Genomic DNA, 56,248 nt, shown 5'->3' with positions numbered 1-56,248 from the left:
TCGCTACTTCAAACTCTGGATCATCTTGTGCTGCTTTTAGTGCTGGGATAGCACTTTCATCACCAAGTTCAAATAAGAACATCGCTGCACGCCAACGTACTAATTTACTTGAATCTTTAAGAGATTTAATCATAACGAACATTGCTGCCGGATCACCTACGTCTGATAAACAATCGCCTGCTGTACGGCGAACACTCACAGAACGATCTAACAATGCTTTATATAATAATGGTAATGCTTCTTCACCTTTTACCATACCTAAATACGCTGTTGCTAAACGGCGAATAGATACTTTCTCATCGTCTAGTGCTATCTTCAATACTGGAATATCCTCTTCAGTAGGGTCCATTTGTTCTAACGCTGCAAAACGGTTTTTCCAGTCAGAATCTTTCATCATCTCTTCTGTTACTTTATATGGCTCACGCTTTTGAATCGTTACTTCAACAGCACCTGCTTGATCTAATAATTCTTTAACCGTTTCATTTACACGTTCTTCTGAATTAGCAGCAACAATTTCTTCTACTACTTCTTTCCCGATTTCTTCAAAATTACCGTAACGTGTACTTTGTTCTACCCATTTACGTTCCTTTACAACGTTAGGTGCAGACATTTGTACTTTCATAATCGCTTCTTTAAAACGATCTGGTAAACCAACACGTTCTTCCGTCGTTCCATCTGTTAACTTCACCTGCATCGGAATTGTAAAGAACATTTGAATAAACACTTTCACTTCTCCAAAATGAGCAAGTTGTTGTTCTTCGCTTTCTTCTACTACTTCTTCACCAAAAACGGCACGAACTTGTTGTAATAAAACTTTCCAGTCATATTTCGCATTTCGCTCCACTGCTAAAAAGTCTGCAACATGATACACACCTTTAATGCCTTCAATTTTCAAAATTTCTTGTACTTGCACTGGTGCTTGTTCTTTATTTTCATTCGTATAATTATTACGCGCTCCTGATGGTAATACTTCATTCAAAATAACTTTCATTGTATTTGGACTTGGTGTCGGTTCAATTGCTTTAATTTTCACGTAAAATAACTCTCCTTTATTGCTTGTTCTTAGCTGTATTGTAACATGTTATCACTCTATACTCCTACTCGGATGCTTAATTTTACTAATTCCTTTTCTACATTTCTTAGAAGTTTCATTCATTCTATTTTCACCTAATCGTTCCAAAACTATAGTTAAAAGTATAATTGACAATAACATAAAAAGAGATTAACCTTAACTCATAAAATGACCATGGTCATTTTATGATCAAAGTCATTAAAAGGTGGCGGGATAACAAATGAATAATGTGATAATTATTGGTGGTGGTATTGCTGGTCTTTGCGCAGCAATCTCCTTACAAAAAATAGGATTAGATGTAAAAGTATATGACAAAAATACTGAACCTACTGTTGCTGGTGCAGGTATTATCATCGCTCCAAATGCAATGCAGGCACTTGAACCATACGGAATTTCTGAGCAAATAAAAAAATTAGGGAACGAAAGTGACGGTTTTAACCTTGTGTCAGCAAAAGGATCTATATTAAGTAAATTGACCATTCCAACTTGTTATCCAAAAATGTACTCCATTCATAGAAAAGATTTACAACAATTGCTTCTTTCAGAACTACAAAAAGGGACTGTCGAATGGGGAAAAGAATGCGTAAAAATAGACCAAAATGAAGAAAACGCCTTAAAAATATTATTTCAAGATGGTAGTGAAGCACTCGGTAATATACTCATTGCTGCTGATGGTATTCATTCTGTCGTTCGAAAACAAGTAACACAAAGCGATGGTTATCGTTATACCGGATATACGTGTTGGCGTGGTGTAACTCCAACTCATAATCTATCTTTAACAAACGATTTTATTGAAACTTGGGGAACAAACGGTAGATTTGGTATCGTTCCTCTTCCTAACAACGAAGTATACTGGTATGCGCTCATAAATGCTAAAGCTAGAGATCCAAAATATACGACATACACAACAGCAGATTTATATAAACATTTCAAAAGTTACCATAATCCAATCCCATCTATTTTAAATAACGCATCGGACGTTACTATGATTCATCGTGATATTGTAGACATTACTCCAATGAAACAGTTTTTTGACAAACGCATTGCATTTATTGGGGATGCTGCCCATGCACTTACTCCGAATTTAGGTCAAGGTGCTTGTCAAGCAATTGAAGATGCAATTATCCTGGCTGAATGTATCAAAAATAATGCTCACTATCGTCAAGCATTTATAGAATACGAACAAAACAGACGCGATAGAATTGAAAAAATCTCAAATACTGCATGGAAAGTTGGAAAAATGGCTCAAATAGAAAGTAAACCTTTAACTATAGTAAGAAACGAAATAATGAAACGTATTCCAAAATGGATTTCTGAAAGGCAAGCACATGAACTATATAGTTTTCATTTATAACAAGAAACTATAAAGTTATGAAATACAATTTCGTTTGAGATTATCTAATAAACAGATATAATTGTTTCTGTTAGGGGTCGATTATATGCTTAGAGAAACGAGAAAAAAAGAATTAAAAGAACTTATATTCCTAAAAGCAGTACAACTCTTCCAAGAACGTGGGTACGAAAATGTAACGGTTCAAGATATTACTACTGCATGCGGGATTGCAAAAGGAACTTTCTTCAACTACTTTCCGAAAAAAGAAAACATATTATTATTTTTAGGTGATTCTCAAATTGAACTGTGGAATGAAAGTTTAAAAACATACGAAAATGTAGAACATCCGAAAGAGCGAATCAAACTTGTTTTAGGAGATTTACTGGATCGATTTACTGGACATGGTGAATTAATGAAGCATGCCGTCTTTGAAATTATTAAATCTAACTACTTAGTAGAAAATGAATTAAAAAGTATACACCAGCTACAAGAAAGTTTGTCTTCTGTTATTACAGAAGCGAAAGAGACAGGAACATTACACAGTCCATGGGATACAAATATCATCACTTCTACTATTATGAGTACTTATTTTTATACACTAATGTCCCACTCCCTATTACAGGCTAATGAAACAAATGCGAAAGATATACTTAACCAACAATTAGATGTTGTTTGGGACGGTATCAATCAGAAAAAATAGAGGGCAATTAAAGCCCTCTTAATTTTTAATAACCTTTGCTTCTTATTGCGATGCACCCTCCCGCCTTCTCTCTAAAAATGTAATACTCTCAATCACAACTTCCGTTCTATATATTCTCTTTCCTTGTTCATCATCGTAATTACTCGTATGAATACGCCCAGTAATCCCAACAAGTGCCCCTTTCGCACAGTATTCTGATACATTTTCAGCCGATCTTCGCCAAACGACACAATTTATAAAATCTACTTGTTGTTCACCCAAACTATTTCGAAAACCTCTATTCACCGCAACACATATTCGTGCATAAGCAACTCCTTGTTTTGTGTAGTATAATTCTGGCTCCTTTGTCAATCTACCGATTAATACAACTCGATTCATCATAAGTTATACCACCTCACATGTTTTTCTTCATTGTAAAGAAAAATGTGTAAAGGGTAAAAAGGGTAAAATTATATATTTCTAAAGTGAAAAGTATTACTTTACATATTAAAAAAACAAAAAAGAAACCCTACATATTTTGAACATGTAAGGTTTCAAGATATATTACACTTCACTGCAAGAGATGTAATACCCTCCGCGAGCCATCTTTATTTCAGCGCTAAACAATACATCTTCTAAGTAGAATGTAATCGTGTTAACTTTACTCTCAAACTTCAACTGTTCATTGCATGCAGCTGCATACCCTTCAATAGTTGAAATAATGAATTCTGCTGACGGATATATTAAAGCATCCTCTAGTTCTATGAAAATGAAAAAACCCTGCACATTTCATGCAGGACTTTTCACTAGTCATTTTTCGTAAAGTAAGAAACGAAACGAAGAATTTCTAAGTATAACCATACTAGAGTCATCATGAGACCCATTGCACTGTACCACTCCATATATTTTGGAGCTTGGCTACGCGCACCACTTTCGATTAAATCGAAATCTAGTAATAAGTTTAATGAAGCAACTACAATAACAACCGCACTAATGATAATACCAATAGTTCCACCTTGGTGAATATATGGTACAGTTACACCGAACATATTTAATAAGAATACGATCAAATACATAACCAGAATCCCCATTGTTGCAGCCATTACACCCGTACGGAATTTATCAGTTACCTTTACAACGCGCGTCGCATATAAAACTAACATTGCAAATAAAATTGAAATTGTTAGTAATACAGCGTTTAAAACGATAGCATCGCCAAATTTCATTGTATAAATCGCTGAAATACTTCCTAGTACAACCCCTTCTACCGCTGCATAGATTGGCGCCCCGATTGGTGCCATTCGCGGGAAGAAGATAGATGCAAATGCAATAATTGCTGCGATTACTAATGCACCAATTAATACTGGCATTTTCATCGTACCCTCTACCATCTGTATGTATGAATAGACAGACGTTGCAAGTAGCAAGATAAGCATAATGAACGTTTTGCCTACTGTTCCGCCAATAGTCATCGCAGAAGCACTTGCACTCTCTTTACGGAATGCCTCTTTTTTCAACATTGGATTAGATGTTCTCATTATTTCCCTCCTAAAATAGGTTCTACCAATAGTGTAAAGTTTTTCTCTTTACTTTTCAATATATGCAGCTTGTTTTTATTTTAAACCTTCAACGATGTCTGATAGTTCGCTCCATCGTTCCATCGTTTTTTCTAACTCTTCTTCTGTTTTTTGCGCTGCTTCAGACAACTCTTGAGCTTTCGTAAAATCAGAACCAACATTCGTAAGTTCTTCTCCAATTAATTCAAGTTTTTCTTCCAGCTCTGCAATTTTATCTTCAATTGTTTCCCATTCACGCTGCTCGTTATATGAAAGTTTACGTTTACGTTGTTGTTTCGGCGCTTCCTCTACTACCTTTTTTTCTTTCTGCATTTCCGCTTTTTCAATAAGTTCTTTCGTCTTTTCCATTTCTAAATAATCTGTATAACTACCTAGAAATTCACGCACTTCGCCTCCGCCAGTAAAGATAAACAATTCATCTACTACTTTATCTAAGAAGTAACGGTCATGCGATACAGTTAAAACGACACCCGGGAAATCTTCTAAATAATCTTCTAACACTGTTAATGTTTGTGTATCTAGATCATTCGTAGGCTCATCAAGTAATAGTACGTTCGGTTCACCCATTAATATGCGTAATAAATATAAACGTCTTCTTTCACCACCAGATAGTTTACCAAGCGGTGTACCATGTGAATGCGTCGGGAATAAGAAACGCTCTAACATTTGAGATGCGCCAATTACTTTTCCGTCTGTCGTATGAATGACTTCCGCAATTTCTTTAATGTATTCAATCATACGCTGATTTAAATTCATCTCTTCATTTTCTTGCGTATAATAAGCAACTTTTACAGTTTGTCCAACTTCAATTTCACCACTATCAGGAGATAGTTTGCCTGCGAGCATATTTAATAGAGAAGATTTTCCACTTCCATTTGCTCCGATGATTCCGATACGATCACCAGGCTTCACAATATGATTAAAATTATGCAATACCGTTTTATCGCCAAATTTTTTCGTTACATCTTTTAATTCAAGTACTTTCTTTCCTAACCGACTTCCACTTAAAGCAATATCAACTGACTGTTTTGCAGCTGGTCCCTCTTGCTCTTTCAGTTCATCAAAGCGTTGAATACGTGCTTTTTGTTTTGTAGAACGAGCTTTTGCACCACGACGAATCCATGCAAGTTCACGACGATATAAATTTTGGCGTTTTGATTCTTGCGCCAATTCCTGCTCTTCACGAAGTGCTTTCGCTTCTAAAAATGTACTATAGTTTCCTTCATAGCTATACAGTTTTCCGTTATCTAATTCGAAAATACGATTCGTCACGCGATCTAAGAAATAACGATCATGGGTTACAAGTAATACCGCACCTGTATATCTTGCTAAATATTCTTCTAACCATTCAACTGTCTCATGGTCAAGATGGTTCGTAGGCTCGTCTAAAATTAATAAATCAGGTGTTTCAATAAAACATTGTGCCATTGCGATACGTTTTTTCTGTCCACCAGATAAATTCCCAACAGTTGCTGTGAAATCAGTAATTCCTAATTTTGTTAAAAGCGATTTCGCATTTGCATTCGCTTCCCATGCACTCATTGCATCCATACGTTGCTGCACTACAAATAATTGTTCCTGTACCTTTTCATTACTTGGATCTTTTTCGATATTTAATAGTGCCTTTTCATAATCACGAAGAAGACGAATTAAAGGTGTATCACCATGGAACACTTGCTCTAATACAGTTAGTTTTTCATCAAACTCTGGTTGCTGTGATAAATAACTAATTGTATATCCACGTGAATGCGTCATATCACCTGTATCAGGAGTTTCTAATCCTGCAATAATTTTTAATAATGTCGATTTACCAGTACCGTTTACACCAATAATTCCGACACGTTGTCCTTCTGTAATACTACATGATAATCCATCAAATAACGGTTTTTCTCCGTATGATTTCGATAAGTTCTCCACAGTTAACATTTTCATATTTGTGCATTCCACTCTTTCATAAATTGTTCAATAAACTGTTCCATATAACGATGACGAACTTCAGCCTCTTGTTTTGCTGCGTTCGTATTCATTAAGTCTTTTAATTTCAATAATTTTTCATAAAAATGATTTAAAGATGGATCGTTATTCTTTCTATACTCTTCTTTCGTCATCTCTTCACGCGGCGGAATGGTTGGATCATACATTAATCTCCCTTTCGCTCCCCCGTACGCAAATGTACGTGCAATTCCAATTGCTCCAAGGGCATCTAAACGGTCCGCATCTTGAACAATTCTCCCTTCAAGTGACTCAACTATGCCGCCATGGCCACCCTTATAAGACATATTAGAGATGATGTGAAGAATATGTTTACTTTCCTCTTCTTCAACACGTAACTTTTCTAACCAATCAGAAACTTTTTTCATTCCTGCTTCTTCACTTTCATTTAACTTTTCATCTGCCACATCGTGAAGTAATGCTGCCATTTCAATTATAAAACGATTTCCACCTTCTTGCTCGGATAAAGAAATCGCCAGTTTATGTACACGCTCAATATGATACCAATCATGCCCACTCGCATCTTTTTCTAAAATATGTTTTACAAAAATAATTGTTTTTTGAATCTTTTCTTGTTTTGTCATTTTATCTTCACCCAGTTACTTATTGTAACACGCCCACATTTTTTCATCACATATTTTCTTGTCCGTCCATACACTAGGTGGTAGGCATCATCATGAAGGAGGAATAAATATGTTTTATAATAATCAACCGCCTTACCCACAACAACCATTTTATCCTCAATATGAGGAACAAGAAATACAACAGCAAGAACAACAATACGAACAAAATCCATATGACACACGTCCAAATTATGAATATCCCCAAAATCCATACGCTGCACCCCAAAACCAAGAACAACAATACGAGCAAAATCCATATGTAACTCAGCACACTCGAGAACAGCAATATCAGCACAATCCATACGTAACTCCGCATACTCAAGAACAACAGTATCAGCACAATCCATATGTAACACCACAAACTCAAGAACAACAACCGCAATACCCACAACAAATGTATCCACCAAACTACGATGTACGTGTCTCACCACCTAAACCACCAACAATTGATCCAACACAACCACAAATTTTACCGCCTGGACCAACAATTGATCCGACACAACCACAAATTTTACCACCAGGACCAACATTCGATATTACACAGCCACAAATTTTACCGCCCGGACCTATAACAGAACCCACACAACAACAAATTCAACAAGTTGTCGGTACACAGTTTTTACCTTTAAAGAAACCTGTATTAGATTTCGTAAAACCTTGGGTAGATTACGGTTTAAATGAAGCGAAACACACATCACATAAACACGCATTAACAGAAGTCGCTGCGATTATGTTTTTAGTTGGGAAAGGATTTAATCCGACGATTGCCCATTATATTGTAGAATCTTGGGAGAAGAATGAGCAGTTTTAGGGTTGTTCATTTTATGTAATATAAAACTATAAAAGTGTCACAAACGCCTGATACACAAGCATTTGTGACACTTTTTATTTGTTATATTATATTCTATTTCAAAAGAGCATTTCATATTTTTTCACGTGTTTTTATATTATTTGTGAGCAAAATGTGAGCAAATAATAGCCTTTTAATTAAACTGTATTAAATCTATTTTTATTTTAAAAACCATTCATTTAGCATAAATCCCCAAAATAATTCTTGTATTACAATCACCTTGATAAATAGGTATTACCGTTCCCATTGTTGAACTTGTGTGCGGAGCAAGATTCTCTACAACCGTAATACATGTTTTCATATTGTTAAAACACTCAAAATTTCTCTTAAAGATGAAAAATTCACATATCTTATTTACATAATTTATAGTACAATTCACGATAGAAACGGCTATGGATTTGCTCAATATGTCAGTAACACTTACTAAGGACGGATTTGAGAAGAAAGACACAAATTTAATGAATTTAGGCAATGATGCTATCATTAAGGCTTCTAAAAAGATTGACGAAGGAAACAAGATGTTACAAGAAATAAAATAGACTGGTAGGCTCATACACTAGTAGTTTATCTAATAATAAGATTATCAGTGTATGAGTTATAAAAGAAAGGAGGAATAGATATGAAACGAAAGGCACTAACATTCGCTTTACCCTTCATGCTACTAACTGGTATAGTTGGTTGTGAGAGCAATGTAATAGACGAAGACCATGCAATTGTTTCAGTAGACGAAGCAAAGAATAAAGAAAACTATGCAGGAAACTTAAACGCATTAAATAAAGAGTTAGGAACTGTTCTTACAAGTATTTCTTCTATTGATATAGAGGGTAGTACTTCTGATTCTACTAAGAAAGAATTTGAAGAGAAAATAAACGGGTTAAAGTCCATAACAGCACAAATAAGAAGACTATCACCGGAGTCTAAGTACGAAGACTCGCATAAGAAGGTATCTGAATCTACTTCAATGCTTGATAAAGCTTTCAATAAGCAGTTAACCGCTATTAAGAAAGAAGACTCAACAAAACTCGAAGAAGCAATAAAGAATATGAGTGAAGCAACTGACTTGTATGTAGATAGTGTGACCGAGGTAAACGATATTTACCTAAAAGCAATTGAAGACATAGCAGAGAATTTAGGTAAGTAAGGAATTAACTACTTACCTTTTAAATGGAAGATAAACGTATTCTTTTTGAGAATAAATTTAGAGAACAAATAAATAAAAATGATTAAATAAAAAAAGCCGACTCAATTAAGAGCCGGCCCTTTTTATTTATCCTACATTATAATGTTTGTCGAGCAACACTTCCCATGATCCATTCCTAAACTGCAATTGATATGAAATATTTTGGCTTGTTTCATTACCATTTGCATCTGAATAATCTGCACGTGCTTCTATGTAGTAATAGTCTTCTTTTTGGGAATCTTTTCGTACATTAATATCCTCAAGAGTTACATAATTCCCGCCAGAATTTGACTTTATTCTTTCAGTTGCTAGTCTTTCAACTTCTTTTATTGCATCTCTTTCAGTACCAGCCCCCATTTTGTTTAACATGAAGAAAGCAACAATTAATATAATAATTGCTCCTGCCACCAGACCTACTTTTTTACCGAATTTCTTATCAATTTTTATTACCAGCTCATCTGCCATTACATCCACATCCCCCATTAAATTTAGCATCATGAAAATAACTCAATAAACTTATAATATAATATAGAGATGTTTATTAAAAGTATTACGTAAGGCTTGTGCTATTTTACCTCTACATAAGTAGGACTAGCTGTAATGTAGTATACATTCCCTTTGGAATTTTTAACTTTATACTGCGGAGAACCGTTTGCTGTTACTTTATCAATGATTTTAAACCCTAATCCCGCATCGACTATATCTGCAGCATAAATTTGATTCCACATAGGACAATCAAGAAGCTATAGATTTTTGTATTAAAATGACTTATGAAATCTATGTGGAGAGAAAACATAAATCCGAACTGAATATTGATAAATAATACCAATATCTCTAATATTTGATATAATGATACAGTTATTTATAACAATTAGGGGGATATACAACATGAACTATACAAATATGCCAAAAGGAAGAGGAATCGTTAAGCGGACTCCATTCGCCTCGCTACCGAAGAAATTCATCGGTAGTTGTAAGATTGTTAAAAAGCAGACAAAAGTGGAGCGCCGTACATTAACCAAAGACGAACAAGAACGTATTGAAAACGCGTTATTATGTTCATTTCTTTCTGAAGAGAAGATATCAATTACTTATTATAGAGATGATCATTTACTTACTAAAAATATGACTGTAACCAACATACATCCGATAAATAATTTAATAACTTGTACCGATACGTCTTATAACAGAATTTTCCTTAAGTTTATGAATATAATTGATGCGAGGTAAAAAACATACTGTTTTTTTAAATATAGCTGGGAATAAAAATGATATAATCTTGTATTCTAGGTTAAATACAGAAGGAAAAACAAGTTAGAAGGATATCTGATTTGTAATAGTATAACGTATTTCATATATAAAAGGAGAATCGATATGGGGCAATATGAATTTAAGCCAGGGATTACTTGTTCTAAATGTGGTAGCAATAACGTAAAACTACGAGATAATATGTATTATGTGAAATTAGCAAAACGTATGGGGATACTTTGCTGTTTAACAATAATCGGAATTCCACTTGGTATTGGGTACTTCGTCACTGCTTCACAAAAGAAAAAGCAACCAATTGGTATGGTTCAGTGCATGAAATGTGGAAAATGTAAAAACTTTAAAAAAGGAGAATTATACGTTTCATAGAAAAAAGCCGACTCAATTAAGAGCCGGCACTTTTTATTTTTATACTCTAGTGCACCACCAACCGCGTTCTTTCATCCATTTTTCGAATTCTGTTACATCTGGATCATAGAGTCCTCCAGTTTTATAACTGACATTACCCTTTCCATCAAATGTGGACTCAACCCACCATTTTTTATCTAAAAAATAATGAGTAATTTCAGCAATAGCTTCTGGATTGCTAAAACCACCAGTTTGAATTCTCGCTGCTTGAGCACCAATATACCAATCTAATGATTTATTCCCTTGTAATAAGTTAATATCCACTTTCCCGATACCATCAATATAACCGTTATCAGTATATTGCCAGATATCACAAGGATAGGCTGGTTTCTTCTGTGGATTACCATCATTTGTTCCGTATCGCGGTAGCCAAATAAAATCAGCCTGTACACTTTGTAAATGGTATTCACCGTACATATGATGAGCTACATATAAACCAATTTTCCAGCCTGCAGCACGACATGTATCAATGAAAGCTTGTGATGCTTTCGCCAAATCATTAAGATTGCCTATGCTTTTCATTGACTTTACTGTGTCATCTTCCACATCTAATACAAGAAACTTAGCATTAGTATTCACTCTCGATAGAAAGTCTTTTGCTTCCACAATCGCATCAGCTACTGACACAAAACATCCATAAGCATATGCCGCATGTGGAATGCCGTATGACTCTAATGCAGCAACATACTCATTGTATTTTACGTCTTTCTTGTTCGAACCATATTGCACACGACAAATAGCTAAATCGAGCTGTGGTGCTAATACACTCCAGTTTGGATTTCCATTGTGGTATGAAATATCTACAATACGTTTTGTCATTATTTATCTTCCCCTTCAAAAAGTTTTTGTTTGATTTCTGTTACGTCTTTAGAAATAGATCCAAAAGCTTTTGCCTGTTCTTCAATAACTTCTTGGTTCTTTTGAATGACAGCTTGATACTGTGCTTCACGCTGCTCATTCTTTTTTTGTGTAGTAAAGAGCATCCACACAAATAACCCTGCGAATGCTCCTTGTTGAATAACTGAATTAAAAATCTGTTCCTCCATTGTTCTCATCCCTTTTTTGCAAAATAAAAAGAGAGACGTTTGTCTCTCCTGGTTTTAAAATTCCTATTTCATTAAAAATTTCTTTACATTCAGCCAAAACACACGCTACACCCATAGAATTTTCATCATAATTATCTATTCATTATACCCACTAGGAGCTAAAATTGCCCTGCTGTATGGTTCTATTAAAGGTTTAACATTCTTCCAGTTCGCCATAATTTTAATACAATGTTCTTGACCTTCGGGAGTCGTTATTATACTTATTGGAACAGGAGTAAATGTCTTATCAGATATTGTTTTTAATGCTTGTTCGCACTCTCTAATAACTTCCTCTACCATGTCACCCAGTTCATCTTCAGTAATTAAACTCTCTTGCAATTCGGTTATCAACAAAGAACCTAATACACCAAAAAGAAACTGCTGCCTAAAACCGGGAGCAGGATGGCTATTTTTTTCTAAAGTTCTCAAGTCATAGCTCATTTCTCCAAACAACCTAAACATAAAATACACCGAATAACACATTTGTTTAAGACGCTCTTTAAAACTCATTGGAGAAATCCCTATAGCTTCGGTTTTAGCGAGTGTTCGGTTATGATCTTCAATTATGCTTTGAGTAATCCTTGTTGCTGCATAGCTATCAGCATCCATTTCTAACGTTTGGGTAAATAACCCGTTCTTTTCACATGAATTAAGCTCAAACATAAAAGATAATCCACTTCTACGTCTAAAATAGTCATAGTCCATATGACCATTAACTATATGTCCGTATTCATGTAGTATTAGAAATTCCAAAGCATACATATACAATGCCTTTGCACAGAGTTTTCTTTCTTTGCCAATAGGTGCATTCACTTCTACATCATAGTTTGTGAATAATCTTAAGTAATTATGATTTATCGCAATATAATCAGAACTTATTTCTTTTTTTATTTCCAGACTAACATCACCTATTCCAGTCATTAAATTTGGATGTGACATAATATAGTTAAATAATTTTTCTAAGACCTGAACTACACCTATATTAATTCCAATAAAGTACATATCATCTTGTTTGATAGCACAAGCATTAAATCTAACATCATTTATAAAATCAATATGCACCGACGGAAAATGCGGTCTCACTATTCTAATATCTTCAATTATAGTTGTTCCTATTTCCTTCAATTCTTCTAAAATAACTGTTAATTCATTATGTTTTACATTATATCTTCTACCTTTACCGCTCATTAGAACGGCCTTATCAAAAATTTCTTCAAACTGATTCACGATTACATCTCCTTTATCTTGCAAAAAACATACAAGTTAAGTATGCGTGAATTATCTGTTCTTGACAATATATTACATAGAGTGACCTTAACTATATCCTTTTTAACAATAAAAAAAGACCAGCTTATTGCTGCCCTGCAGGTTCGTTTGCTTTTTCACTTTCTTCTGTTTCTCCTGGTTCCTCAGTTATTGGTTGTTCTGCTTCTGTTACAGGTGGTTTTTCTGGCTCTTTTGGTTCTTCTTTCACAGGAACAACCTGTTTTACATCAATTCGAGAGAAAATATAATCACCAATTACAACTGTTACTGTATTGCTATTATTCAACTGCTCGTTTAAGAAAATCGGATCATAATCATTTGTAATAATCTCAATTTCTTTTCCGCCATTAGTGTGAACTTTTAATTTCGTAGTTCCTTCCACAATAGGTAAGTTAATCGGTAAAATACGTTTTACATCAATTCGTTGAATAATAAAATCACCGATAAGCACGGTGATTAGGTCATTACTATTCAATTGGTCGTTTAGAACCTGTGCATTATACCCTTCAATCTGTAATGTGTGTTTTATTCCGCCTTGTGTATGAATTTCAATTGTTTGCATGTTGAATCATCTCCTTTTGTAGTTTTTCAGTGAAACTAATACTGCATTTTTCATAAATCCCAGTTGGTTCAGATGCCATTAGAGGTTCATCAAGTACAATCGTAACGTTCATAACCACAGGCTTATTACCAACTAGTTTCTTAATTAACCATTCTCTTAATTTATTCATCTTAGAAAGTCCCTCCGCTTCTTGATTGGATAAACAAACGAGAAATAACGTTAGCATTTACACGCCCGAGCTTGTCTGGAGTGATAGTGATAACGTGCCATTTGTTACGTTCAATTCGCCCTTCATTATTCTTAGATAAGTAAGGTTCTAAATTCACATTTTCTGCTGATGTGGAAGTCACAGGAACTACATTCCCATCAACTTTAATAGTTACTTCACTCGGTCGATCAGATAAACGATATATCCCAAATAGAATATCGTGTATATGGTCGGGCAAAACGACGGCGTGCGTATGGTCTTGTAAAGTTAAACTGTGCGTGTGGTCTTGCAATGTCATAGAGTGTGTATGCGGTTGTAGAGTCAGTGTATGGCTGTGTGGAGCTATATTCACTTTGTGACTGTGTGCAGGGATGTTTGTTGTATGAGAGTGATCGCCAGATGCTGTATAAGTCCAAAGGTCTTCCTCCGCCCCAGCTGGAATAGCAACACCTATTGCCCCGCCACCATTGTTTTCTGCTGCCGTATAGTTCATATACTCCATTCCTGCTGGATTATCGCCAATTTTCGTTTGGAATCCAAACATCATATGACGATGATTACCACCAGCACTTGATGAAGCTACAGTTCCTCCACCAGCTTCACTTGTATATGAACCACCTCCGCCTGAACTACTTGTTTCTACACTTCCTCCGCCTGCTCCGGTCGTCGATATTGTAGCCCCCCCACCACCAGTCGTGGCTACTGTCCCGCCACCTCCACCGGTAGTTGCAACTTGAGCACCTCCGCCTTTTGTAGCTTTTGAATAAGCACGGAACTCTTCAGTTTCAAACGTTAAATCCAATGTGTTTATATTTTTTAAATCATCAGGGATAAAGATCTTAATGACAGCTGGATTTTCCGGGTCGCAATTATCGTTATAACAGTATGCAACCATTGTGGTACAACCTTGCGAGTATACTTCATTGATTCGCTGTCTCTTTTCAATATCTGCATGAGTAGTTCCTAAATTAGTAACCCTATTTTCTAATGTCAACTTAACTGCAAGAGGGTCACCGTCTGCATCATCTTTTGAACGATTCATGACTCGTAAATCCACATCTATACCTAATTCTTCATCATATAATCGTACTAACTTGCCAGTCTCATACTTTTCTATTTTGTATGGATCAATTAGTTCGTAATCTATCGCATCAATTTCATACGTTACTTTTGGTACACAATTTCTCATTAACATCATTCTTGCTGAGTCATACAAAGCTTGCGGGTCTTCAAACCGTCTATCAACCCAAATATAATCAAATCCACCGTATAAATCTCTGATGAAACCAGGAGCGTCTGTATAAGGGACACCACCATTTACATCTTTTATGGTGAGTTGGTTAACTCCTTCTCCGTACCCCAGAGGATAAATCCTTGTCATTACACCTTTAGCATCTACAGTCCGTTTGATTCCTTTCATGCTCTTCCTATATCGAAGTTCTGCTGTAACTTGTTCAGAATAACGAACTAGGTTTAATGTCCAAGGATAAGACGAATCATCCCATGACCATTGATATTTCTCATCGAACGGTTGTGGGATACTATAAAGTGGACCTAGTAAAGTTGATTCGTGTTCCCAAGCGTAATGAAAATATCTAACAAAGTCGCATTGACCTATTTTCCAATGTTTAATCTGCTGTTTGCTCAATAGGTACTCAATATTCTCTCGTGTGGTCAAATTTACTCTTTGATGATAACCAAAAAGCACGCTATCCAGTAAAGTGGATAATACGTGCTCACATTCATACGATATAATTTTCTTTTCTGCATCCCGTTCTTCCACACTATCCATAATACGAAACATCCCGATGCGCTTGCCATTATCGAATATCTCAACATAATCAAACGTTTCAATTTCTTCTCGCTTCGGATCAGTAAACGGCAATGAAAAACCCGCCGTCCAAAGTTCATTGAGTGGCGGGTTGTACTTTATTTTATATGCATTCTCAAGATATGCCTTGAGCTGCATTTGTTTGTTGTAGAGTTTTAAGTGTCTCAATATATCACCTCTATCCTATTCCAAAGTATTTTCACGAACAGTGTTGTACACTCTACCTGTCATTAAATTCATTAATTGGTCATTAGGATGAACAAAGTCATGTGTATATTTAGCTACGTTGTATTCATTTACGCCCAAACTGGTCATATCAATTACCGTTGCATAATATTGTTCGGCTACCATTCTAATTGCGTCGTTGTACTTTTTATGATCTTTATATGTTTTCCCATTCGCGTACGTAATCGTTAAACAATAAATGCGCGTGTCAGGATACGCTTTGTGGATGCCGTCTATGACCCTAGCATAACAATTTGCAAAAGTTAAATCATCGTTAGGATCGATTGTTCCATTGTAAGCGCCAATCGGAACATTATTTAATAAGTCATTCATACCAAGCTCAACAAAAACAACATTCGGCTTTATTCCATCTTTATCTAAACTAGCCACGCGATACATTGCCCAACTTGCATTATCATCAGATCGCGTCTTGGTTACTCGTCTACCTCCCCAACTCTCATTAACGAGTAAGTTAAATATATTGTGAGTAGGACCGTACCACCACATTCTATATGCAGGTCTTTTTGCTTCGGTATAGTTACCGTTTACAGCATTCCCCTCTGGAACATATCCTTCATAAGTGCTTATACTTGTACCGATAATGCTTGCCATATTTGCTTTACGAGTTTGATGTTTATTATTCATAATGAAGACGTTAGCCGTACTATGTAAGTAACCTAGATAGTATACATTCGGCTCGTTTTTCATATTTAGATAATATGGTTGTTCTGTCAAAAAGAACTTGTCCAAATATGAGTTATACCAGAGAAACTGCCATATCGGAACAACACCGCTATTGTTGATAAAAGGTAACGTAATCTCTTTTGTTACGTCTAAATGTTTCATATTCTTATCACCTTTAATAATGTAAAGGTTACGCGGGATCACAACTTGATTTCTAACAAAGTCAACCGTTGGTAATGCTAAACCACCGTAATGTCCAGTCGGATGTATTTCAGCCATGTTTGTATCGATAGAATTGTCTATATTTATAGTAGAGTTGTTATTGCCAAAATGCACTAATCCTAAGTATGCATCATCATCGCTTTTCAGGTACGTATATGCATCTGCAAAACTCATTGTGAAATATTCTTTTGTGACACGATTCCACCATACAGTTGTACTAGTTTCAGTTGCAGTTAATACTTTTTTCCCAACAGGAAGGTTCGCACTCCAACTTTTTGTTTGTACTAACACACCGAAGAGTTGTTTTACATCGAATGTGATAGTTTTTGCTTTCCAATCATAATCGATGTTTACTTTTTCGGAAGTTGAAAATAAAACAGCTGGAGTAACATTAGGTAGAATCGTACTCATGTTGCCGTCAACTGAAATTGTTGAATATTTCGAAGCGAAGTTCACGTAACCTAAACAACAATCATTAACATCCTGTTTGTACGTGTAAATATCCACTAATGGTAATAAGAAATATTCTTTCGAAACACGATTGTATAAAACAGCAACACTATTTTGTGTTGTTGTTAAAGTTTTAATCCCTTGTGGTAAATTTGTTGCAAATCTATTACTTATAAGTAAAACACTAACATCAGTTCTTACGTTGAAAGTGATTGATTTAGTGGCCCAATCATAAGAAATATTAACTTTATCTCCATTTGAATATAAATTAGCGAAATTCATGCCCGATTTTTTTAATGCTTCATTGGCATTATCTATTGCTTGGTTTATTTTCCAATAACTTTCTTTAATTTTTTCTGTCCCTAATAATTTTGGCGCATCAGCCATATTGTGTCACCACCTTATATATATTTAGCACGGTATTTAAATGTAATGTTTATGTTCAAGTTAGTCCCGCCTATTTGTATTGCATTAGCGCCTGGCATTAACTCTAATTTTTCTAAATCACCTTTTAATTGAAATAAAAAGTTTTGGCCATTTTTAATTGCTGCATAACGTTCGGCATCGATTAAAAATGATGTGTTCGTAAAAGTTCCTAAAGAAAAACGCTCCCCTTTAAAGGTGAACGTTAAATTTTCAGCACTACCAGTAATAGAGATAACAGGCCTAACTACTAAGGATCCATAATTATCTAGAGATATCTTTTGTGGACTCGTAATTGTATAAGAATTACCTCCAGCACTAATAGATATATCTGACATCCATGGAATGGGGTCATCCCACCTAATCTCATCTGTGCTTTCTAAAATTGAATAAGCATGAGGATCATAAGCTATCATAGGTAATTCAAACTTACCCATACTTAAATAACGCTCAATTGGCATTGAGCCACTATATCTAGCTAGATAATATTTATCAGGATCGTAATCATAAATCAGCTTAACTTCCTTCGGCTTTCCGTAAGGATCAATAAAGGCAGTTACCATTTTTCTGATAGCTGCCGATAACTCGAATCTATTTTCTTGTGGTTTAACAAGCAAAGGTAAACTAAATTGCATTGGATCTATTTCAGAGCCAAAGTAGTATGCACCAGGACGACCGGATATAGAAACTGCATGGTCACGAATTGGTGGAGCTGCTGGATGTTGGAATCCTGGTAAAAGTGCTAGTTTTAGTTCACTAATCCTTTTTCCATCTATCGTTAAACTCATAGTTGTCCCACCCTTCTCCCTGATGCCTTAATATATTTCCCTAATTCAACCGCTATTTTTTCAATATCAGATTCTTCTCTAACCACAAACGTTGAACCTCTGAGCATATCGGCAAAGTTGTATGAAATAATATCACCTGATTGTTTCGCTGTATTGCCCTCCACACTAGAGTTATTTGCATTTCCCTTTAATGCCTGTGAACTATTTGACATACTTCTATAAACACCGCTCATAACGCCTTTCAAATCAGCTAATTGATTCATAGAACTAGCCATTGTACGACTCATATCACCAACTAGTTGTCCCATAGTTCCTGTGATACCTAGTGACTTTTCTCTAGAAGATAACGGTGTCACTGTGATTGAATTACCCCTTTTCGTAAATAACTCAGGTCCAGCTTCACCAGCAATAAACGATCCATTCCCAACAGGTTTACCACCTGTTGCTAACATTGGAATTGTAGGTATACTTGCCTTACCTCCACCAATGCCTGGAACCCAATCTGGAATTTCTATACCGTTAATTCCTTTTATCAAACCATTTACCATAGAAATAACAGCATTTAGCGGTGCTTTCGCAGCAGATTTTATGCCCTCGAATATTCCGCTGAAAATCTGAACAATTCCACTCCATGCTTTGCTCCAATTCCCTGAAAACACTCCGGAAATAAAATCAATAATTCCATTCAGAATTGGTTTTAAAACAGTTTCCCACACAGTTTTTATTCCTCTAAATGCATCTCCCACAACACTACCGATAGCTGTAAATACAACTCTGAAGGCTGGCAAAAGAACGCTTTGAATAACATTTCCAATAACTGAAAATACAGGAGATAGTATTTCGTTCCAAGCGCGTTGCATGATTACAAATGCATCTTGGACAATTCCTTTCATAATCGTAAATCCCTGTTCAAACGCTGGCCGTAAGGTTTCATTAATTATGGCAATCATTTGGTCGACTGTGGGCTTCAAATACTCGTTGTACACCCGCATGATTTCATCACCAAATAGGATTAATACTGCAATAACCGCGGCTATTGCGACGGCGATTAATGTGAACGGACTAGTTAAAACAGCCATAACTCCTGCAAAGGTTAATGCTTGAGTCGTCACCAATAAAAGTATCGGAGTTAATGCAACAAGTGCCGCCATAACAATTCCAATCGCTGTAGCAATTACAGTAATTGTTGCTGCCAACATAGGATTATTCTGAATCCATTCGGCAATTTTACCCACAACTTGAGCAATAACTAATAGAACAGGTTCCAGTGCTATTTTCAATTCATTCATAGCATTTTGCCATTCAACAGCTGGTGATGCATCCCATTTTTTTACCGATTCAGTTAAGTTGTCTTGGTTTTTTTGAAGATCTATAGTTTTTTCAGAAGCACCTATTAATGTATTAGTAATATTTTGACCTTGATCTTCGTACATAGTTGCTAGAAGTTTGACTCCCACTTCATTCTTTTTAATCGGGTCGTCTATCCCTTCAATTGCTTTAGCTACCTCTACCATAGCCTGCGAGCCTTCACTTCCACCTTTTGAAACGGCTGCACCCCATTTTTCTATTTGTTCAGCGGCAATACCTGATCCGTCCAGCGCTTCTTTTAAAGCTTTATCTGCGCCTTGTGCAAATTCGGCTAATTTAATCCGTCCTTCTTTCAGTCCATCTAAGAGATTATCAATCATTTATATTCAACGTGATTCGCAACGTCACGCCCGTTCTCAGGTATTAACATAGTAACAGTTTTCATATTTATCACTTTTGCACCATCTTGCGATAGTGTTTCTATCTTTATTCAAAACTTTTCCAGCTTCACTTACACTGTTATATATAAAACCATCTACAATAACCTTAGAAGCATTTCCAGATATTTTTCCATACATGGGATTGTTTTGACCGCTACGGTCTATTATGTTCCATCCAAACCCTATATCCATATTATATCCATCTTCGTAAGAATTGTATTTGTTGATATATTCCTGTTCGACAGAGTAAGCGTACTTTTTATCATTAGTTTCAAATGAAAATAGAATTTCTTTATCCCATATATCTTCACTGTGCTTTGATATAGCTTGATGAAGATTAGATGTTGAACCAAATCGAGCTTTTCTACAATGCCCTCTCCATCTGTGGTTCAATGTTTCAGAAGTGATACCTATATAAAATTTACCATTACTTTTGTTTGTTAATTTATATATGATATAGTTCAAAATAACCCCTCCTATACCATATACTGTACCATGAACTGCTATACGTCACCGCATAGATTAGACTATATCTTCAACTACTTGAGTTGCTCCCCATTTCGAGTGTCATTTGCTTACACCCTACGTCTTTCGACTAGTCGTTGCACGTTCCTTAATTAAAAGGCTTCGCTCAGTATTGTCTCGTTTGAGAGTTCCACTGAATTAAAGGAGTTTTTCATTGTATGTCACCATACAAGGGAACTATAATCTAATTCCAACTACCTGTTTCAACACCAGCTTCCATAATCGCTTGGACTTCTTCAGCTTTAAATCCTGCACGAGTTAGCTGGCTTCCGTATTCGGCAATGATATCTAGTTGCTCTGGGGGAAATCCCATTTTTAACAACGCATCAACCATACCGAGAGCATTTTCTTGAGATATTCCTAATTCGTTACCTATTTCGTATGTTTCTTGAATCAACTCTGTGTAATCTATGCCCTCATAAGCTTGAGATATAACAGCCGCACCTTTGGCAATCGCTGTATTCGCTTCATCACTTGCACTTTTATTTAAAGTCCATTGTCTACGTACACCCTCCAATGATGCTTCTGTATCAACACCATACGCTTCTATACTTCTAACAGCTTCTTCCACAGATTTCTTTGATTCTTCTGGAACATTAAAAGATATATCGATTTTTGTTTTTAATTTAGAAGTATCAAGTGCTGTTTCTAATGTTTTACCTATACCAGCACCTGCTGCCGCTGCACCTAACATGTTTTCCAATTCAATATTTAAATCATCAACTTCATTTGCTGCTTTTTTCGCTTCTTTCGCGACATTACTTAGTTCTTGTTTTACAGATTTTAAAGAAGCCCCATCATCCACAGATGACAGAGCTTTTTTCATTTTATCTATATCAGTACTAGCTCCAAGTGCTTCTTTACCGATTTTACTTATAGCATCATCAAGCTGTTTACTCGTGGCTGTTCCGCTTTTAATTGCATTCACAAGACGATTTCCTAATGCTCCTGCAAAATCATCGACACTTTTTCCCGTAGCATGGAATAAAGTTTCTAATTGTTTGGTTGATTTTGCTACATTGTCTTGTTCAGCTTTCATGTTTCCAAGTTTGTTTTTTAAGCCATTAAGTGATCCTTCTGTAAATTCAATCTCACGCCTAAAAGCGCGATACTGTTCTTCGGAAATCTTTCCGTTTTGAAATTGTGCTTGAACTTGTTGTTCCGCTGCCTTCAATTTATCTAGTTTTTGAGTGGTATTTTCGATTTGTTGTGTAAGTAATTTTTGTTTTTGAGCAAGTGCTTCAACATTACCTGGATCAAACTTCAATAAACGCTCAACATCTTTTAATTCTTTAGCAACAGCTTCACTTTGTTTGTTTACATCTTTTAAAGCGTTTTGAAGACCAGTAGTTTCTCCATCAATAGAGATAGTAATACCTTTAATTCTTCCTCCGGCCATAATCTCACCTCTCTTTCTTAAAAGGCATTAAAGTCATCTTGAGTAGCTTTTCTTGTATTTTGTTTTTCTTTCTGTGGATTCTGTATTTCAACATATTCGTCAATGTAATCCAGGCAATCGCCTATCGTCATATCATCTAAATCCATTTTGGAAAGTTTGCATGAATAACAAAGAGCAAGAAATGTATCAATGGAAAAATCACCATCGCTACTTCCTTGCCCTTGTGCCTCATCTGTTATTTTTTTTTTGATTGAACTGTACTTTTGATTAAATCTTGAACCTCAGTAAGAATTTCATCAATCGGAAACTCACCAAATGTATCAAGCCACGTTAGTGGATCTGGGACACTTTTGTTTGCCGTTTTAGCAAACGCCCAAACTAGATTATAAATAACTTCAAAATCGAGTTTACTCAAATCCGCTTGAGTAAGGTCGATATTCTCTTGCTCACCATTAGATGAAATCAATGAAGAAAGTACATGTAAACCAAGAATATCTGCTAACATATCACGTCTAAATTGAGTTTTATAGCGGATAGCTGTACCAGCGGTGCTTTTTAAATGAACGTCTTTACCATCGATTACAATCGTTTTTTCCATCTAATTACGCCCCCGCTACTTTTTCATAAACTTTCGTATACCAATCATCATAAGTTTTCACTGGTGTACCTACTGTTGTGGATGTCTTAACTTTATAATTAACTGGATGTTGTGCTGCCACAAATGATAATTCTGTTGTATTCGGTTCAGTTTTATCACTCTTTGTGGAAGAGTTAGCGCCAGGACGTGATACGGATACGTTATAAAGTACATGACGTGTAGCCTTCACATCGCCATCAAATTCAAACATAAGAGCGATTTTCTTGAATTTCGCATTTGAAACCTCTGTAAGAACTTTGTCTACTTCGTCTAAAACTTCGCCTAAAACATCAGTGCGGAATGCTTCGGTAATATTAGCGATAGTTAGTGTACCTTCATACCCTTGGTTGCTTGATTCAGTGTAGTAGTTGCTATCATCTGCATAAAAATCAGTTTGTTCACCTTTTGGTTCTAACTTCATTTCAACTGCACCAGGTAACTTAGCTGGTGTACCGTATGTGATTTTTCCTGTTTCATCTTCAGAAATGACACTATAATGTACTTTCTTGAGACCAAAAACAACTTTGTTCTCCTTATTCATTTATATCAACCTCGTTTCGTATATTTTTTGATACATATTTTCAGATTCAATAAAAGTCCCATACGATTCATAAGGAATTTCCTGATCGTCTAGGACTTTTTCAAGTTTGGCTTCAGCAACTAAATCTTTTTTAGTTGTATAAAGTTCTATATTTAAATCATTTATCTTGTGATAAACTTTGTTATCAGCCATCAAGTTTGCTGATCCATCCACAAGGAAACAAATATATGGTGGCTTTGGAACTGGATCATTTGGTAAAGCCGTGAAATGAGAATAAGCCACAGGATAACCTGTAGCTTCAAGCATTTTTGTCACTTCGCCTAATGTCATTGTTGAACCGCCCTTTCGATACGTTTTGGCAATTCATCAATTACATACTCTTCAACTGGACGAATATGCACTTCTCCTGGTACTCGACCTCCACCTACTTTTGCATGTCCATTTTCTAAAAGATGTGTTAATTGTCCCTTTGTATTATGAAGAACAACGCCATTCCCCTCTTTTTTCTTACGCCAACCTTTTCGATAAGCACCTGTTTTTTTAGGACCACCTTTCCTTAATTTATTTACAGCAATATCTGCTACTTCATCGATTTCATTCTCTAATTTTTCTTCCACAACATTTGCATACCTTTGCAACTCCCTAGTAAGATCGCTCGCAAAATCATTCATATTAAACATGCTCCTTTGCGATAATAGTCAATGTTTGATACATTTCATCATCATTCATTGGCGGTTCGATAATATCAAAGATACGATCTTTCATATTAATTCGCATTAATTCTGTAATTCCTGTTGTATAAGGAATCACAAAACGATAAATTCGAGTAGATTGTGAAGCTGAAGCTTCAATATACTCCGAACCTTTTACCGTTTTTATCATCGCCCATGCTTTTTTAACTTCTTGCCAATTATCTGTTTCAACTTCCTGATTCAATTCATCTTTTATTACTTCAGGTTGTTCAATGATAATTCGATTCCTAAAATCACCTGTATTTAATGGCTTTTTGTATTGAAAAGGACGCATTTTAATCACCGTCCAGTTTGATTTCTTCTAAAGCTTTTTGAATGCCGAAGCTATTAATTTCTGTTAAAAAGTTTTCGGCAAAATACTCTAGTGCATCATTATAAGTATAACGAGAACGTTCAAAAACTAATTCTTTGAACGTCTCGTCCTCATTTATGTCATATGATCCACAGTCTTTTATTAAAGCTTTATTGGATGCAAAAAGGATACGTCTCAGGTTATCGTCTTCATCATCACCTAATCGCATCCTATCTTTAAATTGCTGTAATATTTCATTTGAAATTACTGTATCCATTCACATCACCCTTGTGTTGGTGGCGTTACTTCTTCAAGCTTCAATGTGTAAACTTGTGAAGTATATTTATCCTTTGGTTTACCTGTAGCATATTGTTTAGCAATATAAAGTGTTGCATCTTCTAAAGCTAGTGTTTCATTATACTTTTGAATTGGCTCCGTTCCACCCATTGCTGCAATATACTCTCCTTTAACAAAAAATAGCACTTGTCCTTGAGGTACAAATACTGATTCCGTAGGAGTTGGATTGAAAGGTAAGCTTGTCACATACACTCCAGCTGCATTTTGAATTGTTGCATTTGCTTGAATATCAAAAGTATCAAATGGGTTTGTTACCATAACTACTTTCCCAGCAATATTTTTAGGTCTGTCTGCATCTGTTTTACCATCAGGATTTAACTTTTTAGCCAATAATTTAACCACGCCTTTTAATTCATTGATTGTTTTACGACCTGGTTCAAATGTTAAAGTTCCTGCTGGTTTTTTGTCTGGATATACTCCATTCACTACATTTCCACTAGGATCTTTTAATAAACCAATAGGTTCTTCTTTACCCGTACCTACTACAAAACCACGTTCCAAACCTACTGACATTGCTTCTGAAATCATAGTACGAACATATCGTTCTACCCATACTGGACCAAGTTTCAGCATATCGTTTGCTAATGGAATAAATGCTGTTAATTTCAATTGAGTAATAGATTCTTTTCGGAATGTAGCATTTAATTGTCCTTTAATATCACCAAATAATGGTCCCCATACAGCTGCACCCTCTGGATCTCCGTAAATAAATTCTGTCACGGCTCCTAAATTCTCTAAACCGATATGTTCTAGCAATGGATGACCTTGAACTAAATCATCAAAAATTCTCTCTTGTGTTGTTTTAGGTAAAGTTTCAGTAGACTTAAAACCACCTTCTTCAACAACAGCATTAAAGAACTTCATTTCCTCACTTGTTAAAACATTAGCGCCACGATACTGCATAATAGAACGATCTACCACCGACTCATTTACTTGATTTAAAATGTCTGAACGAACATCTGTAGCAAGCGCTTCAATCATAGAATTTAATGCTGCCGTTTGTTCTTCTGGTGTACCTTCCTGTGTCGCCTTTGCAAAAGCTAATTTCTTCTCTTCAAAGTTATTAAATTTAATTACCATATTTTATTTTCCCCCTAAATTTAAAAAGAGCGTACTCAGATTCTGTTTTTCTTTAACAGGCTCCTGAATAGGCTCTTTTGGATTTTGATTATTTGGTTGTTTCGTATACTTAGCTACCAAATCTTCTTTGAAATTCTCTACAACTTCATCTTCTTCATCTTCTTGTGTGTCATCAATTTCAATTTCATCTGCAATTTCATCTGCTAAACCAAGAGCCACTGCTTCCTCTGCTGTTAGCCAAGTTTCATCTTTTAAAAGTTGTTTCAGCTCTTCATCTGTTCCAACAAAACGTTTCTTATAAGATGCTGCTAAAGCTGAATCAATTTTCCGTAAATCTTTCGCTGTTTTTTCAAAAATATCTGCATTTCCATATTCAAAGGTACTCGCCTGATGAATCATCATCATGGTGTTACTAGGCATAATGATTTTATCCCCGGCCATTGCAATTACAGATGCGGCACTAGCTGCCCAGCCATCAATATGAACTATAATTTCTGCATTATGCTGCTTTAACTGATTACAAATTGCTACGCCATCGAATGCGGAACCTCCGCCCGAATTAATATGAACGTGAATTTTTTCCGCTTTAACATCTTGAATTTTTCTTCTTACAGCTTCAGCATTATTTTCACTAAACCATCCACCGATTGAACCGTAAACAGTTAATTTATACTCACTTTCACCTTTGGATTCAAAACGGATATCTCGTTTTAAATTTAGAAGCTTATTCATATTCACTTGCTCCATCATTTCTCACCTCCTTCAGATGTATCTAATTTTGTATAGTTTTTCGTAATATGATGAACATTTAAGTTCGGATCATCAGAATCTTCATAATCTACTTCTGATCGAATCTCATTTCCTGTAAATGCACTTGAAGAAATGAGTTTATCAATACTTGTCGCAAGGTCAAATATACTTTGATAGGAAACAGCCTTAACCTCAATTTTTTGTCCCAAAAGATATTCACTCATTTCAAAGAATTTAACGTTCGCTTCATCAGATAGCTTTTTTAATAATGGTCGTACTGTAAAAAGCATATAATTTTTCGTTTGCTTTTCTACATCAGCCATTTCCCCATATATCAAAGCTGTTGGAATGCCAATTGCCATAGCTACTTGATTTAAGAAACCATTTGTTACTTTATTGATTTCTTCCACACTTGGCCCATTCGCAACACCATTGTATATCTCGTTATAATTAATACCCTTTTGTTGTGGAACAATAGCTATATCTTTTGAACCAATTGACTTATACATGTTGTCTATAAACTCTTGTAACTTCGTTATTTGTTCTTCTGTTTTGGCACCAATCATATCCATATCAACCGTGCCACGAACTTGATTTTTACGTTTCTGTGAGTTTAATATCCTACCAAATAAATCCCCGTAATCTGCAAATAATCCATCGATGAGTGGAGATAGTTTATCATTTCGATACTTTAAGTGGATTACTTCGCTTTGTTTAAAACTTCGCTTAAACGTGTAATCTTTTACTGTTACATCTGTAAAAGTATCTTCATATACAGCATATTCGGTATGTTGAAATCCATCAGCAATAAGTAAATCACCATCATCCGCCTGTACAACTAAACACTCATTATCATAAATGAGTTTACGAATAAATCTTTCCCAGAAGGTGCTGGCCGTCATATTCTTATTTGGTCTAATATTTAAGCGATAATAAAGCTCTTTCTTCTCAAATGCTTTACCATTTCTTACTCTAAATTCAGATTGACTAATTGTCCTTCCTAAAAATGATACACATGTATCAATCGCCAAACGTTTCATATGAAGCCTGTTTGCTGTATCAGCAATTATGTCCAGATCCACCATAAATTCTAGTTCTTTATTTCTTTTAAATACTGAACCTAACCATCCAATGGTTATCACCCCATTTATTAGAATTTAATGTTACCTATAACAAAGTCAGTTGCTTCTTGTATCTCATCCGCCCGATAAAGAGCATGAACAAAACACTGAAACCCATCTGTTTTTCTACGAACAGGCTCTTTCTTTTCATATATTTTATTTCCATCATTTTTGATAACAACCAACACATTTTGCGTATACCAACGCATTAACGGATTATCCTCAAAAACAATTTGTTTATTTGCAAATGCCATTTCAATACGTGGAGCTAATAAACTATGAATTGCTTTTGGATTTCGTATCACTTCTATTTCAAATCCTTCCGCAACTAATAAAGGTCTTATAGCTTCCATACGGAAATTATCCGCAATAATCTTTTTAATTCCATATTGTTCACGCATTTCTACAAACCAATCAACAATGTGCTGAGGATTGATTGTTGGTTCATCCACAACGGTTAGTAGACCTTGCTCTTCCCAATCTTTTATAGGAGCAAATTTCTGCTTTTTAAACTCACCCGCTTTTTTAGAATATCCGTAATAGATATCAACAAATTCTTTTCGAACGAAGGAATGTGTTTTAAAAATGTATTCACCATTTTGTCTAAATAAAAGACCACATGCTGCAAAGTCCCGAATACTTGCAAAGTCTAACGCCCCTATGCATTCTTGAGCATATAAATCAGGGAATGGACGATTGGTAGCAAGAATCTCTGACCATTTTGCAACAGAACGTTCTAAATTTGTAACAGGTAAGTTCATACGCTTTGTCATGAACTCTTCTCGGTTACTTGGATCGTCCTCTAAATCTTCATATTCTTCCTTTATCGTTTCAAGTAGCCCTTCAGCATACTCACTTAACGGTTTGGATAACATAGGATTAGCTAATTCCCAATTATCAATATCATCAACTTCCTTTTCATCATTAAGCTTACAGATAAAAGGAAATACAGCATTAGGGCGAGCTTCACCATTTAAAACCTTCATAGCTTTTTCTTTTTGTTTATCTAAAAAGCCATCTCGTACATAACCATCTGTACCAATATAAAATTCACGAGGGTTTTTCTTTTTCCCTAATCCGCTGATATGAACGCGAACGTCTTTATTACTTTCATATTGATGTATTTCATCGAATACAACTGCACCATCACGCAAACCATCTTTCGTATCCCCGTTTGAAGTTCTAAACTTTAGTATACTTTCAGTAGCCTTTGAAACAGTTTGAGTTAGTGTGGTTTTAAAAGCTCTCTGTAAAACCTCATTTTTCTTTACGCATTTATGAACCTCGTCAGGGCTTGTTTTCGCTTGTTCCTCACTATTCGCAACAACGGAAATGTTATACTCTGGAATGCCGTGCAATTCACTAATTAAAAAGTGAATAATTACAGATATTAGACCATTTTTACCGCCACCGCGTCCTAACATCCATAGAAATTTCCGATAAAATACGCGTCCATTTTTCTTATAAAATAAAAAAACGAATGCTATTAAGAATTTTTGAAATGGCTGCAACGGAAAATACCACTTCTCACCAAAGTTGATACAATCCTCAATCATTTCATCATCAAAATACAAATCGTCTCTGTTTAAAACGTATTTTTCTAGATAATTAATTAACAGTTCTCTTTCTTTGTTGAACACTATTTTTCTGCTTCGATAAAGTTCAATGTACTCTTCTACATACTTTTGCCTTATCATGTTAGATCACTTTTACTATAACCAGCCTTAGGAATATTCGGTTTAAAAACAAACTTTATATCTCTTCCTAAAGCAATTAAAGAACTGTTAATTTTATTTCTTTCACTTATAAGAGGATGGGCCTTAACAAAAACTTGAGATCCATTTTTGACTGTGACGGACTCACCTTCTTTATTGATAGTCCTGTTTATTTTTCTAAATGCTTTAACCAGATCAATGTATCGTTCTACTTTTTCAACCTCGACTAAATCTTTAATATCAATACTGTTCATTAGCTGTTCCTTCAACTTTGTAATACTGACAGCCATCTACCCACCCCCCTTACGTGCGTAATTTCGAAAAAAACCTGACAGTTAACCCCCTCCTCCGGTGCCCCTTAGAGCATTTTTTGATGATTTTTTTAAGGGGGGGTGTTATTACTGAATCATTTTCACCACTTTTCATCATGTTCCCATTTATTCTGTTTCTTTTCGTAAATTCTTCCGTGTTCTTTGTTGTGGCAATTCACACAAACTGTTTCAAGGTTATCTATATCAAGTGCAAGCTCTGGATGATGTTCTAGTTCTTTTATATGATGGACAACGAGCTGTATCTTCTTACGCTTGGCACTCTCACTGTATTCATGGGTATCTGTTTGTACTCGACCGTTACGTTTACACTCTTGGCATTCATAGTTGTCTCTCTTCTTTACTTGCTCTCGTATACTCTTCCACTCACCACTATCATAGAACTTACGCTTCTGTTGTTTAGTTTTGTATTCTTTCATCATTCATCGCTTCTCTTCTTTTTTGGGGTGCTTTGTTATCTTCCATCGCATTCAAGACTGGGATTGCACTTTCTAATTTCTGTTTATCAATACGTTCAAACGCATTTACAATTCCTCTTAATTCTTGGTTTTCTTTAGGTAAATTCGATAAGCATTCGAGTTTCTTTTTCAATTTCACATTTTCTAACATTGCATCCATTACTTACACCACCTTTGTAATTTCAAAATAAAAAGCACCCGAATGGATGCTAATATATATCGCCTACTTATTTCCTTACCAAATAAATTTTATAACTTAATTTACGAGTCCTTAATCTTTCTCCTTCTCGACTTTTCAAACCGTATATATCATAATTCGAGATTATCACATCATCATCTTTCGTAATAAATACATTATAATTAAAAAATAAAAATAACGGATTTAAATAGACCAAACTATTTTTTACATATATAAACCCAAGCAACAAAAACAACCCTAAATTAACTAACATACTATTGGCTTTCGTAAGATCTATAGACAATAACGGCACTAGGTACGTGACAACATAATTTAATAATCTATCTTCCGTTTTACATACTTCAACAAATTGATTTTTTTCATTAAGATTTATCTTCATAATTACAATTAGATAAATAAGAGAAGAAATTATTAATACAATCAATGAATAACTAAAAACAGAAAGAAGTAAATCTTTAAATAAAAAAACATCTTTTATTTTCTTCCAACTAGTGAAGTGCTTATAATTATTAACAATAAGTAAAATATATAAAGGAAAAAACGATGATATATATAATCCTATTCTAAAAAGAACTGAAATCATCGACAATGCTCCTCCTTTTTAAATACCTTCATCACATCCATCTCTATTATTAATATATGTGACATAAAAAGAATCTCTCATAAGTCTAGTTATATCCAATAATTGAGATTTGTCTTCATAAATTAATTTTGTATTTTCTTCAGCTAACTCAATATTCAATTCGAATATATCTATAACCTGAATTACATTAGCAAAGTTTTCAAATACCTCGTGTATTCTGTTTTCTTCATCAAGCAGTTTGGTTAACGCTCTAGTAACACGGCCATCTGATAAACAATCTTCCCTAAATTGATCAAAATTTGTAATCCGATCAGCTCTATTTACTAAATCCAATGTTTGAGTGGCCTTTTGTTGATATTGATCTTTAATAGAGAATATTCTCTCTAAGGAAATATGATTTAAAATTAACATCTCTTCACCATAAATTACAATATCAACATTAGTATCTATACCAAGTAATGTGTCATCTAATTTTTCAAAATCATTGGCCGTGAATTTCCCAAAAAATCCGCCTTTTAACTTATTGAATTTTGTAACTCTTCTAAAAAACAAAATATCCCCATCATTTGTAAATATTTCCAAACAATAGAAAGTCAATTTATTGATTTCATTCTTTGGTATTTCCTCACGGTTCACAAAATCCTCATTCATACTTTGTAAGATATCATTAAAACTGTCCACCGCATTCACCGGATACGTTTCAATACATCCTTCTATTGTTCCTATAGGATTGAATATTCTTTGTTCAGAATCTCGCACTGCTTCCAACGCATTCGTAACTATTGTTTTTAATTCTATTTGTAAATTTGGAGCAATATTTGGTGAATACGATTGATATCTTCCATTAGTTCTTTTTTTTGTAAAGTACAATCTCATATCCAAATCTGTATCATCTAATTGATTTAATATATTTAATAAATTTTCGATGTCCAATACTTTCATCTCCTTATCCCTTTTATATTTAATTATGAATAAAGAGAATTAACTATCCAACCTCTATCGTTCGTCAAATTACGACACCTCTTAAAAGTCTACTATATCCGTTGTCCTCATGCTGTTTACTTTCAATATATCCTGGTATAATTTAGTAAGTGAAACTACTAAAGGAGGAAATCTATGATTAACGCAATAGGTATAGCTGTTATTCTGTCATATGATTTTAATAATAAAAACACTGTTTATCTTAATGAGAGTAACGCACTCATAGAAATTATAGAATCTAAGAAAATGGTTGATTATGAAGGTAATCCTGTAATTGAACTAACATGTAAATATAGCATCTTACTAGACAGAGACATTGATTGTAAATCACTTGATGACTACGCTGGAAAAGTATTTCCTTTCCTTGGCTCAGTAGTAGGACGTGGTCTTGTTAGAAATGAAAATTACCGTTTTTCATTTACTGATACAACCGTCCATAAGCAACCACAACCTAAACACATAAAAGAAATCATAGAAGAACTTTTAAATAAATAACAAAAAGAGCAGCCATATTTTCGGTTGCTCTTTCTTCAAAATCTTATGTTATTCCTACAATTACGATAAATGAAATTTCATCCTTCTTCCAATCAACTAATACCGCAACAACACTATGTTTGTAGATTATTAATTAATTCAAAGAAGAGCAAAAGCTCTCCTTAATAACGGCATCATTCAATTAGTACCATCTGCTGGTTTCGGATTTTATGTGCCGTCATAATGAAGCCGTTTAGAAAAAATATTGTACAAAGGAATTTTATGAGTTGTATTTTCCGCCACTTCTCACAATACAAATATATCACGTTTATTCCAAAACAACCGGCACATTTCCTGCCAAAAATCGGTCACGACTCTGCCATATTCATATATTTTGACTAATTCGCCGTAACACCTATCAATTTTCTAAATTCAGCTTCAAGGATTTTTCTTGCTTTCGGGAAATCTTTTTGAATGTATTGCTTTAACTTTTCTTGTCTCTCTACCTCATCATCTACATAATAAGTCCAATAATGTATTAGTATTAACTGCACTTTTTCAATTACATTCCAAACAACCTTGTCAACTTCCTCAGTAAAATATATATTTCCATTTGTATAATAACTCGTAAAATCGTTTATTTTTCGTACCAAATCTTTATATTTTCCATCTCCATATTCTCTGGAACATGTTTCATCAGTTATCACAAGTAAGCTATGTACACTTAAACTGACTTCCTTTAACTTAGAATGCAAATCTGTTACAAATACGTTTATATCCGCCTGTAATGAACTGCGCTTTATTTGCTCTATATTATTTTTCATTTGTAAATCAGACTTATAATGCTCTATTTTTTGAGTTAGTAAAGTATTATATTCTGCTAGATCCTTATCCACTATTGATTTATATTCTACCATCCCTTTATCCAGTATTGACTTATGTACCGCTAGCTTTTTATCTAATATGTGAGTGATCCTCTTTTTTAGATAAAAAATCATAAGTCCTCCACCTGCTATTGCACCAGTTATTCCGCTTATTACCCACTGTAACCATTGTTCAACTTCAGAAAAATCCATTTATTAAACTCCCTCCCTATATTACCTAAAAACAATAATATAATATAAAAATTTTTTAGTATATATTCACTTACCCATATCTTATATTGTGTGTAACTGCACCCTTCGCTGAATCGCTTGGTATCATTGATTTCATTTAACTTTTTCTTTTGAGTTACACAGTACGAAAATTATGAGTAACTGTATAGGGATACCACCAACATTTTGCAAAATAACCTACGCTATGCGGAAAAATAAAATAAGCTGCCCATGTGGACAGCTTATTTACATAATTTTCGCAAGCGAAGCAGAGGTTAAAAATTTTTAGTTTCTTGCTGAATTAAAGTCCCCAGTTACATTAAGTACATTTTTTCAAAAAGTTAATACAAATAGATTTCAATGCGTAGTATTTTTGTACTGCGAAACAAGTTATTAGCGATTAATAAAAGATACTTTATAAAAAAGTGTAAATTATTTATTTACCAAACTTCTTGTTTTATCAAATATTCTACCTAATACTTCAGGTCCATGCTTTGCAAGTGTTACCCCGGTAGCTCCAACTGCACCTACTGCAACAGATAGGCCTAATGCTAAAAACATAAAGTGTTTTGATCTAATGTCTTTAGCATCTTTAACTTTTTGTTCTAATACTTTCTCCATTCTGTCCATAATTTCTGATTGCTGGTCCCAATCCAAGTTTTTGTCAGATAGCTTTTCCTTATATGCTTGAAGAAGCTCTCGAGTCAAGTCTGTAATATCCTTGTTATCAAAGTCCATTGATTTAATAGACTCTTTATATGCGGAATAACTTTGTTCTATTATGTTTTTCTTTATCTCAGGATTAATTATTTCTCCTTCAAGGACTTCATCAGCTAAATCATTAAAATCTCTTTTATCCATAGCTTCTTCCTCCGACTTTTATATTTAATTCTATGTATGTATCTTATCTATTTATTTTTTGTTTTTTTGCATTTCTTGGGTTTAGCTGTGCTGTTTTTATCCACATAGGACATATCAAAAACAGGAAGGGAATTAGTACATTCACCAAAAATATCCAAAATGTAATTTATTATAGGGGGTATATTTTTTCCATTCTTTATATCTTCATAATTCATCTTGTCAAAGTGTCTCAATGCAGAGTAGGGTTTACCTTCTGATACGTTATATTCATACTTATGGGCAAATTCAAAGTTATATTTAAATATATATCTTGCCGCAGGTACACCATTGGAAATAGCCTCTTTAACTTCATCCCATATCAATCTATTAAGTGTCCAAGCGCTATTTTTAGAACAATTCTTTGCATAAGTATAATCGAGATCGTGAAATACGTAATAAGCAATTCCAAAGTATCGTAAAACCTTTTGAAAAAATGGAATATTTGTTTTAGAACCACATTTTACGACGTGAATATTTTCATGACTCTGCAAGCAATCTTCTTCTTTTAATTTTTGCAAAAGAAAATTAACGACAGTATATTCAGTGTCACCTTCAACTAAAAGAACTTTATCAGTAAAAAACGCTTCACAGACATAAGGATTAAAATAATTAAGCATTTTCATTTTTTCTCGAACATTACTATCACTTTCATTAAAAAGATCTTGGGTTACTTGATGAATAGATGTTCCCTCAACATCTTTTACTACACGGACGTATGTTGAGTGTTGTTTTGCTAAGTCAATTATTATAGGAGAATGCGTTGTACAAATCACTTGGTAGTTTGGTTCATCTGGAATTTCGTAAAGCATATCTCTAATGTCTCTAATTGTTTCTGGATGGGCAAATAGTTCAGGTTCTTCAATAAATAATATTTTATTTTTGGGAGCAGTAGTTCTTTTATTTATAACATCATCTAGTTCGTCTTTGTATATGAGATTTGCAAAGATTAACTGTCTCTTTACTGCATCACCCACTCTTGTAATATTTATTCTATCTTTTGGATCCTCTTCTTTTCTCTCCTCTATCATTATACGGGAGTTTTCACCATCTCCCAAATCCGTATCCTTCTTCATTAAAGGGATAATAATAATGTTTTTAAATACTTTTCTAACAAGATTATTAAGTCTATCTTCAATTATTTTGTTTCCTGGGTTATTCCTTATTAATTCTGCAGGTGATTTTAACTCCCTCCCTTTACCTTTAAAAGCAATACCCTGTTGCCACATAAAATCATATAATTGGTTAAACTCATTTATAGTTTCATCAACCGTATCCATTCCTTTAACCCTTACCGGAATTGGTAATAAAGAGAACATATACGAAATAATTTGAGAAATAAACTGCTTTGGAACCCAAAAGTTATTTTGATAATCAAACATCTGAATCCAGCAATTATTACCTGACCATGATTTTGATAATTTTATTGTTTCTTCATCACTAATAAAACTTTCAAACCTAAACCTTTTATTATCAATCATTTTATTAATTTGTTCCGAGCTTAGTTTAAAAACAAGTTCAATTCTGATAGTTTTAGAAGTATCCTTGTTATTAAAGTCATACTTTTTAGCTATATTATTAGTCTTCCAAAAAAATTCATACACTTCAAGTAAATTTGACTTTCCAGCAGAATTTTTTCCAATAAGAAATAAAATATCATTCATTTTTAAGATTACTTCTTTTTCTCCAATACTACGAAAATTTTTTATACGCATTTCTCTTAGTTTCACTAAGTTCCCCTCCTAAAATATATAGATTATAATGAACCTTTTTTCTATGTTTAACAATTCCACGTAAAAACTGTTCCTATTTAATATAACAGTGTAAAATTTACTTTGTACACTGAGTCCAACACAAATAGATTGAATCACTTGAATTTTTATTCGTAAAGCAAATTAAATGGATTAACAAAATTCATATCTAATAGAATAACATCAGGGAATAAGTTCCGGTTTTAACTCAGCTTTCATAAAAATGAGCTACATCTTTAATTGTTGAAAACCTTTGAGTAGCTCATATTTTTATAAATGATTACTTGTACTCTTTTTTTGAAATGTTCATCTGCCCACCTTATTTATTGAATTATGAATGAAGAAATTGCTTCAAAAATTAATTCTATCAAAATAAAATAATACTATGATACCATTTAATGAATTAGTGAATTTGTGCTTCTTAATGTTCTTTCACAAAGTCGTAGTAAAAATGATGACCTTTACTGCACAGTATTGATCTACTTCGACATAAAAGGAAAGTTTTTTCTTCTTAAACTATCCTGCCCGTTGAACAAGGAACAATGCATATCGTATACATGTGAAGTTAACATAACGCGACATTATCAGTAGCGAGGAAAAGAGGAAACCGTACGCTCACCAAGAAACCTTCTTTTTTGTTCTATGGATCTATGCATTTTTTTATACATTCCTATCCTAGCGCGGTTTTAGGGTTCTCATTTGTTACCCGATTAGCCGAAAAACTGTATAAAACCTTGCATGTTCTTAGCGTGGTTTTTTTAAATGCTGGCGATACCTCTAGATTTAAAAAAGAAAAAAAGCAATGATTAGATTTTGAACCTAGTCATCGCTTTATCCATTGCATCTTGGTTTACACCTATATATCGTAACGTGACCTTCTCTGACGAGTGATTGAATATCTCCATAAGTAATGCTATGTTTTTCGTTTGCATGTACATATGATACCCGTACGTCTTTCTTAATGTATGTGTTCCTATTTCATCTAACCCGAAATCTGCCGCTGCTCCACTTAATATCTTATATGCCATGCTACGACCAATCGGACGATTCTTACCTTGTCTGCTTTGCAATAGATACTCATTGTCTTCTCTTTCTTCAATAAACCATTTAAGTTCTCTCTTTAACGCTACAGTAATTTGTATTCGTTTCTGTTTCCCCGTTTTCTTTTCTCTCATAGAGATATGACTGCCTTTGACATCTCCTACCTTCAATTTCAAAATATCTGAGATTCTAAGGCCTGTATTAATGCCCATGATGAAGAGGATGTAATTACGTAAGCTCTTTTCCTTAAAATACTCTTTTAGCTGCTGTATTTGCTCTGGATCACGTATCGGTTGAACAAAGTTCATTATGCATTACCTCCCGTTTCTTCCTTCTCAAAAACTTCTAGATTAAGAGCAAATGCAAGTTTATAAAACGCTTTAGACTTCCAACGTCGATAAGTACGCTCTGACATCCCTATTTCGTTATAAACCATGTAATCACATACATCCTCTTCTTCTAAATAACGTTTATAAATAATATCTCTTTGAATAGTTCCTGCACGTCCGTTTCCTAATCGATTTAGAAACTGATCAATACGTAATGACATTTTCTCAAGCCACTCTTCTCGTTTACTTTGTTGAATATTCGCTATAGCAACATCTTCTAATGGTTTTCCAACTGTATGTGTAGGACCGTGCTCACGTATTTCATAAGAAGGAGTGACTTTCATTTCTTTACGCATCATCCCAAATTGTCTATGTATACGTACACTTTCCAACACACCTTCTAATTCCTCTTGTGTTGCTGTTCTATCGATTTTTGGTAAGAAAGATAATTGTTTAGTCATGTAAGACCACTCCTTTTTATTTTTAAATTACTTTTGTCTTAAAACTCCGCGCCTTCGTTCATAACGCGGGCCACGAATTCCCATTAAATCTTCAATGTCACGAGTACTTAATTTTTCTTTTCGTTTTTTCTTGTTTTTCTTCTTTACTTGTTTTGATTGCTTTTTCCACTCACGTAGCTGATCCTTTAGCGCCTTCATTTCCCCATCTCCCTTTTCAAAACAAAAAGGACACCTATTCCTAAAACAGCTTTACTTGCTGCTTTAATGAATTGGTGTCCTCTAGTTTTCTAGCCGGACTGTATTCTTTTTCTATCTATAAAATGTTTGGCTTACAAATCCACAATACTTTGATATTGCAGACTGGGCAGTGCTAGTAGAAACTACTCAAAAATTATTAAACTGTTTTTTCAATAGATTGAATAATATAATCGCACACAAACCCGTCCACGCTTTGTTCTAAGTTAAATTCTATATCTAAAGCTCTGCTAATTTCATCAATAAACATTGCTAAATAGCCGATGTCCGTAGAATCTTCCCTGTCTTTTGTATTAAAATATGGAGCGATACGAATGAATAATTTTTCGCCTTCAAGATAATGCTTATTATCAAAATCCGGAGTGAAATCTGAAAAAATCTTCCTTATGTCCAAGTCAGGTAACTCCTCATTAGGGATATCTGCATTCTGATAATCGTCCCAATACTTTGACATAACATTAACGATCCGTTCACAAATTAAATCCCGTGTTTCAGGAGATATATCTAATCGCATTTTTGTATATTCTAGTAATTTTTTTAAGCCAAATCCATCCCAATGCTCAATTCCATTTTCAATGAAATACCCACCTCTTAAATTTTTAGATACTAACTTGGCTATCCTATCAAAGTCAATTTCATTATCTTCTTTGTTTATAAAATATTTGATAGGAGGAAGTTTGGGCTCACTTTTATCTTGTTTTACTTGGCCAGCAGCACAATTTATAAAATACTCAATTTGTGCCAAAACAATAGTTCGGGTATCCACTGCATTTAAGTAGATTGTTTGGTCACGATAACTTTCATTTTGTATATGATAATCAACTATCGATAAATTACTTTTTTTAGATTTGTCATGCTTATCACTCGCTATTTCCAGACAGTAATCCATTTTAGCTAAGCCCTCATTGTTGAAATACTTAAGGTGAGTAATTGAATTATTTTCTTTGCTACTAGCAATCCTCCAAAGCTGACTATTTTTATAATCTTTCAACTCTAACGATTTAATGTTTGCAAGTTGCTCTCCTGAATGAACAATAAGTGTTCTTATATCTAAAAGAATATTAAACCCATCAAGGATTTGATATTCCCGTTTCCATAATTCACCTAAAAATTCCATTGCATTATGTAATCGATATAAATTGTTAGCGAAATGATCAGCTTTCATATCTGGCATACCTAATTTATTCTCCATACCTAAGAAAACATTGTCTAATTGGTCAAAATAATCAATACCTACTCGAATAATCCAAGCCAAAGAAGCTTCTGAATAATGAAAGGTATCTTCAGTTTGATGATTTTTTTGGTATTCATTAAATTTATCTTTTAACTCTTCTGCCGTGGTATTAAATTCTGTTGAAGGTTTAACAATAATTGGTTCCATCAAATTACTCCATTCATATAAAATAATTAATAGTTTTATTATACCATTTAGGCTTTGAAAGAGACTTCATCTTTGATAACCTATATGCATTAGAGTTGATATTAAAAGAATTATTTTATTAAGGTTTTTCTTCTATCCTCCAGATGGTTTTTATTGTAAAATATTAAAATATACTATCAATGGAGGTTTAATTATGAAAAAGGTTTATTTTACACTTTTTGCTGAACACATAGAGTTTGACACCCCTGAACAAAAAACTGAACGAGAAAAGCTTAAAGAATACATATTTATAAGCGAAAGTCTGACTAGCCAAAGCATAGATGATTTATTCATTGAATTAATGCAAATCAAAACTGACTGGATGGATTATAAACTAACCGAAGATAAAGATAACATGTATGTGAAAATAACCCTTTTATTCCCATATACTGAAGGGAAAAAAGTAACCCATATCTCTTCCGAAATATTTTCCTTGATAGAAAATTTTATAAATGCCAACAAGAGTACTGCTCAACACGAAAATAGAGATACCGCAGAAGATTCCGATGAAGATACAGAAGGACTACTCATCAAAATTAATAGTCGCGAAGGAATAGACCCTAATGAATTCTTATTAGAACTTAAAAAGCAAAATATCGACTTTGATATTATTACCAAAAATATTACAAGAGTCGAAGCTGGCGCAGGAAATACAATTGTAGAATTTATTTTACATATGAAAGACACAGCTTTTGATGGTATTGTTTCTGGAGCCGCATGGGATATCATGAAAACGGGAATATTCACACTTCTAGTTAGACGAACGGATTCCAGTAGAAGTACATCTAAAAACATTAAATATAAAAAGCTCCGAAAATCTATTAGTATAAGGACTAATATTAAACCAAAGGATTTAACTCTCATAGATTCTTATGAAAATGATTCTGAAACAATCTGTGAATTCAAAGGAAATAATTTAAATATCACTGTTATCTGTGATGAAAATTACGACATTTTAGAATTTAGTGTAGAAAATCTGTTAGAAGAGATCGGAAGATAATCCGATCTCCTCCCTTTTAAAAGAACGATTCTTTATTTACTTTCGGCTTTTTAGATGAATAATTCATCTATTCAAACATCGTTACCATCACTTCCTACTAAAATAACGCTTTTGTTCCTTTAAAACATTGGTTAAATATTCTAATGCTTCTAATTAATATTCATGATATTATTTTTTAGTGACTGGTTTTCATCAACCCATGAATTCAGTAGCATCATTCATAAGTCCTACTCTCACCCTTCCCTTTTGAGAGTAGAGCTTCTATTTATAGTGCTTTCCTTGATATTCTCTTTATACTTGTACAAAATTCAAATTCGATTACAGTAACTGTGTTTTTCGTTCTTCCATACGAATTACTTTTCCACTCTGATATATAAATGATTGTTCACCAAATCCACCTTGAGGTGGTTCTATTAGTTGGACTTGACCATTTTTAACAACATATATTCCGTTTGTTTTCAAATCTATTTCAGCTGTCATTTCTACAAGGTTTTCTTTTCTAATTCCCACCAAGATCACTCCCATATGTTATAATTACTTTGCTGGAGTAAGTTGAGAGTGATCTCAGCTTTTTTTATTTGTCTATAAATATTGCAAAACATTTTCCGGAACAAATGATTGTTCCAGTGATAGATGGAGTCGAATTGGAATCGGCTCTTTTTCATCTCTTGCTCGCTTACACATTTCTTCTGCCTCTTCCCATCCAAATTGTTTATCCTCCGCTCGCTTATAACGCCAAATTCCAATTGTGTAATCTTCGAATAACTCATAACGTTCATCAGGTGCTGTCGTCGGTTTTAATTCATCAACCGCTTTTGCTTGACGTGGTATTTGTACAACTACATCTGCATACCGTAGTTTTGAATTCAAACGATGGATTTGAGCTTTCTTAGGATCAAATGATACGACTGATTCCACATCAAAGATTGTTAATTGCTTGGGCATCATTGATTCCCTCCAATACCTGCAAGCTTGCAACTAAGATTCCTTCAGGTTGCGTTAACGTTAGTTGATCTAATGTTTGTCCGTTAATTTCAGCTAATCCTAATCCCATTAATTTACGAACGATTATTAGTTTTCTACGTTCTACTTCCTGACGTAACAACATGATTAAGCCTCCTGTTGATGGTTGAACTTTCTCTCTAAATTTACAAACTTACTAAATTCTTTAATAAATGCTAGTTCAACAACACCAACTGGACCGTTCCTCTGTTTCGCTAAAATAATTTCTGTTATGTTTTTATTTTCTGTCTCGCGATCATAGTAATCTTCACGGTATAAGAATGCTATTAAATCCGCATCTTGCTCAATTTGACCATTCTCACGTAAATCTGATAGCAATGGTCTCTTATCTTGCCTACTTTCTACAGCGCGACTTAACTGTGATAATGCAACTACACATACATTTAATTCTCTTGCCATCAATTTTAACTTACGACTAATCTCACCGATTTCTTGCATGCGGTTACCTCTATGCTTTGGATCGCCCACAATAAGCTGCAAGTAATCAATTGCCACTAGCACCTTTTTGTCTGGATATTTGCGCTTTAGTTTCCTAGTCTTCGCATAAATCTCTTGCATCGTTACATTTGCTTTATCGTAAATTTCTAATGGCAAATCATTAATTAATCCCATCGCTTGACTAATCTTTTCCCAATCCTTTAAATTACATAGCTTCTTAGGATTCTTTAATTTCGTAGCATCTATATTTCCAGTACTTGAAATCATCCTCTTTAGTAGCTGCTCCTCCCCCATCTCGAGTGAGAAGATTCCTGTTGCTGTATGAGCACTTGCCGCATGAAAGGCTACGTTTAATACAAATGCCGTTTTCCCCATTGAGGGACGGGCACCGACAATGATTAAATCACCTTCTTGTAACCCTGCTGTCATTCTGTTCAGGTCGTCATACCCAGTTGGAATACCGGTTAAATCTCCTACATCAATTTGCATTTTCTTATACAAATCAACTAATGTGTCTTTCAAATTAAACTCATCTGAGTAGCCTGTTTCTTCAATGGCGCTTAGTTCATCAATCGATGTACTAATAGCACTTATTTCCCTTTCATGCTGAAGGCGGTTATATAAGTTACCAGCAACCTCTTGAGCATGTCGCATTTTCCAAGCTTCGATAACTAAGCCTTCGTGATACGAAAAATTTTTAGTAGTCGTAACAACTTCTGTTAGGTTTACAAAGAATTCAATTCCGTCAATTTGATGCATAAAGCTTTCATTGAATTTTCCAATGAGAGCAACAAGATCTATCGGAACCTCAGCATCCTCTAACTCTCTCATCGCTTTAAAAATCATTTGGTGTGTTGGTAAAGAAAACTGTTTTACCTTTAGCTGGCAATCTTTAATTAAATCACCTTCTTGGATAATGCTACCTAATACACTTTGTTCGGCTTCTACGTTACGAATCATATCGTTACTCATTGGGCCAACCACGCATTCTGTTGGTTAAGTACTGCAAGTTCTTCATCCGTTGGAATGTTTTGTTCCCATGATTGTTGTTGCTGTATTACGTTTTTAGTAGATTCCGATAAGCCTTTTTGTTGATAAGGAGCTTGCGTCGGTTTTTGCGCCTTTGCTAATCGTTGAGTACGGAATGCTTTATCAGCTGCTTCAACATCTGCTACTGTTTTTAATCCCTTAAGATGCCAATCTCTTAAAATCGTATTTACGTAATTCATGTTTCTTGTATTTTTCTCTAAAGCGATTTCCATAGCTTTTACAACAAGCTCTGCGTTTAAATCATCTACCCATGCATGAATACCATCTGCGATAAAAGGTGTAATAAATCCGAAATTTTGCTCGTAAAAAGAAATTGGATTAACCTCAACAACTTCTTCCGCGCCTGCGCGTTCTTCTTGTTGTTGTTCTTTTTCTTCTTCTTTTTCTTTTTCTTCTTCCTTGCTAGGGTCTTGGAAGCCCCTTATAAGCCCCTCCAAACGGACTGATAAATACTCCTTAATACGAGGAATTTTAAAATCTTGCTCTCGCTCTAATTGCAAACAAGTTTCATAAAAATCAACTAAAAAATCCTGATCCTTCACAGATTGAATCTCTTTTAAAACGCACTTTTCTATGTTTACATTTTTAATTGGATTGAATTTTAACCAGTTAATTAAGAACAACTCTTTTGTTTTTTGGTTATAATTAATTTTCCCGTACTCTGCAAAGCGTTCTAATAGCTTCATAACAGTTTCACGGTTATAACCTGTATCAGTTTCAATAATACGAAGTGGAAGCTCATAGATTCCTGATTGAGATGTTTTACTGTTTGTCATCAAATACAAGTAAAAATACTTTTCCTCTGGTGTAAGATCTAAAACAAATGAATCCTGCCAAAATGAAACGTGTACCGGTCTATAAACTGCCATATTATTCATCCTCCATTGTTTTACTTGATTTACTTTGATATAATTTAACTACTTTAATATTTTGAAAGACGCTCTATAAGAGTCTTAAATCTATCACTCTGCCAAGTGATAGATTTTTTATTTTCCACGACTAACTAGTGATGCATTGATTCCCTTACCTCGAAGATTTTTAACAACTACTCGATAACTTTTTAATACATCATGTTCTTCTCTTGCGTTACGAATACTCTTGAATTCTTTAGCGCACCTATTTAACTCTTTCTCCCAGTGATCTGCTTCATCAAGCGAACCAGCATTGAACATATTATGAATACACGTCATCATACAGTTATGTAATTCATTTGCAAAAGCAAAGTCTCCTGGTAGAACTAAATCAAACAGACGATTACTTTCTACTTTCATGTTTCATCCCTCACACTTCCAATAATTTGATAATGTACGTATCGTTATGGCCAGAAAGTACAATCTTATAAACTATTAACAACAGGAGAACAAATCTTTCTGGCCATAACGACAAGCGCAGTTACTTGTCGCATTAAATCAGAATATGTTATAATTCATTTATTGATATTTTTGGTTATCGCGGGCTATGCGGTAGCCTTTTCTTTTTTCTTTTTATTTTTCAAGACAAATGCAGCTTCTATAATTCGAATTCTTATCTCCGTCAATTTCTTCTCTTGCTTTAAACTTTTAGCTTTTATAAAATCTCCACAAATTGATGCGATTCGGATATCACCATATAAATTTGCTTCTTTTCTTACCAGTTCTTTATATTGCTTTAAAGTTGGACTTACATAATCAATTGTCATTACTTTAACCTCCCTAGTAATAATCAAATTAACCATCTGTATATTTCCTTGCTCTTAATGAAACCTTCCAATATTTAAATATATCTGTCATTGAAAAACCATACTGATCACATAACACCGCTACTAGGCTCATCATTGAACCCGTAGCATCTAAAATTTCATGCATAGCCTTTTTCATAGCTTCCTTCTCGTGTTCAGACCATGCTTGTGAAGGTTTAAACCAACATAATGTATCAAGCTGTTTCAAAGCTTCATTTGTTTCTTGCTGAACCATATACCTCATACTTGTAGGATGAAGATCTATGTGTTCTCCATTAAAGAATGGAATACTTACATGACCAGTTGCTTCATTCCACATTTTAAAAAACAATTGTGGGTCATCTATTCCTTCAGTTATACATTTTCGTAAGTCTTTCGGTATTCGCCGTTTTTCAGTTTCATATTTTGCTAGTGACTCACGACTCACAGGGATTTCTAAGGAGAGTTGTTCTTGAGTGATTCCCTTTCGTTTACGTGCCATAGCAACTTCTTTTCCTATAGACATCGTTTACTTCCCCCATTCGTACCTAATGTATTATTTATTTGTGACAACCCAACATGGTAACTTAGTATTAGACAGATTCTTTGAATGGATTGTAATACTCTGTATGGTTTTCTACCCAGTCAGTATGATTTTCCATCCACTTAAAAAGAAGATGTGTAGGAATAAGAACGCCCGCTTCGCGACATACTGGAAAATCAGAACGATTTAATAACTCTGATGCTTTGGTGCGTTTAATATGTAGCAGGTCCATTAATTCCGCAATCGTTAAAACTGGTGGTAAATTTTTCATTGGTTGAAGGTGCTCAGTTGCTTTTTGTACTTCTTCTCGGATGATTTTGCGAAATGATTCGATGTCGAAGTTAATCATAAATATCATCTCCTTACAATCTTAAAATACACTAAACGTGACATTTGTTTTCAAAAAAAAGAGTCCACTCAAAGCTAAGGATAGTAGCAATGTTTTTTGCAACAGTAACACTTGGGTTTCTTTCGCCATTTTCAATCATTGCATACATACTTCTCGATATTTCAGCTTTGCAAGCTATCTCTTCCTGTGTTTTATCCATTTCTTTACGTTTTTCTAATAACCATACCCTCACTCTTACACCCCCTATTTGTCACATTTTGTGTATTTATAAATTACATACTACGACACAAAAAGTGTAGTGTCAACATTTTTTACACATTTTGTGTATTCAATTTAATGTTGCAGATTGTGACGTTATAATTGGAGTGTGAAACATTTCGAAAGGAGGTAAAACATGTTTGGAAATAAAATAAACTTTCTTAGGAAGGAACGAAAATTAAGACAAGAAGATATGGCGAAGCATTTGGGAATTGCTCGAACAACATATGCGATGTATGAACAGGGAAATCGTGAGCCTGATTATAATACACTTCAGAAATTAGCCGATTTTTTCAATGTATCAGTCGATTACCTCCTTGGTAGAACCGATAAAAGAAATAATGATTTAGATTTTGAAGAAATTCTAAATGATCCAGAGCTTAATCTCTGGTTTAAAGATATTAAAAGCGCATCCCCTGAAAAGCGTGATGAATTAAAACAATTTTGGAAATTCATCAAACAAAAAGAACAAAATCGTATTCCTAAAGATGAAGAGAAATAAAAAACACGCATTACCAGCGTGTTTTTTATTTAGTCTCTAAACTAACAGGATCTAATATCCTAAATATTAAATGTTAAATATAAAAATAATTATAATACAAGGAGAGTGTTTTCATTGACCGCAGAAATTTGTATTATGAATAAACATAGAAAAGAAACTGTATAATATATTTCAAAGTTCTTCTTCCTCTACTCATTTTTTAGGATCTAATTATCAAATCTATTATCCTCTTAAATCTGATTTGCATTTAGAAAATATTTATGTTTTTTCTACCTAATATATTTTGGACTTATTCAGGATTTCATTTCTAAGGTCTCTTCTTTTTCATTTTCCAATTTTATCACTTCTCTATCTCATCAATCGCAAGTAAATACCAACATCTACCACATAATTTCATGTTTTTAATAACAACGATTGTTAGCGCCCTCCATAGTAAATTTTTATGAAACCTTTATTTGGAACTTCTCTATAATTTCCATATGTTTTTATTCTTTTTTCTTTGTTCTTTTGTCTTTTATATCCAATTTCACCTAATATTTTTTCTATCCGTAATTCATGATGTGTATATTTTTCATTATTCATTTGAGCAAGTTGTACTTTCTTTTTAAGAACTTGTAATTCCTTTTGCAATTCAGCTATTCTCCTTACTTGTTCAATCAAACTTTTACACTTTATCACAATTTCTTCTGACACTTGTGCAATATTTTTTATTATGTCATTTTTCTTTACACTGTATAATTTTTTAACCATTACAACTGATTTTGAATTTAATCCCTTTGGTCGATCGACAAAGACGGTATTTATTTCATATTTTTCTCTAATCCTTATTTGATCCCTTTTAGGTTTCCCCTTGTTAACTCTTGCCATTTTATCTCTATCTTGTGTATTAAATATATCTTCATCAGTTGCCTTTCTTAACTGCGCAAATAATAAAGTATCTGACTTTTCTTCTAAACAAAGAGCTGGTACTATCTTTTGACTTGAAATTTTAATTAAACAAATAGATCCTATCATTACGTTTCCTTTCTCCTTTGTAAAAACCTAAGTTAATACATTATTTAATTTTGTTTTTTCATATCGTACTGGTTTGACACAACATAAATCCCCTCATATCGCACATAAAACACATACTACCTTCACAATTTGACAAAGATTATTTCTATTTCCACTCTATACATAACTATTAAAATCTAACTACAACACTTCTACAGTTGGAATATCAGCTGGTGCCCACTCCAATTCTTTTAAATTATTAATACTAACCCATTTCAATTTCGAATGTTCTAGTGCCTTAGGTGTACCTGATTTTATACATGCTTTATAAGTAACTAAATGAACAATTATATTCTCATATTCATGTTCAACTACTTCTACTTGTTTCCCTACAGTAATAGTACAATCCAATTCTTCTTTAATCTCACGTACTAAAGCGTCTCGTGGGTCTTCTCCTGTGTTGATCTTTCCACCTGGAAACTCCCAGTAATTAGGAAGTGACATTTTAGGAGAGCGTAATGCACAAAGCACTTCATTATTATCATTTAATATAACTGCTCCAACAACCGATATTTTTTTCTTCATATTTAATTACTTCCTTATGTAAGTTATTGTAATTTCATCCTTATCTTCACTCTTATATTTTTCTAATTTTGCTTTTAACTTCATAACATCATTTTTGTCATTTAAAATATGTAAACGACGATGACAGTTTGCGCACACTCCTACCGTGTTATAAATTGTGTCTTTTCCCCCTTCAGATAACCATATTACATGATGAGATTCAAGATAAGGATTCCCTTTCTTATCTTCAAATGGAGCTTTTTGCTCACATAACTCACATATGCCATTTGCTCGCCTTTTTGATAACTCTGCCACAAATTCATTTCTCTGATATGTTTCCGTTTTTGTATATCGTTTATTACTACTTGGTGCAGCTTTCTTAGCTCTCTCCTTCAATTCATGATAATCTAATTTTTTTGCTTCCTTCTGTTCTTTCTCCTGTTTGCTTTGGACCACATTATTTGGAAGTATTACATTATCTTTTAATATACGAATTGGGAAAATCCATACTTTTCTCTCTTTACCTTGCGTATCTTCTTGTCTCTCTTGAAAAGGTTCCTCTACAAGTCTAACTTGCCCCATAAAGATATGTTCACCAGGTTGAAACGCTTCAAATAAATATACTCCTACCCCATTTTCATTGGATTCATACAGATTTTTGTTTTGGTTTCCCTCTAGTGTTTGATGCCCTTCTTGTCCCATTCCAGTGTAATATAAAATATCTTTATCCCAACGATCATCGTAAATACCTTTTGTATGATCAGAAAATAAAACTAACGTATTGGTCTTTTTAGAGCGCCTCATTCCCCCCATATTTCCACATTTGAAACGTCTAGTAATTTCACTATTTTCGTAAACTTCACCTATTACCATTGAGTCAATTTCTTTTCTTATACTTTTTAGCCACTTAGCTACTTGCTCTATATCATATTCTTTATCTCGGGCGCTAATTTTATAAAAAGGGAAACCTTCTTTTTCCATAGCAGCCAGTGTCTCTCTAGATAAATTGAAATGTTCCATAACGTGTTTTTGTGTTACTCTTGTTTTCATTTCCAACTACTCTCAACCCGCTTTACCATATATTTCTTTCATTTATTACCGTATCTTAACATTTAATTCCTTGCAAGATATAATTTAGTAAATTTACAACTTAATTTATTAAAGATATTCCTACTTAAATCTATATACAAATAAACCTTCCAACTTTTTCTTTTTTATTATAAAATAAGANNTCTTATTTTATAATAAAAAACGGAGTGAAAATCATGTTTCAATCGCAGCCCTATTACACTACACAACTCGAAGACTATATCCAGCACTTGTACCATTCCTTATCTATTTTTGTTCCTGAACAAATTGATATGATTGAGATTGCGAAAAAATTAAATATTTGGCTTTATTTCGCTCCATTTGGAAGCCATGCCATTGAAAGAAATGGAATTGCTAGCTTAGTAATTGATAGTCGAAAAACAAAACGCGAGCATTGGGAAGATTTCTCTCATGAACTTTGCCATATACTTTTACACTCTGGTAACCAACTATCTATGCCTAAAATGTTTTTAAACTATCAAGAAGCTAAAGCTAACAATTTTGCACTACAGTTTTGTATACCGACTTTTATGCTAAGAAGGCTCCCTATTGTACACTTAGAACCCTTATTCATTGCTGAAGCATTTAATGTCACACTGGAGTTCGCTGAAAAAAGGCTTTTACACTACGAAAATCAATTACTTGCGAGTAAATTGCATCACGCAATCAACCAACATGCCACGATCATTCAGTAGCTATAAGGAGGCTTTATTTATGAAAGGATACTTTCACAAACGTGGAGAAAAATGGTCATTTACACTAGACATTGGTATAGATCCAACTACAGGAAAAAGAAAACAAAAAAGCAAGAGTGGGTTTAGAACAAAAAAAGAAGCTCAAAATGCTGCTGCAACTATGATTACAGAGATAGAAAAAGGAATGTATTTTGATGACAAACAATTAAGCATATTAGATATCTGGGAAAAATTAAAGCCTATTCGTAAAGCTGAGTTAAAAATAACATCTTATGAAAAAGATATGAGCCTAGTCAGACTTTATATCCTTCCCGCATTTGGTTATAAAAAAATTAAAAGTATTAAACCTGTAATGATTCAAAGCTATTATGCTGAACTTAAAGAAAAAGGCCTGTCAAATGGTACAATCAGCAATATCCATCGCTGCTTCAGGTGCATATTCAAACATGCTGTAGAATGGGAAATCATACATGATAATATAATGAATAAAGTAAAAAAACCACGTGAAGAGCAAGGTGAAATGAAAACCTGGTCTAGTGAGGAATGTAATCGATTCCTCCAATATTTAAAAGAAAAAAATAAAAAGTACTATATGTTCTTTTTACTTGCGATCTATACAGGTATGAGACGTGGGGAGTTACTTGCACTGACATGGAAAGATATTGACTTTGATAACAAACGTATCTTAGTTAATAAATCTCTTGTAAAAACTGAAGAAGGACTATTTAAAGCTGCTACAAAAACCAAATCTTCCAATAGAAGCATCAGTATCTCTTCCTTTGTTGTAACAGAGTTACAATCATACTACGTATATAAAAAGAAAGAGTTTTTCCGCTGGGGCATACATTTGAATGAAGAGGCATTTATTTTCGCTGGCAATACAATTCAATCTCCCTTACATATAGATGCTCCCCATCGTTTTTTGAAAGACCACTATAGAAAAGCTAAAGTTCCACGAATTCGTATTCACGACTTAAGACATACGCATGCAACACTTATGCTTCAAGCTGGTGAACATCCTAAAATTGTTCAGGATCGTTTAGGCCACTCTTCTATTCAAATGACATTAGACAAGTATAGCCATATCACACAAAACATGCAGCAACAGGCCGCAGAAAATTTTGAGAATGTAATAAAATCTTATGAAAACATCAAATAAAAACCGAAAAATTCTAATGTGAGCAAAATGTGAGCAATAATAAAAAACAGAGCCTATAAACCTTGATATGAAAAGGTTTATAAGCCTATATCGTTGAATCTTGGGAGAAGAATGAGCAGTTTTAAGGTTATTCATTTTTTATTTTCACAAAACAAAAAAAGTTTCACAAATGCCTGTTATACAAGCATCTGTGAAACTTTTTGTTTGTTATGTGAAAAATCATTTCAATAGTGAATTACTGCCATTACCTTCTCTTTCTAGGCCCTACAATTAATTTGATTGCTGTTCTTTCTTCATTATTAATAGTAATCTCTTGAAATGCTGGGACAAAAGCCAAGTCGATGCCACTTGGAGCAACAAAGCCTCTTGCAATCGCAATTGCTTTGATTGCTTGATTTAAAGAACCAGCCCCAATCACTTGGATTTCCACATTGCCACTTGCTCTTAGTACGCCTGCTATTGCTCCTGCAACTGAATTTGGACTTGATTTTGAAGATACCTTTAATATATTTTCCATGTAAGTTGCTCCCTCTATTATTTAATCGCTCTTGTGTTACAATTTTAAAAATTTCACCGTATCTTTAACTACTATTCACACCAAAAGCAAACAATGCTATATATGTACATTCATTCGATACTTTTCGTCTTCTTCCTGCCCAACTACGTAAATAAAAAAGCAATGACTAAGAGACCTAATATACAAACATTAAAATATTAGGAGTTCACTATACGATAACATCAGTGCAATTGAAATTAATAAATGTTTCTTTTTCAGGTGGAATTAATATACAAAGCATTTCTTCTATACTTAAATCTATTAAAAAAATTCAGCTCATTTTTCTACCAATTTATTAACCTTTTTATCTACAAAAATTGTTACAAATGATATTCTAATACTATTTTCATCCCTTGAGCACTTTATATTCCAAATCTATCTCCTTTTATAGTACAAGCATACACGCCAATTGTAGTTCATTTGCATAAACTACTATGTGTCTTAAATTTATTAATAATAGGGGGTAATATATTGGGTTCATACTATCATTCTTCAAGCTCGTATAATAAATGTTCATGCAAATCTTCTTCCAGTTCATATAAAAAATGTCCATGCTCCTCTTCTTCTAGTTCATACAAAAAATGTTCATGCAACGATTCACATAAACCATCTAAGCCAGCTTACGGAACTTTTTGGCAAACTGAATTTATAACTGTCCCTTTCGGTGATCCTTTTCCATTTAATCACGTAGGACCTATGGCAGGAGGAGTTTCTTTACTAAATCCGACTACTATACAATTTAGTAAAGCCGGTGATTATAGAGTTTCTTTCATTTCAAGTATTAATACTACTTTAAATCCTGTATTTCCACATATTCCAGTCATAACTATATTCTTAAATAACAATCCACTTGCTAATAGCCAAGGTGATTTCGCTTTCCAAATGAATACTTCATCAAATAACGAATGCCTTCAATTAGTTGGCGAAACTATTGTTACAGTACCAGCTAATTCGACTCTTCAACTGAGAAATAATAGTGGTTTTAATAAACAAGGCATTGTAACTTGTGATAATGGTATAAATTCAGTTGAATTAACAGTTACAAAATTAAGTTAATCATCCTCAGATTCAGATGCTATTTCAGCATCTTTTTTTATTGAATAGCGTTTTTCTTCTATTTCTATCATCTCTCTTATAGAACGTAAACTCACTGTTCTATTCATGTAACACACACGAAAAAAGTGCAGAAATCTTTCTAACACAAGATTTCTGCACTTTTATATGAATACCTATCTATTCTATCTTACTTTTCCACATAAACCGACTTAACTAGCGTACGACTATATGGTTGTCCTTCTTTATTCATCCCTTTTATATCCATCGTAACGTTATATACCCCTGGTTGTTTTATGTCCTTTAAAGCACCTGTAAATGTATTTGTATTAACACTTTGTGATTCATTAAATTCAGATACTAGTTTTCCTTCTTTATTAACAACTCGCACTGTAACTGAAAGATCCCCTTTTATTTCTGGCGCTGCAGGTGATTTTTTTAGTTTATACTCTGGTTTATTTACTTTAACCTTTGTTGGCATTTGAAGAACGAATGGGGCATCGCCATTGTAATCGTTTACAATTAAATATGCATCTTTCGGCTGCCTCGCCATCATTTTAACTTTCCATTCCCCTACATCCATTTTATCGAATTTAAATGTTCTTATTGTCGCCCCATTAAAGAAAGATTCGCCTTCACCAGTAGTTATAACGCTATCTTTATTTGTATACACTTTTCCTTTTGGAGATATTAGTTGTATTTCTACATCTGAAGAAGCCGTTAATACAGAAACTATTCCTTCTGCCTTTTTATCAACCGCCATAGTTTGCTCGACCCACTGATTTTGCGGTAATTCCCCTCCTATAATATTTTGATTAGAAGTTGTATTTAATTGTTCTACCTTTTCTTCAGAACTATAATTCGGTGCTACTAAAGCTGGCACACCTATATTTGCAGTACGTAAATATGGTTCAATTCGAGCAAAAACAGCTGATCCTTTTCGTATATTGTCATGATCAAACCTTGAATCTGTAAATAAATGTGTTCCATACGGTAACTTAGCACTCCACTCATTTACTAATCCATCGTTAGAACCGTATGATGACAAATATAACCCGCCCATAGATAAAGCAGAGAATACCGGTCCCCAACTTGTCCCTGTTGCCGTATAATAACGATTTGACTTAATTGCAGGATTATTATCTATTGTAGAACGAAATTTTGCCATTTCTCCTACTTGTAACGAGTACGTGCCATCGTCCTTTTGACCTAATATAGAAGCAAGCCACCCTGCCCACCAGCTATATGATAAGTCTGCTAAATTCGATCCATAATGCGGCGTAGCGAGTGTTATAACATTTCCAACAAATCGATTCGCGCCGTATCCAACTAATGCAGCTTGTGTATCGATACCACCTTTACTATGCGCTACAATATTTACTTTTTTACCGAAATGATTATATATTTCTTCAAGTTTTTGTGCTAGCAATTTTCCGTTGTCCCACTGACTAGCCGATCCTTTCCCTGCAGCATCATATAATTGAATAAATACCGTTTGATAACCTGCTTTCAAAGCGTAGTCATACATATCATTTATATCATGATACACTGTCTTTCCATACCAACTATCAGCATTACCATTCCTTCCTTGCACAAAGAGAATTGGAGGTTTACTCTCATCATAATTAGCTGGTTTTTGACCTAGAAACCATTCACCAGGTGTAAATACTTCTTTATCCGGAAATCCCGTTTTAAGTTCTTTTATTCCCTCAGCCTCTACCTTTGTACTAACAACCATTGGAATCATAATAAAAAATGCTAAAAGTACTATCATACACCTTTGTAAAATCCTCATTAACATTCCCCCTTTTTTGAAAGGAAGTACTATTTTCACTCTAGTTATTTATTTCTAGCTTACTTTTGCAAATCAAATAAATAGTAACTGTCCTTTCTTATGAAACGTTATTCTCTCAACATTTACTCATTCCTTTTCTTAATAAGCGCATTAAACATTTCTCAATACATTTCTAACAAAAAAAGCTGCGTATAAAAGGTCTTTTTCATAACCTTTTATACGCAGCTTCTTTATTATTAATCAATGATATACTCAGCATCATATTTATCGTATTGTAACCCCGTCCCTATTTTGGATTCCGTAACTTGATCTCTTAAAAACGGTGCAGCTTCCATTTGGTTAGTCACAATTTCAATTCCATATTTTTTCGTTAAATGAGCTAACTCTATTAAAAAACACTCTCTTCGCAATACAACTGGAATATCAAATGTTCGTCTTTTCATATATAATAGCACCTCTTTTATTTTCATAACGTAAAAAAATCTCACTAGATACATGAATTAAAACTAGTGTTCATCAATAACAGTCAATGAAACATTATAGTATATGCATGTCCGTTTTAAATGTGCTATTACAAAAATAATATTTAAGTTTACATAATTATATTATGTAATAGTAGAAGGCGAGGCTTGTCCCTTCTACTATAGAGATTTAGATTAAGAGCATCTTGGTACTCCTAAAGCTAAAAATAAACCTGCTACTCCTGCTGTAATTGGTACTTTCAACGTAATAACATCATCTACTTTAGTTACTAAAAAGTAAGCATTACCTTCTTGTAACACACAATTCACTAATAATTGAAATTCCATTCAAATCTCCTCCTTTCAATCGATATACTATACTTTATGAAATCTCTTTCAAAAGGTAATAGGAAATACATCCGTTTTTCCTTATATACAAATTAAAAGTTCATTTACCTATTAAAAATATTAATTTTCTAAATTTATATAAAACGTGTAATATCCAATAAATTCCTATATAATCAATAGAGAAAATCTTACAAATGGAGGTATGAAAATGGCTATTTTGAGTAATATTGGTGTAGCTTTGTTTTTGATTGCTATTATTCTTTTAATCTTATGTATCATTTCATTCTTTAAGAAAAATGGAAAAGCAAAAAAATATGGGCGTCCTACCGTTATTCTGTTTATGATTTCAATTATCTTAATAGTGACTGGCTCAACAAAATCGGAACACCCATTCGTCGAGTTTTTTGCTATTTTAAGTTTCATTCTATTTATATTCTTCCTTGTTCTTGCAATATTATCTGTTATTAAGAAAACAGGTGTAGCAAAAAAACAATTTATTATTACAGCTGTTTTATTTGTCATTTTTGTTGCATTATCAGGTATTTCAACCCCTTCTTCTGAAAAAACGACAGCAACTAGTAAAAAAGTTGCATCTAATAATGAAGAACAAAAAGATAGTGAAAAGAAAAAAGAAGCAGAAAAGAAAGAAGCGGATGAAAAGACTCGTAAGCAAGAAGATGAAAAACGTCAAACTGAAGAGCAAACTCGTAAACTAGAAGATGAAAAACGCCAAGCTGAAGAGCAAGCTCGTAAACTAGAAGA

Annotated in this window: 69 protein-coding genes and 2 pseudogenes (1 of these 71 cut by a window edge); 13 read left to right on the top strand and 58 right to left on the bottom strand. The window is 33.9% G+C overall.

The features are described from left to right. Nucleotides 1–1,033, bottom strand: the 5' portion of a protein-coding gene (locus COI75_RS19940; protein WP_000692593.1) for a conserved virulence factor C family protein. It extends 95 nt beyond the left edge of the window; 1,033 of the gene's 1,128 nt are visible here — the first part of the coding sequence; the start codon lies at nt 1,031–1,033; its stop codon lies off the left edge, out of view. A gap of 259 nt (nt 1,034–1,292) precedes the next feature. Between COI75_RS19940 and COI75_RS19935 the strand changes: the two genes are divergently transcribed. Together COI75_RS19935 and COI75_RS19930 are read left to right on the top strand one after the other, a co-directional pair. Continuing rightward, nucleotides 1,293–2,426: an FAD-dependent oxidoreductase gene (locus COI75_RS19935; RefSeq protein WP_001066857.1), complete on the top strand. Its 1,134-nt coding sequence runs from the start codon at nt 1,293–1,295 to the stop codon at nt 2,424–2,426. Between the two features lie 85 nt (nt 2,427–2,511). Further along, entirely contained in the window at nt 2,512–3,105 is a 594-nt protein-coding gene (locus tag COI75_RS19930) for a TetR/AcrR family transcriptional regulator (RefSeq protein WP_000943176.1), read from the top strand. A gap of 42 nt (nt 3,106–3,147) precedes the next feature. On the opposite strand, the gene COI75_RS19925 is transcribed toward COI75_RS19930, so the two are convergent. The 5 genes from COI75_RS19925 to COI75_RS19905 form a co-directional block, all read right to left on the bottom strand. Beyond that, entirely contained in the window at nt 3,148–3,486 is a 339-nt protein-coding gene (locus COI75_RS19925; protein WP_000982021.1) for a single-stranded DNA-binding protein, read from the bottom strand. Between the two features lie 162 nt (nt 3,487–3,648). Continuing rightward, a complete protein-coding gene (locus COI75_RS19920; protein WP_033657084.1) occupies nt 3,649–3,870 on the bottom strand; it encodes a DUF4318 domain-containing protein in 222 nt (73 codons plus the stop codon). A gap of 20 nt (nt 3,871–3,890) precedes the next feature. Further along, nucleotides 3,891–4,622, bottom strand: coding sequence for a Bax inhibitor-1/YccA family protein (locus COI75_RS19915; RefSeq protein ID WP_001260660.1), 732 nt, complete (start codon nt 4,620–4,622; stop codon nt 3,891–3,893). Nucleotides 4,623–4,697: 75 nt separating this feature from the next. Then, on the bottom strand, nt 4,698–6,593 hold the full coding sequence (locus COI75_RS19910; RefSeq protein WP_000783180.1) for an ABC-F family ATP-binding cassette domain-containing protein: 1,896 nt from the start codon (nt 6,591–6,593) through the stop codon (nt 4,698–4,700). Continuing rightward, a complete protein-coding gene (locus COI75_RS19905; RefSeq protein WP_000165955.1) occupies nt 6,590–7,237 on the bottom strand; it encodes an HD domain-containing protein in 648 nt (215 codons plus the stop codon). Before COI75_RS19905 ends, COI75_RS19910 begins: the two co-directional genes overlap by 4 nt. 109 nt (nt 7,238–7,346) lie before the next feature. Here COI75_RS19905 and COI75_RS19900 point away from each other — a divergent pair, with 109 nt between their 5' ends. Both COI75_RS19900 and COI75_RS19890 read left to right on the top strand, forming a co-directional pair. Further along, nucleotides 7,347–8,087, top strand: a complete 741-nt coding sequence (locus tag COI75_RS19900; RefSeq protein WP_000499690.1) for a hypothetical protein — start codon at nt 7,347–7,349, stop codon at nt 8,085–8,087. A 658-nt stretch (nt 8,088–8,745) separates the two neighbouring features. Then, complete coding sequence (locus COI75_RS19890) at nt 8,746–9,267, top strand: DUF7018 domain-containing (lipo)protein (RefSeq protein WP_098448591.1); 522 nt, start codon at nt 8,746–8,748, stop codon at nt 9,265–9,267. Nucleotides 9,268–9,393: 126 nt separating this feature from the next. Here the strand turns inward: COI75_RS19890 and COI75_RS19885 are convergent, their stop codons facing one another. Both COI75_RS19885 and COI75_RS19880 read right to left on the bottom strand, forming a co-directional pair. Then, nucleotides 9,394–9,771 (bottom strand): hypothetical protein, encoded by a 378-nt coding sequence (locus COI75_RS19885; protein WP_098448590.1) that lies wholly within the window; start codon nt 9,769–9,771, stop codon nt 9,394–9,396. 101 nt (nt 9,772–9,872) lie between these two features. Next, nucleotides 9,873–10,034 carry an N-acetylmuramoyl-L-alanine amidase gene (locus COI75_RS19880; protein WP_098448589.1) on the bottom strand — a complete coding sequence of 54 codons (162 nt, stop codon included), beginning with the start codon at nt 10,032–10,034 and terminating at the stop codon, nt 9,873–9,875. Nucleotides 10,035–10,194: 160 nt separating this feature from the next. Between COI75_RS19880 and COI75_RS19875 the strand changes: the two genes are divergently transcribed. Beyond that, nucleotides 10,195–10,536, top strand: coding sequence for a YolD-like family protein (locus COI75_RS19875; protein ID WP_098448588.1), 342 nt, complete (start codon nt 10,195–10,197; stop codon nt 10,534–10,536). 144 nt (nt 10,537–10,680) lie between these two features. Next, nucleotides 10,681–10,941, top strand: a complete 261-nt coding sequence (locus tag COI75_RS19870) for a hypothetical protein (RefSeq protein WP_098448587.1) — start codon at nt 10,681–10,683, stop codon at nt 10,939–10,941. A 39-nt stretch (nt 10,942–10,980) separates the two neighbouring features. On the opposite strand, the gene COI75_RS19865 is transcribed toward COI75_RS19870, so the two are convergent. The 26 genes and pseudogenes from COI75_RS19865 to COI75_RS19735 form a co-directional block, all read right to left on the bottom strand. Continuing rightward, nucleotides 10,981–11,799: a GH25 family lysozyme gene (locus tag COI75_RS19865; protein ID WP_098448586.1), complete on the bottom strand. Its 819-nt coding sequence runs from the start codon at nt 11,797–11,799 to the stop codon at nt 10,981–10,983. Further along, nucleotides 11,799–12,026: a BhlA/UviB family holin-like peptide gene (locus tag COI75_RS19860; protein ID WP_098448585.1), complete on the bottom strand. Its 228-nt coding sequence runs from the start codon at nt 12,024–12,026 to the stop codon at nt 11,799–11,801. The genes COI75_RS19865 and COI75_RS19860 overlap by 1 nt, the downstream gene beginning before the upstream one ends. A gap of 135 nt (nt 12,027–12,161) precedes the next feature. Further along, nucleotides 12,162–13,292: a hypothetical protein gene (locus COI75_RS19855; RefSeq protein WP_098448584.1), complete on the bottom strand. Its 1,131-nt coding sequence runs from the start codon at nt 13,290–13,292 to the stop codon at nt 12,162–12,164. 124 nt (nt 13,293–13,416) lie between these two features. Then, nucleotides 13,417–13,893, bottom strand: a complete 477-nt coding sequence (locus COI75_RS19850; protein WP_098448583.1) for a hypothetical protein — start codon at nt 13,891–13,893, stop codon at nt 13,417–13,419. Continuing rightward, nucleotides 13,880–14,062 carry a hypothetical protein gene (locus COI75_RS19845; protein ID WP_098448582.1) on the bottom strand — a complete coding sequence of 61 codons (183 nt, stop codon included), beginning with the start codon at nt 14,060–14,062 and terminating at the stop codon, nt 13,880–13,882. Before COI75_RS19845 ends, COI75_RS19850 begins: the two co-directional genes overlap by 14 nt. A 1-nt stretch (nt 14,063) precedes the next feature. Beyond that, entirely contained in the window at nt 14,064–16,100 is a 2,037-nt protein-coding gene (locus COI75_RS19840) for a phage tail spike protein (protein ID WP_098448581.1), read from the bottom strand. Nucleotides 16,101–16,115: 15 nt separating this feature from the next. Then, nucleotides 16,116–17,900 (bottom strand): SGNH/GDSL hydrolase family protein, encoded by a 1,785-nt coding sequence (locus COI75_RS19835; RefSeq protein WP_098448580.1) that lies wholly within the window; start codon nt 17,898–17,900, stop codon nt 16,116–16,118. Nucleotides 17,901–17,914: 14 nt separating this feature from the next. Continuing rightward, nucleotides 17,915–18,724 carry a distal tail protein Dit gene (locus tag COI75_RS19830; protein ID WP_098448579.1) on the bottom strand — a complete coding sequence of 270 codons (810 nt, stop codon included), beginning with the start codon at nt 18,722–18,724 and terminating at the stop codon, nt 17,915–17,917. Further along, nucleotides 18,721–20,409: pseudogene (locus COI75_RS19825) on the bottom strand (replication protein); the annotation flags it as partial. The pseudogene COI75_RS19825 and the gene COI75_RS19830, both read right to left, overlap by 4 nt. A 39-nt stretch (nt 20,410–20,448) precedes the next feature. Next, a complete protein-coding gene (locus COI75_RS19820) occupies nt 20,449–20,937 on the bottom strand; it encodes a GIY-YIG nuclease family protein (RefSeq protein ID WP_098448577.1) in 489 nt (162 codons plus the stop codon). Nucleotides 20,938–21,184: 247 nt separating this feature from the next. After that, nucleotides 21,185–22,396: pseudogene (locus COI75_RS19815) on the bottom strand (hypothetical protein); the annotation flags it as partial. A 235-nt stretch (nt 22,397–22,631) separates the two neighbouring features. Next, nucleotides 22,632–22,994 (bottom strand): hypothetical protein, encoded by a 363-nt coding sequence (locus COI75_RS19805; RefSeq protein WP_098448574.1) that lies wholly within the window; start codon nt 22,992–22,994, stop codon nt 22,632–22,634. A 4-nt stretch (nt 22,995–22,998) separates the two neighbouring features. Continuing rightward, a complete protein-coding gene (locus COI75_RS19800; protein WP_098448573.1) occupies nt 22,999–23,574 on the bottom strand; it encodes a major tail protein in 576 nt (191 codons plus the stop codon). After that, nucleotides 23,575–23,904 (bottom strand): hypothetical protein, encoded by a 330-nt coding sequence (locus COI75_RS19795; protein WP_098448572.1) that lies wholly within the window; start codon nt 23,902–23,904, stop codon nt 23,575–23,577. After that, entirely contained in the window at nt 23,901–24,245 is a 345-nt protein-coding gene (locus COI75_RS19790; RefSeq protein WP_098448571.1) for an HK97 gp10 family phage protein, read from the bottom strand. The genes COI75_RS19795 and COI75_RS19790 overlap by 4 nt, the downstream gene beginning before the upstream one ends. Before the next feature lies 1 nt (nt 24,246). Beyond that, complete coding sequence (locus tag COI75_RS19785; protein WP_098448570.1) at nt 24,247–24,600, bottom strand: phage head closure protein; 354 nt, start codon at nt 24,598–24,600, stop codon at nt 24,247–24,249. Between the two features lies 1 nt (nt 24,601). Continuing rightward, nucleotides 24,602–24,895: a hypothetical protein gene (locus COI75_RS19780; protein WP_098448569.1), complete on the bottom strand. Its 294-nt coding sequence runs from the start codon at nt 24,893–24,895 to the stop codon at nt 24,602–24,604. Nucleotides 24,896–24,900: 5 nt separating this feature from the next. Next, nucleotides 24,901–26,055, bottom strand: coding sequence for a phage major capsid protein (locus tag COI75_RS19775; RefSeq protein WP_098448568.1), 1,155 nt, complete (start codon nt 26,053–26,055; stop codon nt 24,901–24,903). Nucleotides 26,056–26,058: 3 nt separating this feature from the next. Beyond that, nucleotides 26,059–26,802, bottom strand: a complete 744-nt coding sequence (locus tag COI75_RS19770; RefSeq protein ID WP_098448597.1) for a head maturation protease, ClpP-related — start codon at nt 26,800–26,802, stop codon at nt 26,059–26,061. After that, entirely contained in the window at nt 26,802–27,947 is a 1,146-nt protein-coding gene (locus tag COI75_RS19765; protein ID WP_098448567.1) for a phage portal protein, read from the bottom strand. Before COI75_RS19765 ends, COI75_RS19770 begins: the two co-directional genes overlap by 1 nt. An 8-nt stretch (nt 27,948–27,955) precedes the next feature. Beyond that, the gene (locus tag COI75_RS19760; protein ID WP_098448566.1) at nt 27,956–29,623 is read right to left on the bottom strand and encodes a terminase large subunit domain-containing protein; all 1,668 of its coding nucleotides are present in this window, start codon (nt 29,621–29,623) and stop codon (nt 27,956–27,958) included. After that, nucleotides 29,620–29,931, bottom strand: a complete 312-nt coding sequence (locus tag COI75_RS19755; protein ID WP_098448565.1) for a P27 family phage terminase small subunit — start codon at nt 29,929–29,931, stop codon at nt 29,620–29,622. The genes COI75_RS19760 and COI75_RS19755 overlap by 4 nt, the downstream gene beginning before the upstream one ends. 122 nt (nt 29,932–30,053) lie before the next feature. Next, nucleotides 30,054–30,389: an HNH endonuclease gene (locus COI75_RS19750; protein WP_098448596.1), complete on the bottom strand. Its 336-nt coding sequence runs from the start codon at nt 30,387–30,389 to the stop codon at nt 30,054–30,056. Then, nucleotides 30,370–30,579, bottom strand: a complete 210-nt coding sequence (locus COI75_RS19745; RefSeq protein WP_098448595.1) for a hypothetical protein — start codon at nt 30,577–30,579, stop codon at nt 30,370–30,372. Before COI75_RS19745 ends, COI75_RS19750 begins: the two co-directional genes overlap by 20 nt. A 76-nt stretch (nt 30,580–30,655) precedes the next feature. After that, nucleotides 30,656–31,210 (bottom strand): hypothetical protein, encoded by a 555-nt coding sequence (locus COI75_RS19740; RefSeq protein WP_098448564.1) that lies wholly within the window; start codon nt 31,208–31,210, stop codon nt 30,656–30,658. Between the two features lie 18 nt (nt 31,211–31,228). Further along, nucleotides 31,229–32,143: a Kiwa anti-phage protein KwaB-like domain-containing protein gene (locus COI75_RS19735; RefSeq protein WP_176535602.1), complete on the bottom strand. Its 915-nt coding sequence runs from the start codon at nt 32,141–32,143 to the stop codon at nt 31,229–31,231. Between the two features lie 183 nt (nt 32,144–32,326). Here COI75_RS19735 and COI75_RS19730 point away from each other — a divergent pair, with 183 nt between their 5' ends. Further along, the gene (locus COI75_RS19730; protein WP_098448562.1) at nt 32,327–32,686 is read left to right on the top strand and encodes a cytoplasmic protein; all 360 of its coding nucleotides are present in this window, start codon (nt 32,327–32,329) and stop codon (nt 32,684–32,686) included. A 377-nt stretch (nt 32,687–33,063) separates the two neighbouring features. Here the strand turns inward: COI75_RS19730 and COI75_RS19720 are convergent, their stop codons facing one another. From COI75_RS19720 to COI75_RS19690, 7 genes are all read right to left on the bottom strand, one after another. Then, nucleotides 33,064–33,741, bottom strand: coding sequence for a hypothetical protein (locus COI75_RS19720; protein WP_098448561.1), 678 nt, complete (start codon nt 33,739–33,741; stop codon nt 33,064–33,066). Nucleotides 33,742–34,191: 450 nt separating this feature from the next. Further along, nucleotides 34,192–34,620 carry a hypothetical protein gene (locus COI75_RS19715; protein WP_098448560.1) on the bottom strand — a complete coding sequence of 143 codons (429 nt, stop codon included), beginning with the start codon at nt 34,618–34,620 and terminating at the stop codon, nt 34,192–34,194. 47 nt (nt 34,621–34,667) lie between these two features. After that, nucleotides 34,668–36,386 carry an ATP-dependent nuclease gene (locus COI75_RS19710; RefSeq protein WP_098448559.1) on the bottom strand — a complete coding sequence of 573 codons (1,719 nt, stop codon included), beginning with the start codon at nt 36,384–36,386 and terminating at the stop codon, nt 34,668–34,670. 827 nt (nt 36,387–37,213) lie between these two features. Continuing rightward, nucleotides 37,214–37,756, bottom strand: a complete 543-nt coding sequence (locus COI75_RS19705) for a site-specific integrase (RefSeq protein ID WP_098448558.1) — start codon at nt 37,754–37,756, stop codon at nt 37,214–37,216. Next, nucleotides 37,756–38,238: an ArpU family phage packaging/lysis transcriptional regulator gene (locus COI75_RS19700; RefSeq protein WP_098448557.1), complete on the bottom strand. Its 483-nt coding sequence runs from the start codon at nt 38,236–38,238 to the stop codon at nt 37,756–37,758. Before COI75_RS19700 ends, COI75_RS19705 begins: the two co-directional genes overlap by 1 nt. A gap of 27 nt (nt 38,239–38,265) precedes the next feature. Next, complete coding sequence (locus COI75_RS26995) at nt 38,266–38,436, bottom strand: hypothetical protein (RefSeq protein WP_098448556.1); 171 nt, start codon at nt 38,434–38,436, stop codon at nt 38,266–38,268. Nucleotides 38,437–38,632: 196 nt separating this feature from the next. After that, a complete protein-coding gene (locus tag COI75_RS19690) occupies nt 38,633–39,874 on the bottom strand; it encodes a hypothetical protein (RefSeq protein WP_098448555.1) in 1,242 nt (413 codons plus the stop codon). A gap of 193 nt (nt 39,875–40,067) precedes the next feature. On the opposite strand from COI75_RS19690, the gene COI75_RS19685 reads away from it, so the two are divergent. After that, nucleotides 40,068–40,913 (top strand): hypothetical protein, encoded by an 846-nt coding sequence (locus COI75_RS19685; protein WP_098448554.1) that lies wholly within the window; start codon nt 40,068–40,070, stop codon nt 40,911–40,913. A 318-nt stretch (nt 40,914–41,231) separates the two neighbouring features. On the opposite strand, the gene COI75_RS19680 is transcribed toward COI75_RS19685, so the two are convergent. The 10 genes from COI75_RS19680 to COI75_RS19635 all read right to left on the bottom strand — a co-directional run bounded on the left by COI75_RS19680 (nt 41,232) and on the right by COI75_RS19635 (nt 46,245). Further along, the gene (locus COI75_RS19680; RefSeq protein WP_098448553.1) at nt 41,232–41,423 is read right to left on the bottom strand and encodes a DUF3954 domain-containing protein; all 192 of its coding nucleotides are present in this window, start codon (nt 41,421–41,423) and stop codon (nt 41,232–41,234) included. A gap of 72 nt (nt 41,424–41,495) precedes the next feature. Continuing rightward, nucleotides 41,496–41,858 carry a cell division protein SepF gene (locus tag COI75_RS19675; RefSeq protein WP_098448552.1) on the bottom strand — a complete coding sequence of 121 codons (363 nt, stop codon included), beginning with the start codon at nt 41,856–41,858 and terminating at the stop codon, nt 41,496–41,498. After that, nucleotides 41,833–42,021 carry a hypothetical protein gene (locus COI75_RS19670; RefSeq protein ID WP_098448551.1) on the bottom strand — a complete coding sequence of 63 codons (189 nt, stop codon included), beginning with the start codon at nt 42,019–42,021 and terminating at the stop codon, nt 41,833–41,835. Before COI75_RS19670 ends, COI75_RS19675 begins: the two co-directional genes overlap by 26 nt. 2 nt (nt 42,022–42,023) lie before the next feature. Continuing rightward, nucleotides 42,024–43,346: a replicative DNA helicase gene (dnaB, locus tag COI75_RS19665; RefSeq protein WP_098448550.1), complete on the bottom strand. Its 1,323-nt coding sequence runs from the start codon at nt 43,344–43,346 to the stop codon at nt 42,024–42,026. Beyond that, nucleotides 43,343–44,293, bottom strand: coding sequence for a DnaD domain-containing protein (locus tag COI75_RS19660; RefSeq protein ID WP_098448549.1), 951 nt, complete (start codon nt 44,291–44,293; stop codon nt 43,343–43,345). Before COI75_RS19660 ends, dnaB begins: the two co-directional genes overlap by 4 nt. A gap of 117 nt (nt 44,294–44,410) precedes the next feature. Further along, complete coding sequence (locus COI75_RS19655; protein ID WP_098448548.1) at nt 44,411–44,695, bottom strand: hypothetical protein; 285 nt, start codon at nt 44,693–44,695, stop codon at nt 44,411–44,413. Between the two features lie 185 nt (nt 44,696–44,880). Then, complete coding sequence (locus COI75_RS19650; RefSeq protein ID WP_033659540.1) at nt 44,881–45,102, bottom strand: hypothetical protein; 222 nt, start codon at nt 45,100–45,102, stop codon at nt 44,881–44,883. A gap of 28 nt (nt 45,103–45,130) precedes the next feature. Next, nucleotides 45,131–45,646 carry a helix-turn-helix domain-containing protein gene (locus COI75_RS19645; RefSeq protein WP_098448547.1) on the bottom strand — a complete coding sequence of 172 codons (516 nt, stop codon included), beginning with the start codon at nt 45,644–45,646 and terminating at the stop codon, nt 45,131–45,133. Between the two features lie 67 nt (nt 45,647–45,713). Further along, nucleotides 45,714–46,013: a helix-turn-helix domain-containing protein gene (locus COI75_RS19640; RefSeq protein WP_098448546.1), complete on the bottom strand. Its 300-nt coding sequence runs from the start codon at nt 46,011–46,013 to the stop codon at nt 45,714–45,716. Nucleotides 46,014–46,044: 31 nt separating this feature from the next. Next, nucleotides 46,045–46,245, bottom strand: coding sequence for a helix-turn-helix transcriptional regulator (locus COI75_RS19635; protein WP_098448545.1), 201 nt, complete (start codon nt 46,243–46,245; stop codon nt 46,045–46,047). A gap of 162 nt (nt 46,246–46,407) precedes the next feature. Between COI75_RS19635 and COI75_RS19630 the strand changes: the two genes are divergently transcribed. Beyond that, nucleotides 46,408–46,773, top strand: coding sequence for a helix-turn-helix domain-containing protein (locus COI75_RS19630; protein WP_098448544.1), 366 nt, complete (start codon nt 46,408–46,410; stop codon nt 46,771–46,773). Nucleotides 46,774–47,190: 417 nt separating this feature from the next. On the opposite strand, the gene COI75_RS19625 is transcribed toward COI75_RS19630, so the two are convergent. The 3 genes from COI75_RS19625 to COI75_RS19615 all read right to left on the bottom strand — a co-directional run bounded on the left by COI75_RS19625 (nt 47,191) and on the right by COI75_RS19615 (nt 49,380). After that, nucleotides 47,191–47,787 (bottom strand): hypothetical protein, encoded by a 597-nt coding sequence (locus COI75_RS19625; protein WP_098448543.1) that lies wholly within the window; start codon nt 47,785–47,787, stop codon nt 47,191–47,193. A 180-nt stretch (nt 47,788–47,967) separates the two neighbouring features. Next, on the bottom strand, nt 47,968–48,351 hold the full coding sequence (locus tag COI75_RS19620; protein ID WP_098448542.1) for a (deoxy)nucleoside triphosphate pyrophosphohydrolase: 384 nt from the start codon (nt 48,349–48,351) through the stop codon (nt 47,968–47,970). A gap of 6 nt (nt 48,352–48,357) precedes the next feature. After that, nucleotides 48,358–49,380 carry an HNH endonuclease gene (locus COI75_RS19615; protein WP_098448593.1) on the bottom strand — a complete coding sequence of 341 codons (1,023 nt, stop codon included), beginning with the start codon at nt 49,378–49,380 and terminating at the stop codon, nt 48,358–48,360. Between the two features lie 215 nt (nt 49,381–49,595). On the opposite strand from COI75_RS19615, the gene COI75_RS19610 reads away from it, so the two are divergent. Both COI75_RS19610 and COI75_RS19605 read left to right on the top strand, forming a co-directional pair. Then, a complete protein-coding gene (locus COI75_RS19610; protein WP_098448541.1) occupies nt 49,596–50,114 on the top strand; it encodes an ImmA/IrrE family metallo-endopeptidase in 519 nt (172 codons plus the stop codon). Between the two features lie 19 nt (nt 50,115–50,133). Next, the gene (locus COI75_RS19605; RefSeq protein WP_098448540.1) at nt 50,134–51,273 is read left to right on the top strand and encodes a tyrosine-type recombinase/integrase; all 1,140 of its coding nucleotides are present in this window, start codon (nt 50,134–50,136) and stop codon (nt 51,271–51,273) included. Between the two features lie 244 nt (nt 51,274–51,517). Here COI75_RS19605 and COI75_RS19600 read toward each other — a convergent pair whose 3' ends face one another. After that, nucleotides 51,518–51,790: a stage V sporulation protein S gene (locus COI75_RS19600; protein WP_000427796.1), complete on the bottom strand. Its 273-nt coding sequence runs from the start codon at nt 51,788–51,790 to the stop codon at nt 51,518–51,520. A 510-nt stretch (nt 51,791–52,300) separates the two neighbouring features. Here COI75_RS19600 and COI75_RS19595 point away from each other — a divergent pair. Further along, nucleotides 52,301–52,885 (top strand): hypothetical protein, encoded by a 585-nt coding sequence (locus tag COI75_RS19595; RefSeq protein ID WP_000536165.1) that lies wholly within the window; start codon nt 52,301–52,303, stop codon nt 52,883–52,885. Between the two features lie 187 nt (nt 52,886–53,072). Here COI75_RS19595 and COI75_RS19590 read toward each other — a convergent pair whose 3' ends face one another. The 3 genes from COI75_RS19590 to exsG all read right to left on the bottom strand — a co-directional run bounded on the left by COI75_RS19590 (nt 53,073) and on the right by exsG (nt 55,486). Then, a complete protein-coding gene (locus COI75_RS19590) occupies nt 53,073–54,677 on the bottom strand; it encodes an esterase/lipase family protein (RefSeq protein WP_001221763.1) in 1,605 nt (534 codons plus the stop codon). Nucleotides 54,678–54,913: 236 nt separating this feature from the next. Beyond that, on the bottom strand, nt 54,914–55,120 hold the full coding sequence (locus tag COI75_RS19585) for a hypothetical protein (protein ID WP_000830256.1): 207 nt from the start codon (nt 55,118–55,120) through the stop codon (nt 54,914–54,916). A gap of 213 nt (nt 55,121–55,333) precedes the next feature. Then, entirely contained in the window at nt 55,334–55,486 is a 153-nt protein-coding gene (gene exsG / locus COI75_RS19580) for an exosporium protein ExsG (protein WP_000395676.1), read from the bottom strand. Nucleotides 55,487–55,694: 208 nt separating this feature from the next. Between exsG and COI75_RS19575 the strand changes: the two genes are divergently transcribed. Beyond that, the coding region (locus COI75_RS19575) for an O-antigen ligase family protein (protein ID WP_176535601.1) at nt 55,695–56,248 on the top strand (554 nt) is incomplete at its 3' end.

The organism is Bacillus cereus (genome assembly GCF_002564555.1).
GTDB lineage: Bacteria > Bacillota > Bacilli > Bacillales > Bacillaceae_G > Bacillus_A > Bacillus_A cereus_K.
The sequence above is the reverse complement of the archived record's forward strand: the minus strand, read 5'-3'. Positions and strand labels throughout refer to the sequence as shown.

What these genes read in the sequence shown, in the direction of transcription:
- COI75_RS19590 (WP_001221763.1), bottom strand. Translation starts at nt 54,677, where the DNA reads ATGAGGATTTTACAAAGGTGTATGATAGTACTTTTAGCATTTTTTATT.
- COI75_RS19890 (WP_098448591.1), top strand. Translation starts at nt 8,746, where the DNA reads ATGAAACGAAAGGCACTAACATTCGCTTTACCCTTCATGCTACTAACT.
- COI75_RS19720 (WP_098448561.1), bottom strand. Translation starts at nt 33,741, where the DNA reads ATGGATTTTTCTGAAGTTGAACAATGGTTACAGTGGGTAATAAGCGGA.
- COI75_RS19775 (WP_098448568.1), bottom strand. Translation starts at nt 26,055, where the DNA reads ATGGTAATTAAATTTAATAACTTTGAAGAGAAGAAATTAGCTTTTGCA.
- COI75_RS19830 (WP_098448579.1), bottom strand. Translation starts at nt 18,724, where the DNA reads ATGAGTTTAACGATAGATGGAAAAAGGATTAGTGAACTAAAACTAGCA.
- COI75_RS19605 (WP_098448540.1), top strand. Translation starts at nt 50,134, where the DNA reads ATGAAAGGATACTTTCACAAACGTGGAGAAAAATGGTCATTTACACTA.
- COI75_RS19860 (WP_098448585.1), bottom strand. Translation starts at nt 12,026, where the DNA reads ATGGAGGAACAGATTTTTAATTCAGTTATTCAACAAGGAGCATTCGCA.
- COI75_RS19780 (WP_098448569.1), bottom strand. Translation starts at nt 24,895, where the DNA reads ATGGATACAGTAATTTCAAATGAAATATTACAGCAATTTAAAGATAGG.
- COI75_RS19610 (WP_098448541.1), top strand. Translation starts at nt 49,596, where the DNA reads ATGTTTCAATCGCAGCCCTATTACACTACACAACTCGAAGACTATATC.
- COI75_RS19880 (WP_098448589.1), bottom strand. Translation starts at nt 10,034, where the DNA reads ATGTGGAATCAAATTTATGCTGCAGATATAGTCGATGCGGGATTAGGG.
- COI75_RS19915 (WP_001260660.1), bottom strand. Translation starts at nt 4,622, where the DNA reads ATGAGAACATCTAATCCAATGTTGAAAAAAGAGGCATTCCGTAAAGAG.
- COI75_RS19870 (WP_098448587.1), top strand. Translation starts at nt 10,681, where the DNA reads ATGGGGCAATATGAATTTAAGCCAGGGATTACTTGTTCTAAATGTGGT.
- COI75_RS19835 (WP_098448580.1), bottom strand. Translation starts at nt 17,900, where the DNA reads ATGGCTGATGCGCCAAAATTATTAGGGACAGAAAAAATTAAAGAAAGT.
- COI75_RS19875 (WP_098448588.1), top strand. Translation starts at nt 10,195, where the DNA reads ATGAACTATACAAATATGCCAAAAGGAAGAGGAATCGTTAAGCGGACT.
- COI75_RS19640 (WP_098448546.1), bottom strand. Translation starts at nt 46,013, where the DNA reads ATGATTAACTTCGACATCGAATCATTTCGCAAAATCATCCGAGAAGAA.
- COI75_RS19760 (WP_098448566.1), bottom strand. Translation starts at nt 29,623, where the DNA reads ATGATAAGGCAAAAGTATGTAGAAGAGTACATTGAACTTTATCGAAGC.
- COI75_RS19600 (WP_000427796.1), bottom strand. Translation starts at nt 51,790, where the DNA reads ATGGAAAATATATTAAAGGTATCTTCAAAATCAAGTCCAAATTCAGTT.
- COI75_RS19645 (WP_098448547.1), bottom strand. Translation starts at nt 45,646, where the DNA reads ATGTCTATAGGAAAAGAAGTTGCTATGGCACGTAAACGAAAGGGAATC.
- COI75_RS19755 (WP_098448565.1), bottom strand. Translation starts at nt 29,931, where the DNA reads ATGGCTGTCAGTATTACAAAGTTGAAGGAACAGCTAATGAACAGTATT.
- COI75_RS19675 (WP_098448552.1), bottom strand. Translation starts at nt 41,858, where the DNA reads ATGCCCAAGCAATTAACAATCTTTGATGTGGAATCAGTCGTATCATTT.
- COI75_RS19785 (WP_098448570.1), bottom strand. Translation starts at nt 24,600, where the DNA reads ATGCGTCCTTTTCAATACAAAAAGCCATTAAATACAGGTGATTTTAGG.
- COI75_RS19850 (WP_098448583.1), bottom strand. Translation starts at nt 13,893, where the DNA reads ATGCAAACAATTGAAATTCATACACAAGGCGGAATAAAACACACATTA.
- COI75_RS19845 (WP_098448582.1), bottom strand. Translation starts at nt 14,062, where the DNA reads ATGAATAAATTAAGAGAATGGTTAATTAAGAAACTAGTTGGTAATAAG.
- COI75_RS19655 (WP_098448548.1), bottom strand. Translation starts at nt 44,695, where the DNA reads ATGAAAGTAGAAAGTAATCGTCTGTTTGATTTAGTTCTACCAGGAGAC.
- COI75_RS19650 (WP_033659540.1), bottom strand. Translation starts at nt 45,102, where the DNA reads ATGACAATTGATTATGTAAGTCCAACTTTAAAGCAATATAAAGAACTG.
- COI75_RS19790 (WP_098448571.1), bottom strand. Translation starts at nt 24,245, where the DNA reads ATGAATGATTTTGCGAGCGATCTTACTAGGGAGTTGCAAAGGTATGCA.
- COI75_RS19740 (WP_098448564.1), bottom strand. Translation starts at nt 31,210, where the DNA reads ATGATTTCAGTTCTTTTTAGAATAGGATTATATATATCATCGTTTTTT.
- COI75_RS19685 (WP_098448554.1), top strand. Translation starts at nt 40,068, where the DNA reads ATGAAAAAGGTTTATTTTACACTTTTTGCTGAACACATAGAGTTTGAC.
- COI75_RS19930 (WP_000943176.1), top strand. Translation starts at nt 2,512, where the DNA reads ATGCTTAGAGAAACGAGAAAAAAAGAATTAAAAGAACTTATATTCCTA.
- COI75_RS19805 (WP_098448574.1), bottom strand. Translation starts at nt 22,994, where the DNA reads ATGGAAAAAACGATTGTAATCGATGGTAAAGACGTTCATTTAAAAAGC.
- COI75_RS19800 (WP_098448573.1), bottom strand. Translation starts at nt 23,574, where the DNA reads ATGAATAAGGAGAACAAAGTTGTTTTTGGTCTCAAGAAAGTACATTAT.
- COI75_RS19700 (WP_098448557.1), bottom strand. Translation starts at nt 38,238, where the DNA reads ATGACTAAACAATTATCTTTCTTACCAAAAATCGATAGAACAGCAACA.
- COI75_RS19770 (WP_098448597.1), bottom strand. Translation starts at nt 26,802, where the DNA reads ATGGAGCAAGTGAATATGAATAAGCTTCTAAATTTAAAACGAGATATC.
- COI75_RS19905 (WP_000165955.1), bottom strand. Translation starts at nt 7,237, where the DNA reads ATGACAAAACAAGAAAAGATTCAAAAAACAATTATTTTTGTAAAACAT.
- COI75_RS19630 (WP_098448544.1), top strand. Translation starts at nt 46,408, where the DNA reads ATGTTTGGAAATAAAATAAACTTTCTTAGGAAGGAACGAAAATTAAGA.
- COI75_RS19885 (WP_098448590.1), bottom strand. Translation starts at nt 9,771, where the DNA reads ATGGCAGATGAGCTGGTAATAAAAATTGATAAGAAATTCGGTAAAAAA.
- COI75_RS19900 (WP_000499690.1), top strand. Translation starts at nt 7,347, where the DNA reads ATGTTTTATAATAATCAACCGCCTTACCCACAACAACCATTTTATCCT.
- COI75_RS19745 (WP_098448595.1), bottom strand. Translation starts at nt 30,579, where the DNA reads ATGTTAGAAAATGTGAAATTGAAAAAGAAACTCGAATGCTTATCGAAT.
- COI75_RS19925 (WP_000982021.1), bottom strand. Translation starts at nt 3,486, where the DNA reads ATGATGAATCGAGTTGTATTAATCGGTAGATTGACAAAGGAGCCAGAA.
- COI75_RS19750 (WP_098448596.1), bottom strand. Translation starts at nt 30,389, where the DNA reads ATGAAAGAATACAAAACTAAACAACAGAAGCGTAAGTTCTATGATAGT.
- dnaB (WP_098448550.1), bottom strand. Translation starts at nt 43,346, where the DNA reads ATGAGTAACGATATGATTCGTAACGTAGAAGCCGAACAAAGTGTATTA.
- COI75_RS19615 (WP_098448593.1), bottom strand. Translation starts at nt 49,380, where the DNA reads ATGAAAACAAGAGTAACACAAAAACACGTTATGGAACATTTCAATTTA.
- exsG (WP_000395676.1), bottom strand. Translation starts at nt 55,486, where the DNA reads ATGGAATTTCAATTATTAGTGAATTGTGTGTTACAAGAAGGTAATGCT.
- COI75_RS26995 (WP_098448556.1), bottom strand. Translation starts at nt 38,436, where the DNA reads ATGAAGGCGCTAAAGGATCAGCTACGTGAGTGGAAAAAGCAATCAAAA.
- COI75_RS19715 (WP_098448560.1), bottom strand. Translation starts at nt 34,620, where the DNA reads ATGGATAAAAGAGATTTTAATGATTTAGCTGATGAAGTCCTTGAAGGA.
- COI75_RS19705 (WP_098448558.1), bottom strand. Translation starts at nt 37,756, where the DNA reads ATGAACTTTGTTCAACCGATACGTGATCCAGAGCAAATACAGCAGCTA.
- COI75_RS19670 (WP_098448551.1), bottom strand. Translation starts at nt 42,021, where the DNA reads ATGTTGTTACGTCAGGAAGTAGAACGTAGAAAACTAATAATCGTTCGT.
- COI75_RS19625 (WP_098448543.1), bottom strand. Translation starts at nt 47,787, where the DNA reads ATGATAGGATCTATTTGTTTAATTAAAATTTCAAGTCAAAAGATAGTA.
- COI75_RS19910 (WP_000783180.1), bottom strand. Translation starts at nt 6,593, where the DNA reads ATGAAAATGTTAACTGTGGAGAACTTATCGAAATCATACGGAGAAAAA.
- COI75_RS19690 (WP_098448555.1), bottom strand. Translation starts at nt 39,874, where the DNA reads ATGGAACCAATTATTGTTAAACCTTCAACAGAATTTAATACCACGGCA.
- COI75_RS19585 (WP_000830256.1), bottom strand. Translation starts at nt 55,120, where the DNA reads ATGAAAAGACGAACATTTGATATTCCAGTTGTATTGCGAAGAGAGTGT.
- COI75_RS19660 (WP_098448549.1), bottom strand. Translation starts at nt 44,293, where the DNA reads ATGGCAGTTTATAGACCGGTACACGTTTCATTTTGGCAGGATTCATTT.
- COI75_RS19730 (WP_098448562.1), top strand. Translation starts at nt 32,327, where the DNA reads ATGATTAACGCAATAGGTATAGCTGTTATTCTGTCATATGATTTTAAT.
- COI75_RS19935 (WP_001066857.1), top strand. Translation starts at nt 1,293, where the DNA reads ATGAATAATGTGATAATTATTGGTGGTGGTATTGCTGGTCTTTGCGCA.
- COI75_RS19865 (WP_098448586.1), bottom strand. Translation starts at nt 11,799, where the DNA reads ATGACAAAACGTATTGTAGATATTTCATACCACAATGGAAATCCAAAC.
- COI75_RS19620 (WP_098448542.1), bottom strand. Translation starts at nt 48,351, where the DNA reads ATGAAGAAAAAAATATCGGTTGTTGGAGCAGTTATATTAAATGATAAT.
- COI75_RS19795 (WP_098448572.1), bottom strand. Translation starts at nt 23,904, where the DNA reads ATGACATTAGGCGAAGTGACAAAAATGCTTGAAGCTACAGGTTATCCT.